The sequence below is a fragment of the Arthrobacter sp. M2012083 genome, assembly GCF_000281065.1.
Lineage (GTDB): Bacteria > Actinomycetota > Actinomycetes > Actinomycetales > Micrococcaceae > Arthrobacter.
In genome coordinates, this window is the sequence record NZ_AKKK01000062.1 from 1 (window position 1) to 57063 (window position 57063).

The window sequence follows — 57063 nt, forward strand, 5'->3', positions numbered from 1 at the left end:
TGCGGCGTATCGGCGGGATCCGCGGTCGGTGGTCGGGCGCGCCAGCCGTGCCGCCGCCGAGCGGATGGTGAGCCTGCGCCCGGCCCCGGACACCATGACGTACCTGACCGCCCTGCTGCCGGTCGCCCAAGGGGTGGCGGTTTACGCTGCTCTTTGCCAGGCTGCTGATTCGGCCCGTTCCAGCGGTGATGCGGGCTCTGGCGTTGTCCCGACCCGTGGTCAGGTCATGGCCGATACCTTGGTCGAGCGCGTCACCGGCACACCTGGCGGGATTTCAGGGATCAACCTGGACCTTGTCATGACCGACCGCACCCTGTTCCAAGGCGACAGCGAACCAGCCCGGCTCAAGGGTTACGGAATCGTCCCCGCAGAATGGGGAAGGGTACTTCTCGGCCCGGGACAAACCGCAACCGCGAAACCGACTGCAACCCAGGGGCAGACCGCAACCCTGGAACTGACCGCAACCTTGGGGCAGGCAGCGGCGAACCTATCCTCCGGCCGGGGGCGAACCGGCAAAGATCACGCGGGAACGCCGGATACAGAGCTCAGTGTCTGGCTTCGGCGGCTTTACACCGCGCCGGCCACGGGTGAGCTCCTGAGCATGGACTCCAAAGCCCGGCTCTTCCCGAGGCGGCTTCGGCGTTTCATTGAAACCCGCGACGATACCTGCCGGATGCCGTACTGTGATGCGCCCATCCGGCATATCGACCATGTGGTTCCTTGGCGTTCCGGAGGGAAAACGAACCTCGCCAACGGTGCAGGACTGTGCGAGGCGTGCAACCACACCAAGGAAAACCCCGGCTGGGCCAGCAAAACCGTACATGCTGACGCGCACGGGGGCGTCCACACCCTGGAAATCAGCACCCCCACCGGACACAGCTACCAATCCAAAGCCCCACCCCTGCCCGGACACCGCCCCTCCAGAACATAGACATCCACCGGCTGGAGCTGCGACGCCTCAAGTTGCGCACAAAAAAGCGGACAGCGATTGCTCGCTGTCCGCCTCCTAAAAGACGACTAATAGACGTCGTCTTAGAACTCCCAGTCTTCATCCTCCGTGTTGACAGCCTTGCCAATCACGTAGGAAGAGCCTGAGCCGGAGAAGAAGTCGTGGTTCTCATCCGCGTTCGGGGACAGGGCCGAAAGGATGGCCGGGTTCACATCGGTGACGGACGCCGGGAACATGGCCTCGTAGCCGAGGTTCATGAGGGCCTTGTTGGCGTTGTAGTGCAGGAACTTCTTGACGTCCTCGGCCAGGCCGACACCGTCGTAGAGGTCGTGCGTGTACTGGACTTCGTTTTCGTACAGCTCGAAGAGCAGCTCGAAGGTGTAGTCCTTGATTTCCTGCTTGCGGGCCTCGGAAACCTTCTCCAAGCCCTTCTGGAACTTGTAGCCGATGTAGTAACCGTGCACGGCCTCGTCGCGAATGATGAGGCGGATGAGGTCGGCCGTGTTCGTGAGCTTGGCGCGCGAAGACCAGTACATGGGCAGGTAGAAGCCCGAGTAGAACAGGAAGCTCTCCAGCAGCGTGGAAGCAACCTTGCGCTTCAGGGGATCGTCACCTTGGTAGTAGTCCATGACGATCTGAGCCTTCTTCTGCAGGTTCTCGTTCTCGAGGGACCAGCGGAAAGCGTCGTCAATCTCCTTGGTGGAGCACAGCGTGGAGAAGATGGACGAGTAGGACTTGGCGTGCACCGACTCCATGAAAGCGATGTTGGTGTACACGGCTTCTTCGTGTGGGGTGATCGCGTCCGGAATCAGCGAAACGGCGCCGACGGTGCCCTGGATGGTGTCCAGGAGAGTAAGGCCGGTAAACACGCGCATGGTGAGCTGCTGCTCGTCGGGCGTCAGCGTGTGCCACGACTGGACGTCGTTGGACAGCGGCACCTTCTCCGGCAACCAGAAGTTGTTGACCAGTCGGTTCCAGACTTCCACGTCCTTGTCGTCCTGGATCTTGTTCCAGTTGATGGCCTCGACGTGTGTCAGCAGCTTGACCTTTTCGGTCATTTCATCCCCTTAAGCGATGGTTTTCTTGAGATAAGCCTACGACGGCGGGTGGTAACCCGCCGTCGTACTCTTTAGTTTTGTTTGCGGCTAAAGCCGCGATTTATCAACCGATAAAGGCTGATCACAGCATGCAGCTAACGCAGCCTTCCACCTCAGTGCCCTCCAGCGCGAGCTGGCGGAGACGGATGTAGTAGAGGGTCTTGATGCCCTTGCGCCATGCGTAGATCTGCGCCTTGTTGATGTCGCGCGTCGTGGCGGTGTCCTTGAAGAACAGCGTCAAGGACAGGCCCTGGTCCACGTGCTGCGTGGCAGCGGCGTAGGTGTCGATGATCTTCTCGTAGCCGATTTCGTAGGCATCCTGGTAGTACTCCAGGTTGTCGTTGGTCAGGTAAGGGGCCGGGTAGTAAACGCGGCCGATCTTGCCTTCCTTGCGGATTTCGATCTTGGCGGCCACCGGGTGGATCGAGGACGTGGAGTTGTTGATGTAGCTGATGGAACCGGTGGGCGGAACGGCCTGCAGGTTCTGGTTGTAGATACCGTGCTCCATGACGGAAGCCTTCAGCTCGCGCCAGTCATCCTGGGTGGGGATGTGGTGGCCGGCGAAGAGCTCGCGGACGCGTTCCGTCTCCGGAACCCATTCCTGCTCGGTGTACTTGTCGAAGAACTCACCGGAAGCGTAGGTGGACTTCTCGAAGCCGCCGAACTTCTGGCCGGTCTCGATGGCCAGGCGGTTCGAAGCGCGCAGGGCGTGGAACAGCACCGTGTAGAAGTAGATGTTGGTGAAGTCCAGGCCCTCTTCGGAACCGTAGTGGACGTGCTCACGGGCAAGGTAGCCGTGGAGGTTCATCTGTCCGAGGCCAATCGCGTGGCTCTGGGCATTGCCCTGGGCGATGGAAGGCACGGAGTTGATGTACGACATGTCCGAAACAGCGCTGAGGGCGCGGATGGAGGTCTCAATGGAGAGCCCAAAGTCCGGCGAATCCATGGTCTTGGCGATGTTCATGGAACCGAGGTTGCAGGAAATGTCCTTGCCAACGGTCTCGTAGCTCAGGTCCTCGGCGTAGATGGACGGCGAAGAAACCTGCAGGATCTCCGAGCACAGGTTGCTCATGGTGATCTTGCCATCAATCGGGTTGGCCCGGTTCACGGTGTCCTCGAACATGATGTACGGGTAGCCGGACTCGAACTGGATCTCCGCGAGGGTCTGGAAGAACTCGCGGGCGCTGATCTTGGTCTTCTTGATCCGGGAATCATCAACCATCTCGTAGTACTTCTCGGTCACCGAAATATCGGAGAACGGAACGCCGTAGACCTTCTCGACGTCGTACGGGGAGAAGAGGTACATGTCCTCGTTCTTCTTGGCGAGCTCGAACGTGATGTCCGGAACCACAACGCCCAAGGAGAGCGTCTTGATGCGGATCTTCTCGTCGGCGTTCTCACGCTTGGTGTCCAGGAAGCGGTGGATGTCCGGGTGGTGGGCATGCAGGTACACGGCACCTGCGCCCTGGCGGGCACCGAGCTGGTTGGCGTAGGAGAAGCTGTCTTCAAGGAGCTTCATCACGGGAATGACGCCGGAGGACTGGTTCTCGATCTGCTTGATCGGGGCACCGTGCTCGCGGATGTTGGTGAGCGAAAGGGCTACACCGCCGCCGCGCTTGGAAAGCTGCAGCGCGGAGTTGATGGCGCGGGCAATCGACTCCATGTTGTCTTCAATGCGGAGCAGGAAGCAGGAGACGAGCTCGCCTCGCTGTGCCTTTCCGGCGTTTAGGAACGTGGGGGTAGCCGGCTGGAAGCGGCCGTCAATGATTTCGTCGACGAGGCGGTTGGCCAGCTCTTCGTTACCGCGGGCCAGGTGCAGGGCCACCATGCAGACGCGGTCTTCGTAGCGCTCAAGGAAACGCTTGCCGTCAAAAGTCTTCAGCGTGTAGGACGTGTAGAACTTGAAGGCGCCGAGGAAGGTCTCGAAGCGGAACTTCTTCTTGTACGCGCGATTGAAGAGGTCGCGGATGAAGTTCATCGTGTACTGGTCGAGGGTTTCGCGCTCGTAGTACTGGTTCTTCACCAGGTAGTCGAGCTTCTCTTCCAGGTCGTGGAAGAACACCGTGTTGTTGTTCACGTGCTGCAGGAAGTACTGGTGCGCAGCTTCACGGTCGGCTTCGAACTGGATCTCACCGTTGGGGCCATACAGGTTCAGCATGGCGTTGAGCTCGTGATAACCCAGGCCCTTGAAAGCCTCAGGCAGCGGCTTCTTGACCGTGTCCACAGCGCCCCCGGTTACTTCTGTTTCTGCGACAGTTGTGTCCAAAACTTTTCCAGCCCTTCGTTGACCCGTTGAACGTCTTCCGGCGTCCCCATGAGTTCAAATTTGTAAAGATGCGGCACCTTGCACTTAACGGAGATGATGTCCCCCGCTGCGCAGTAGTTATCCGCGAAATTGGTGTTCCCTGCTCCAATAACACCCCGGATCAGTTTCCTGTTCCGGGGATCGTTCAAAAACCTGATGACCTGTTTCGGCACCGAACCTTCGCCGTTTGTTCCGCCGTAAGTGGGCAGTACAAGGACGAACGGTTCGAGGGCCTGCAGCGGAGCATCCTGGGCATATAAAGGGATGCGCGCTGCATCCCTGCCCAATTTTTGGACGAATCGTTTGGTGTTCTCGGAGGTCGAGGAAAAGTAGATCAGGTGACTCCTGGTGGTGACAGCTTCCGCAGCTTCGCGAACGGTTGCCGCTGCCAGCGGTGCCATGGGAGTCACCTCGACTACATAGGAATTCTGAGTTTGCTGTGGTGGCGAAGTTTGAATGGAAACTTAGGCCACGGAGGAAACAGCCTGGGCCAGTTCCTCGATCTTGTCCGGGCGGAAACCAGACCAGTGGTCCTGCTCGGTCACGACAACCGGCGCCTGCATGTAGCCCAGGGCCTTGAGGCGCTCGAGGGCCTCGGCATCCTGGGAGATGTCGACACTCTGGTAGGCAATGCCCTTCTTGTCGAGTGCACGGTAGGTTGCGTTGCACTGAACACAGGCCGGCTTCGTGTAAACCGTAACGGTCATGATCCCTGTCCCCTTAGTTGAAGTCTGTCGCTCTTCGTATCTGGCGGGCTCAACCGGAACTAGGTTCTGAATCCGATACCGGCCCGCGGGCTGCCGTGACAGCCAACACGCTTATTTAGTCTTGTGCTGGTTTCCCGCTCAATCCGTAAATCGATACTACATGTAGTGCAAGCGCCTCGCCGGAACCCCAAGATGATGTATTACAAGTATGTCATTCAATCCACCGCTCGTCCACAGGCGGGGGCCCTCAAAATGTCCGTGATTCCGCCGAATTGAGAGATGTCATCCACACCCTGTGGACTACTTAGCCACATTTAATCTTCAGCGTGTCGCCCGGATACGGCGTGTCGTGACACTTTGAAAATGTGGCGTGGCGAACAGCTAAAATCGGCTGATGGTCAACCTTCTCCATCTCCGCACGTTGATGGAGGTCACCCGGTTGGGTTCCTTCGCAGCCGCTGCCGCCCAACTCGGCTACACAGCTTCAGCAGTCTCCCAACAGATGGCTGCGCTGGAACGCGATACCGGCGTCGAGCTCTTCCAGCGGTCAGCCCGCAGCGTTGTCCCAACGGAGGCCGCGTTGACCATGACCCGGCACGCCTCGAAAGTGCTGACCGACGTCGAGGCCCTCATGGCAGCAGCCTCCAGGACCAATGACTCCCCCGCGCAGGAGCTGAGGCTTGGCATTTTCCCCAGCCTCGCAACCTACGTACTGCCGGACATCCTCAGGAATGAGCGATGGAGCGGACTGGGTATCGAGCTGCGGGTCTCCGTGGCCGAGCCGGCACAAACCATTCAAGGCCTGCGCAGCGGCGGTGAACTGGATGTGGCGCTGGTCTACCAGGTAGGGCAGTCCGGCCTGGCGTGGCCTCATTCACTCGAACGCCAGTGGATTGGCGACGACGACTTCCGCGTAGTGCTGCCGGCATCCTGGAAGATCCGCGAGGACGCCGAGATCGAAGCAGCACATCTATCCGATATGCCGTGGATCGTCCACCATCCCGGCACCAGCGATGCCTTGGTGATCGAACGCCTGTTCGCCAGCTGCAACCTGCACCCACGGGTGGTGGCGTACAGCGACGACTTCCACGCGAGCCTGGAGATGACAGCCGCCGGCCTTGGTGCCTCGCTGGTACCGGAGCTGGCACTGCGCAACCGGCCACCCGGCGTCGTGGTTCTTGACGTACCGGACATCCGGCTGGCGCGGAACGTGTTCGCCCTGCTCATCAACGAAAAGCGCACAGCCCAAGTGCAGTTGTTCACACAGCTGCTTGCGGACACCCTCAGGGACACCTCCGGAAAGAGTGGCCTTCATCCCCTGAAATCCGCTCCTGTCAAGGGCCGCAAGCTCCAGAGGTGAATTGCGGCGAAGTGCTGGAACCCGCCGGTTGATGGGGTTAGATTGATCACATGGGCAAGGTAGCGAGCAAACATTTTGGGGAGATCGAGCTCAATCACGGGCGTGAACATTGCTTCGTCGCGAGACACGAACTTGGCGGCAACCAGCTTGAGCTGGACCTCAATGTCACCGCGCACGACCACTTCGATGAGGCGGCCATGCGCAAGGTGGACTATAGATTGCGCTTCCTGCCGGAACTCGTGGACCAGGTCAGGGAAATGATCGCCGATGAACTCGACCAGGACGGCACCAACCCCCAACAGTTCCTGCACTTCCACAGCTCGCAGCTCAAGGAAGAGCAACTCGAATCGGTCTTTGGTGTCAGAGACAAGGGCCAGCTCACCAACGACGTCTTCCTGAAAGCCCTCAAACTCGGCCATGTGGCCATCTACCCGGGTCAGCCGGAACGGTACTTCGTGTTGGACTTCACCCTCGGCTCACACTTCACCGACGAGCTGCTGGTAGTGGCAGCTGATGAGGACGGCGTAGTTGACGACGAAATCCTTTGGGAGTCGTAAACAGCTTTCAACTGCGAACGACGCCGGCCGGTCGCAATGTTCGCCGAGAAGTCACCATGGCCTATCTACGCCCGGGGCCTTGTCCGGTCCTCGCAGGTACTCGCCGCGTTCCTGACCTTCCGAACGCTCCCGCTGGGCCTGTTGCGCGTTCTCTTCAAGCTGCTGAAGCTGTTCCTGTTTCGGAGGCGACGGCGCTTCCTGCTTGGGTGTGGATCCACCGTCGTTCCGCGACTCGCCCTGCGTGATTTTGCCGTCCAGCCGATCCTGGGCTGCATCCAGGCTGTCACCTTCTCCGGCGGCGTTTGCCGGACCTTCCGCGTGGCACTGCGGCGGTGCGCTTGTTGCTGCCGCCATGGCTTCCCTGAACAGTTGGGCGGCGGCATCCCGATCCCCCGCGGCATCCCCCAGCTTCTCAATGCTCAGGACCAGATTGACGCGCACTTTGCACTCATCGATGCCGGAGCCGGCTTTCAGGGCTGACTCAAAGTCCTTCCGCGCAGCCGTGAAGTCACCCGCCAAAACGTGGGCATCCCCGGAGGCGAAATGTGCCTTGTGCGGCTCCAGAATGTTGGCCACCTGCAACCAAGACGCCGCGTTGGCCACCCCCTGCTGCTGCCCGGAATCGAAGGACTGACCGGCAGAGGCACCCAGCACCCCAACACTCAGGAGCTTCGCCGCAACTGCGAGCGCCACGAGCGCAGGTGGCGCTGACCAGAGCGAAAGGCTGCTTCGCCGCCGTCGTGCTTTGTCGCCGGTCATGTGGTGGGGTCCTTCCGCATGGCTGGCCGAAGCGTTTGAAGTGCGGTGAGGTGCCGCAACGGCTCGTGGATTGCCAGGAGGAAAGCGGCCAGGGCGAGCAGCCAGTAGAGTTCTACGCGCCCCGGGCCGTCATATGTCATGGCGGTCATGGCGCCGGGGCGGGCCTGGCCCAACATGTCCGATGTTGGCTCGGCGCCTGTTCTGTGGGCGTAGGGGACGTGGAGTTGCCCTGCGATGGTTCGCAACTGCGCTTCGTCAATTCGTGAGACCGCGTCCTGTGGGTTATTGGAGGTTTTGTCCTGCACGTATCCAGCGTCAGGGTCCGCGGTTTCCTTCATCGGGCCGCCCTCACCGGTCCCGTACCCCAGTACCGCTCCCCCGGCCACATGGGTGGCATCCATGGGGGCCGGGGCCGCGGCACTGGTGTTCTCGCCGTCGCCGGCGTAGAAGACGACTGCCGGGCGACCTGGATGTTGCTGATTTGCGGCTGCGAGCCTCTCTTTCAGGAGCTGCGCCGCGCCTGTGACGCTGCTCCCCTTGGCGTATCTGCTGTTTTGGGGTTGCAAGGTGGCCATGGCGGTTTGGAGCGCTGTTGTGTCCTGTGTGAGCGGCATGCGGACGGTTGCTTTGTTGTCGAAGGTGATGAGGGAGAACTTGGCTCCCGCGAGTTCCTTTGCGATGGCCATGACGTCCTGTTTGACCCCTGAAAGCCGGGTGCCGGTTCCGTTGTAGTCTTCGGCTGCCATGCTGGTGCTGGTGTCTACGACGAAGTAGACGTCGAGGTCAGCGGTGGCGGTTTGGGCTTGGCCACCTGCCCAACCGGGACGCAAAGCCGCGAGCAGAAGAAGTACGACGGCGGCGCTCCGCAGGGCTGCGGGCCTCCAGGTTCGAAGCGGCTGGCTTCGAACACGCCTCATGTAGCTCCAGGCAGTGAAGCCCAGCACGGCGACGAATGCCAAGGCCAGGAGGGGCCACGCAATGATGGGGGCGAAGGTCATGGCTCCAGCCGCCATCCGAGCAGCAGCATTCCCGAGCCGGCAAGCAAGGCGATACCCAAAGGCCAGGCGGGTGTATCGGCAACCACTGCCTGCGGTGCCGCGAGGTAGCTCGTGGCCTCGGTTTCCTGCACTTTTTGGACAATGCCCGGCACGGCGGTGGGGCTGTCCAAGGTGAAGTAGGAGCCGCCGGTCCTTTCTGCTGCGGCCCTGAGCTGGGCACCGGGCTGCTCGGGTTGCTCGCCGTAGTCCATGTCGCCGGGGTTCAGGGCGTACACCTTCACGTTTTTCCCGGCGGCCAGGGCTGCGGCCTCGTCCAAGGTAAAGATCGGTGCCCCGGAAAGGAAATTATCAGTGGCCAGCACCACGGACCGTGAGCGCTGGTTGTCTCCTAGCTGGTTGTCCCCTCGCTTGGTATCAGTTGCGCCGGTGTCGGGGAAGCTCTGTATGCAGGATGCCAGTCCGTCACCAATGAGCGAGGAGCCTTCCCCGTTCCAGGTGCCGTCGAAGAAGGACCCGGTACCGCCGTCCAAGGCCTCCTTCGCTTGGGTGAGTTGTTCAGCGGCGTACTGGTAGTCGTCGGTGAGTGGGAAGAGTTGCACACTGCTGCTGTCGAAGATGACCATGCCGATTCTCTCGCCGTCGAACTCCTTGGCGAGGTCTTCGAATACAGCAGCGATAGCGGCATCGGTGCTGGTCATGGACCCGGAGACGTCCAAGCACAGCACGATGTCCCTGTTCCTTATTTCCGGCTGCTCTGTTGTGCGTTGGATGGGCCTTGCAGCTGCCGTGGCGGTCGCAGCGAGGAACACCGCGCCCAACACCACGGCGAGCGCCAAGCGGGTGCGGTGCCGACGTAATGCCTGTTGGTATTCGGGAAGTTCAGTGAGCCGCCCACCGTGCGCGATTGGCCTGGTGCTTTGCGGACGACGGCGCCGGTACAGCCAGGTGGTGATGGTCACCGCTGCTGCCGCCAGGGGAAGTATCCACCAGTAGCTTAGTTCCATGCCAAGACCACCTGACGTGCGGTCTCAGCGGATTGCCTCACCGTATGGACGGGTAGCGGCGCGAACTCGTTGGGATAGATGCCCGCCACAACTGCAGCAAGTTCCATGAGGTCATGGCGGTGGAGGTCGTCGAGGGTCATGGAGGTCACCGGCAGGCCGGTGGCTGCTGCGGCGAACTCCCGCACGAGGAAGCTGAGCCGTTGGTGGGCGTCGCGCTCCGGCAAGCGACCGGCGTCGGCGTCCAGCGCTGTGGCGCTGATTGCCGCCAGGCAGGTGGCCCGAAGTGTCTCAAGGTCAGGCACCACCGTCACCTGACGGGCTGGATCTTCGTGGACCGGCACCATCTTGCGGGCGGGCCGGAAGATCCATACGTACCAAGCCCCGATGATGAGCACCAGAACGAGCCCAAGCCACAACCATTGTGGCTGATACTGCAGGGGCGAATAGAAGCCGGCGTCATCCTGCACGAGTGCTACCCCGGGCGAAGGTTCTTGTGGTGAAGGTTCCGGAGCGGTGCTTTTCCAGGAGTGAGAAGACTGCAGCCAGGACGTTCCCGCTGGCGGTTGTTTGTTCCTCGGCGATTCCCAGCCTGTGGAACACATCTCGCCGCCCCTGGTCGCGTTTGAGCATTGCCGCAGCGTAGGCCGCTCGTACTTTGCCGTCCACGGCCACGGACCGGGGAATTCCACGTCCCGTGCCTACGTCCGTGCTGTCTTGCACCTGGCTCCCTGCCTCACCAGTGAGCTCTGCGTCCCGGAGGGTCAGCCACAGGACTTCGTGCCGGCCTCGCAACCTGCGCATCAGGCTCTCCGTGCGGGCATCCGGCAGGAATTCGTCCGCAATGACAACAATGAGCAGGCGCCCCTTCAGGTACCTCAGCACATAGTCCAGTTGCGCTGCGATGCCACTGGCCGGACCGTCCAGGGAAGCGCTCGCATCCACTTCACGGAGCAGCCGCTCCACATGCTCCTCGCCACTGCGCGGCGGCAGGTACTTGGACTCAACGGCGTTCCCATGCAGGAGCCCCACGTCGTCACCGTGCCGGGAAGCAAGGTACCCCAGGACGCCGGCTGCATGAACGGCGATGTCCTTCTTGGACTCCCCGGAGAATGCCTGTGCTGCCATGTTCCTTCCGGTATCCACCAGTAACAGGACCGTGTGGCGGCGCACTGCGACATAGCGCTTGACCAGGGGTGATCCGTGCCGGGCCGTGGCTTTCCAATCGATGTCACGGACCTCGTCGCCGGGGACATACGACCGGAGTTCGTCGAAGTCCAGGCTGCGTCCTTTGAAGACCGAACCGTATTCGCCGTCAAGAAGGGTCAGTGTCCTACGGTGGGCGAAGATGAACATCTTCGACTTGACGCGTCGGAGGAGGCTGGGCACGTGCAGGCCCTGCTACGGCGTCTGGACGGATGCCAACACGGCATCGATCACGGTTTCCACGGAAATTTCCTCAACCACTGCATCAAATCCGAGAATGATCCGGTGGCGCAAGATCCGATGTGCGAGGTTTTTGACGTCCTCAGGTATGACGTGGTCACGCCCCTTGAGCAGTGCCATGGCGCGGGCTGCCTGGCTGAAGGCGATGCTTGCCCGCGGGCTGGCACCGAATTCCACGACGTTGGCCAGCCTGGGCTCCACATACTGTGAGGCGTTGCGGGTGACGTAAGCGAGTCCCACGATGTAGCGGACGATGGCCGGATCGATGTAGACCCGGCGTACCAATTCCTGGACCTGGACTACGGCGTCAAGGGAGGCGGCCGCCGGAGGCTTCTGGTCCGCGTTGAACACTCCGGCGTCAATGCGCCGGATGACTTCCGCTTCCTCCGCAGGACTTGGATAGTCCAGAACGTCCTTGAGCATGAACCGGTCCATCTGCGCCTCGGGAAGACGATACGTCCCTTCTTGCTCGATGGGGTTCTGCGTAGCGAGCACCAGGAAAGGCTGGGGCAAGGGGTAGGACTCGCCGCCGATGGATGTCTGCCGTTCCTGCATCGCTTCCAGCATGGCGCTCTGGGTCTTGGCACTGGATCGGTTGATCTCGTCCAACAGGACGATGTTGGCGTGGACCGGGCCCAGTTGCGTGACAAACGTGCCTTTGACGGCGTCGAAAATCTGCGTACCGGCGATGTCGCTGGGCAGCAGGTCCGGCGTGCACTGGATCCGGCGAAACTCTGCACTCACCGACTCCGCTATTGCTTGGGCCGCGGTGGTCTTTGCCAGGCCGGGCACACTTTCCAGCAGGACGTGGCCACCGGTCAACAGGCCGATAACCAACGTCTCACGCAGCCTTGCCTGGCCCACCACTTTGTTTTCGAAGCTGCGTACGATGCTCCCGACGAGTTGCTGGGCACGGGCCATGTCCGGTGCATCGATTCCGGCTACGGCTGTGATCTGTTGCACTCGTGGTCCCCTTGCTGGCGCTGATGTGAAACGGCCACTCCATCCAAGCCTTCCTGGAGCAACGCCGCAATGGGGACCCCTCCCCATGTGGTCTTCCTGGGTCTATTCTTTTGCCATGCATCCGCTACCAGCCGCCTATCAGAAGTACCTTGCCTCGCAGGACCAGCACGTCATCGACGCCGTACGGCCGGTTCTCCTCCAGTCTGCAGCAGACCAACGACACGGCGTCCGCATCACCTTCAACAGGGGCCCAACCGGTCACCAAGCCCATCTGGACGAATCCATACCGTACGGGGAGATCATCGAGGACATCGACTGACGCCGAACTAACCTTTCATCGCACCAGACAGGGCAAACGAATTTCCCATGCCCCGGGATACCAGCGCGTAAAGTACCAGCACAGGGACCGAATACAAGATGGAGAATGCGGCCAGCTGGCCGTAAGCGATGGCGCCGTGCTGGCCGAAGAAGCTGAAGATGGATACGGCGGCCGGTTGTTTGTCTGTGGATAGCAACAGGATGAAGGGGACGAAGAAGTTCCCCCATGCCTGGATGAACACGAAAATGAACACCACTCCCAGCCCCTGCCTCATCAGCGGCAGGACGATGCTACGGAGGGCCGCCATGGTGGAGGCCCCATCCACCCAGGCCGCTTCCTCCAATTCGAGAGGAACGGAATCCATGAAGTTCTTTGTCATCCAGATCGCCATGGGCAACGTGGTAGTTGCCATGAAGAAGATGGTGGCAGCCATGGAATCCAAAAACTGCAGCTGAACAAACAAGCCATAGACAGGCACCATGATGGCCGTCACGGGCAACGACGTCCCGAACAGGACCGTGTACATGAAGGGCTTGTTGAACCGTGATTGATACCTGGACAAAGGGTAGGCGGCAAGCACAGCAGCAAGCACATTCACCACAGCCGTGCCCGCGGACAACAGGAAGCTGTTTGCCAAGGGTTGAAACAACAGCTCGGGAGTCATCACCGCGCTGAAGTTCTCGATGGACGGCGCCAACGGAACCTTGGTCTGATACCCGGCTTGGGGATCGACGGCGGCCAACAGCAACCAGAGCAACGGCGCAGCAAAACAAATCCCGATGACCGTCAGGGCGATGTCCGCGCCCAACTTGGCTTTGGTTGTCATGGCCGTTGCTCCCGTAGCAGCCGCACGTACACCGCACCGAAGACCATGCCCAACAAAATCAGCACCGACGCCACAGCTGTGCCGTAGCCAATATCACCGAACTTGAATGCCTCTTGGTAAGCCAACACCGGCAACGTGGTACTGGCATTCGCGGGGCCGCCGGCAGTCATCACCCATATGAGGGTGAACACGGCCAACGTTTGAAGAGTGATGAGCATCAGGTTGGTGGCGATACTGCTCCGGATGAGCGGCAGCGTGATGAATGCTAGCCGCTGCCAGCCTCGTGCCCCATCCATGAGCGCCGCCTCTGCGATATCCCTGGGAACGTCAGCCAGCGCTGCCCGGTAAACCAACATGGAGAAGGCCGTTCCGCGCCAGGTATTCGCCAGGACGATTGCCACAAGGGGAAATGAGTACAGCCAATCCGGGCCCACACCGCCGAAGGCTCCCACTACCTGGTTGAGTGTTCCCTCACGGTTGAAGTAGGCGTATGCGGCAAAGGCAGCCACGATCTCCGGAAGCACCCAGGCCGCCACCACAGCGGTCCCCACCCAGGATGCCATTGCCCTGCGCGAACGCGTCATCAACAGGGCAACCAGCAAGCCCAACACATTCTGTCCCAGCACCGCCGACGCGGCGACGAAAACAACAGTGAGCCAGGCCGCCAGAGGGAAAGAATCGTCGCTGAACATCCGGACGTAATTTTCCGCACCCACCCACTGCGGGTCTTTGGCCGCCCGCCCCGACAACGCGGCGTCGGTGAACGAGGCGTAAAAGGACCACGCGACAGGAGCCAGCAGGAACAACAGGAGCAGGAGGACGGACGGGACGACGGGGAGCAGCCGCAGGAAGCGGCGCATTCTCATTTCTCCAGTACCTTGTCCTCACCTACCAGCTTGCGGACGGTCGCATCGTATTCAGCCGCGGCATCCTCAGGACTCTGCTTACCTGTGATGACGGACTCAGTAGCTACTTGGACGGCCGTGGAGATCCTCGGGTAATCGGCAGTCGCCGGCCGGTAATGCGTCACCTTCACCAAGTCTGAAACGTCCTTCACGAACGGGTTGGCTGCCAGATACTCAGGCTCCGATGCAACATCGGTGCGGACAGCGATCTGGGAGTTGTTGATGTCATAGGCCAGAGCGTTCTTCTTGTTCAGCGCTGTGGTGAGGAACTGGAAGGCCAGTTCAGGGTTTTTGCTCTTCGCCCCCACAGCCAGAGTCCAGCCACCGGACATGCTCACGCCACCTGGGTCCTGTCCCTCCTGGGTGGGGAACATTGCTACGCCCATTTCCTGCTCATAGCCGGCCCACTCATACGCGCCGCCTTTCTGCCAGAACGACGGCGTGTAGGAACCTTCCACAGTTGCCCCAAGCTTGCCCTGTGGGAACCACTCGCCAAAAACCTTCTTCCAGACGTTCGCGTCCAGGGCTTCGGCAGGGCTCACGGCGAGCTTCTCGTCATAAAGGGTTTTCAAGAACGCCAACGAGTCGGTGAACCCTTGGGAGCCCACCACCCACTTCTTTTCGTTCTCGTCATACAGGCTGCTGCCTGTGCCGTAGAGCAGTTCGTAGAAGCCCTGCATGACCGTACCCTCGCCGGTCCCCTTGCCTGCATACATGTTGAACGGGATCACGTTGGGATCTGCGGCCTTCATGGCGCGCGCGGCCGTCAGGATCTCGTCCCACGTTTTCGGCTGCCACGGTACCGAAATTCCCGCCTTCTGCAGTACGGACTTGTTATACCAAATGGCCCGGGTATCAGTGCCTAGCGGCACTGCATAAATGCCGCCGTCATCCGCGCGGCCGGCTGCCTTGGCTGCTTCGTTGAACGCTCCCCAGTCGTCCCACTTCTCAAGGTAACTGTCCAGCTTGAGGAGGTAACCGGCGTCGACGTCGGACCGCACCTTGAAGGTGTCCTCATAGAAAACATCCGGCGCCGTGTCGGCGGAACGCTGAGCCAGGGCGAGCTTGGTCCCATAGTCGTCGTCATTGGCCTGGATGGGCTGAAGGTCCACGGTCACACCCGAGTTGGAAGCTTCGAATTCCTTCTTGGCGTCCTGCATGACGGTGTCCAAGGCCGTGAAAGAGTCCGTTTTCTGATAGACGATCTTCAGGGTTTTGCTCTCAGCAGCCTCAGGTGTGGGCGAACAAGACGTCGCTGCCGTTAGAACGGCAGCGACGGAGATAACAGCAGCGAACTTAACACGGCGGCGCATGTTGCTCCATTCAGTCGAACGTGGCTACAGCCCCCATACTTCACCGTGACACCCATGCGACGTGGCCTAGCCTTGTGGATATTAAGTTGTCCTGCTTCGAACTAACCTTCCAGCAGGAGCCTTTGCGCGCGCGGAGCCAGCATATGCTCCAAAACCAGGCAGGCGGCACCAATGGCGCCAACGTCTTCACCTACACCGGTTCCCACGACTTCCAGGTCATGGATCATACGGGCAGCATTGTTCTTGTCCAGCAAATCCGGAACCCGTTCCAGGAAGTAAGGGGACATCCGCCCCCAGAATGGACCGCCAAAGACAACGCGCTCCACGTCCAGTGTGTTGGTCACTATGGAAACGGCGCGTGCCACCAACGTGGCGGACTTGTCCAGGATGGCAATGGCTTTGGCGTCACCGGCATCTGCTTTGTCGCACAACGCGGCATAGCGTTCCTGGACTTCGGGGCCGTCCGCACCCACCCGGTGCCCTTCAAGCAAACCTGCGGCTTCGGCCTCGGCCACCAGCACCTGTGGAATGCAGGAAGACTTGACGCAGCCATGCAATCCACAATCACACTGCGGACCGTTAGGGTCCACCACGATGTGGCCGATTTCGCCGGCATTGCCCGAAGTGCCGCGCACTACTTCGTCATTGAGCACAATGCCGCAGCCTATACCTGTTCCCATGTACATGAACACAAAACTGCCGGCCCCACTCGCACCGCCAGCCCAGGTTTCCGCCACCGCGGCACTAGTGACGTCCTTGTCCACCAACGTTTCCATGCCGGTGGCTTCGGCCAACGCCTCGCGGATGCGCACGCGGTTCCATCGCGTCAGGAGGGGCGGCTCCACCACGGAGCCCTCGTCGAGGTCGATCGGGCCCGGAACCGCAACACCGAGCCCGGCGATCTTGGAAGCATCGACGCCTGACTCTTCGATAAGGACATTGATCTGTTCGGCGATGCTGGTAATCACGTCGGCAGGGTCACCACCGGGGGTTGCCATCCGCGAATGCCTTACGACGTCGCCCAACAAGTCGAGGACGACAAAGGTGATGACCGCCGGGTCCAGATGCACGCCCACTGCGTACATACCCGCTGGGTTGAGGCGCAGAATGGTCCTGGGCTTGCCGGGGCCCGAGCCTTCCTTACCGGCCTCCACTATCAGCTGCTGGTCCAGGAGGCGGCGGGAGATATTCGAAATTGTCTGTGGGGAAAGGCCCACGATCTGAGCCAGCTCAACACGGCTGAGACCGCCCGACGACCGCCGGATCGCCTCCAGGATAACGGTCAGGTTGAAGTCCCCCATGCGGGGAAGGTTGGTTCCGCGCCTCGGTGTCGGCTGCCGGATCTCAGTCACTGATGCCCCTCGTCATTGGGATGAACTTCGTTGAAGATGGTCTTTGTCTGAATCGTACGATACCGCCGCCGCTTCGGATACGAGCACACGCTGACGCCGGTGTCAGGGCTTGGTAACGATGCTGCTGACCAGCGCGCTGATGCCATCCGGCAGAGCCTTGATGGCTGCTCCCGGGAAATCCGGTTGCCCTCAGCGCTTCCGGCTTCGAGTCACAGTAAACTTCGGATTCCGGCCTTCCTCAACCGTTGGCCCGATGATCCGTTCCAGCGCGGCCCGGTACTGCAAATGGCTGTTATAGACCGTCCACAGCTCTCCCCCAGGGGCAAGAACCCGGGCGGCCGCTTGAAACATCTTGAGCGCAGCACCGGCATGCACACTGGCTCCCAAGTGGAACGGCGGGTTCAGCAAGATCATGTCAGCGCTGCCCGGCTCAAGGGTGGACATGGCGTCATCGTGGATCACTGCCACCCGCTCCCCCAACCCGTTTGCAGCGGCAGTAGCCTTGGCCGAGGCAACGGCTGCCGCCGACTGGTCGGTGGCGACAACGCGGGCATCCGGGTGGCGAAGCGCATACATGGTGGCGAGAATACCGGTTCCGCAGCCCAGATCCACGGCGTACGTCGATGCCGGCATACGGTTTAGGAACGTCAGAAGGTAGCGCGTGCCTATGTCCAGACGGGCACCGGAGAAAGCGGCACCATGCGCGCACACCGTGATTCCCAGCTCCGGCAACGATTCCACCACAGGAAAGGGACGCGCTCCGGCTGTCGGTTTGGAATCCCGTGCCACCAGGACCCGGGACTTCTGCCGGGCACGTTGCGGCTGGACCGATGAGAAATAGCGTGTCAGGACCTCATTCATGCCGAGGGACATGTGCTTCACGCGACCTCCGGCCAGCAAGACCGCATCCGGTGCAGCAAACCGTGCTACGGCGTCGGCGATTTCCTCCAACTCAGCCAAAGATTTAGGCAACTGCAAGAGCACAAGGCCTGCGCCGTCCAGCAAGTCACGGTTCAGTTCGTACTCGGTGAAACGTCCTTCCAGGCCAATCGACACGGCATTGCGTTTCAGCGCAAGCCTTCCAGTGAAAAGGTCTTGGCTAACGCTTACATCACCGACGCCGAGCCCAACCAAGGTGCCCAATGTCAGCGCGCCATAGCGGTCGCCGATGACGACCACCTTCGTATCGGGCCGCAGCAGATCCGCCGCCGTGTCCAACAGGAGCCTGTCTGTGGCATCAAAGGCCTGCAGGTTGTCCGCTTCGACGTCGGGAAGCCTGCTCAACGTACTCAAGAGCGCTTCAATATCCATTGCCGTCACGGTGCGGTTCTCACTTTCATGCTTAACTGTCTCGACTTTAGGGTGGCTTGGGAGGAACCTAGTGCTTGCACGACGCAAACACCTGTCATGCCTTCGGTTGGAGACCAGGGTGGCAGGCACAGGTCACGGCGACCCTTGGAGCCAGGCACCGGGATCCACTCATCATTTGGGCTCCCCTTCCCCTGTGAGAAGCCATGAGTGTCAATGTTGTCACGAACCTTGAAGTAAAGTCCCACAACTCTCCCGACGAAACGAGGCGCCCCGATAAGACGGTGCTGGACCTCGTCACCGTGGGAGATTACACAATCGGCCGTATGACTTTTGAACCAGGGTGGACCTGGGCCGACTGCATCAAGCCAGTGGTTGGCACCGACTCCTGCGAATTAAGCCACGTCGGGTTCTGCCTTTCCGGCAACTTGGAGGTAGAAACCAATGACGGCGGCAAGATCAGCATTTCAGCCGGCGACTCCTACACCATCCCACCGGGTCACAACGCCCATGTGGTGGGCGACCAACCCTTCCAAGGCGTCGAGTTCGTCAGCGGCGCGGAATTCGCACGTCCAGCGCAATAGTCCCGAGGGACCACGGGCCGAATAACAGAAAGACCCCGCTCATTGAGCGGGGTCTTTCTTCCGAAGTGGAGCTGAGGGGACTCGAACCCCTGACCCCCTGCATGCCATGCAGGTGCGCTACCAGCTGCGCCACAGCCCCGGATTTTTGCTGACTACAAGCGGTTCAATTTCTCTTCCCGTCGAAGCAACTCGTCAATACTAACCACAATCCCACGAGAAGCGAAATCGCCGGAACATGAGCTGCATCACGCCGCGTTACGGTCCAACTGACGGCGATCCGCGGCCGAGGTGCGCTGGATTGCTCCACCGCACCTCCCCCCAAACCGGCCGCGCAGGAACCAACGCCAGAGCTGCGCGGTTCCCCCTGAAGTCTAGATTTTCTTCGGAGCAAAACCAAACCGTTCAGTCGGTTTATGTTCCGGCTGGCCCACAAGCCGCCGATGGTAGCGTTGTGGAGTCTCGACGGCGGCCCGGTCCTCCGTCTCCTGCCTGATCCGAGAGGCCAACCGCCACCCATGCAGCAACGTGCGAAAGACACCCGGCTTTCCGTCATCGAAGGCGCTGCCCGGGTCTTCGCGGAAATCGGCTATGGAAATGCCAGCCTCACCGACATCACCAAGCGTGCAGGCGTGACGAAGGGCGCGCTCTACTTCCACTTCACGTCAAAGCGGGAATTGGCTTTAGCTGTCATCGAGGAGCAGCACGCCATCGTTTTAGCCGCAGGGGCCGAAATCCTGGCTTCAGGCGCACCCGCCCTCGACAGGCTCATAGGACTCTGCCGGATGTTCGGCCAACAGCTGCTCGATGAACCGGTTGTCCAAGGCGGCATTCGGCTCACGTTTGAAGCCTCCGCTTTCGACGCAGACGTCTCCGGTCCCTACCAGGACTGGATCAACACGGTAGAGCAACTGCTGGGGCAAGCTGCAGCCGAAGGTGCCATACGTCCCGAGCTGGACGCTGCCGCCTTCGCCAGGTACCTGATTGCATCGTTTACCGGCGTTCAAATGGTCTCCGACGTATTGGCCTCCCGTGAAGACGTGCTGCTGAGAATCGAACAGATGTGGGAGTTCATGCTGCCGGCATTACGCCCGGGACGGTCCAAATAGCCACGACTTCACCAAACGGCTGCCTCCAAACACGAAAAAAGGCCCTGCCTACTCCATACAATTCATGAAGTAGACAGGACCTTGGTGGTGGAGCTGAGGGGACTCGAACCCCTGACCCCCTGCATGCCATGCAGGTGCGCTACCAGCTGCGCCACAGCCCCATATTCTTGCTGCTTCGCGTCTGGTTTTTTGGACCATACGCGCCGAAGCAACTCAAATATCTTAGAACAGCATTTCTGAAAATTCCAAATCGGACATATTTCGGCTGATGGCTGGTCCTAGAGCTCGGAATCTTCCGCCGAAACGGCCTTCGCAGAAGCGTCGTCGCCCAATTCGAGGTCCACTACGGGGCAATCCTTCCAGAGGCGCTCCAAAGCGTAGAAGACACGATCCTCGGCGTGCTGGACGTGGATCACGATGTCTGCGTAGTCCAAGAGAACCCAACGGCCTTCAGAGCGGCCCTCGCGGCGCACGGGACGAAGGTCCTGCTTCATCAGTTCTTCCTCGATGCCGTCAACAATGGCGTTGACTTGGCGCTCGGTGGGAGCGGAAGCAATCAGGAAGACATCAGTGAGCGCCAAACGCTCGCTGACGTCCAGGGCGACAATGTCCTCAGCAAGCTTGTCTGCCGCGGCACGCGCAGCGTGACGGGCGAGGGTGATGGATTGTTCATGTGCAGACACGGGTACTCCTTGTTGTGGCCAGTGGCCTATGTTTGGCGTGAGCCATTGTTCAGCGGAATTAGCCGCTGGTGATCATGATGATGCCGACTATGAGTGCCACGAGGCCCAACCCGAGGACGCCAAATTGCAGCAACCTGTTCCGTTGCGCCCGCGCCAAACCGGCGGTGTTGGCATCCAAGGGGTCAAGGCCATACGCCGCGCTGGCCGAAACCGGTGGGCGCTGGGTCTCTTGGCTGGGCTCCGCGGCGGTGACAGGACGTTTGCCGACTGACTTCGCGACTGCTTCTGCGCGGGCAAGAACACCGGCCCGGCCGCGTGCTCCCGGCTTTTTTGCCTGAGCTGGTCCGGCGTCGAGCTTGGGTCCCGCAGACGTAATCAGCGGTACAAATGTGGTGCTCGGGCGCTTCATGACAGGCCGTTCGATCCCCGGCATCTTGACGAACTCCAAGGGAGTCACCATCGCGAGATTGTTAGCCGTGGAAGGACCCATCGTAGCGCCCGGCGACTTCCCGTCGCCCCCGGAACCCGACGCATTTTTGGATGGTTCCGACGTGTTTTTTCCGGATTCTGCCTGCGTCTTCTCGGCAAGCTTCTGCTTGGCGGCGGCGCGTTTGTTCAGGACGGCAGCACGCTCGGCAAGGGCGATCTGCTGCGCCAGGACCTCAGGATCTACGGCCAAGGGGTCCTGCTCGGCAATGTGTTCCAGCTTGGCCGTCTGGTTTTCCACCTGCGCGGCGATCAGCTGGCGTACTGCAAGCGCCTGCTCTACGGACATTTCGGACTCCGCAGGACCCTTGCTGCTTCCCTCACCGTCCGTTGTGGGCTTCGGAGCGCCCGGGGCCTTCTCCGTCGAAGCCTTGTCAGCAGCCTCCGGCTTGGAAGAGTCCGGTTTGGAAGACTCGGGTTTGGAAGACTTGGCACCCTCGGGCTGCCCCACGTTCTTTGCCGCGGGCGCGGGAACAATGGGATTCATGGAGGTTGCAACTTCGGCCTGCAGCTGCTGGAGGCGCAGCTGGCGGCGCGTGGGCGGGCCCCCACCCGACAACTGTGACTCCTTGTCCGCCAGCTCCTTGATAGTGCGCAATGCGGCACGATCGCGGGCCCGGATTTGGGATGAGCGTTCCTGGGCTGCCGGTCCCACGGCGTCCACGGGGACATCGGCGGCACGACGATTGCGTCCGTTCGGGCGGTCGGCGTGAGGAGAGTTTTCTAGGTCCGCAGGCGCGGACGTATCAACTTGCTGGGCCTCGGGGTTTTCCTCCCGGGCACGGCGAAGTTCACGCCTGCTGCGGATGGGTCGCTGGTCCTGGCTGCTCATTCAAAACTCATTCAGTACGTGCTTGGTCGTCTGATCCGGACAATGCGGGTGTCAGGTCCGCTGCGTTGGCAGGTGCCGCATACAGTCCATATTTTGCGATGTACTGCACCACTCCGTCAGGCACGAGGTACCAGACAGGGTTTCCGGCCCCAACGCGGGTCCGGCAATCCGTGGAGGAGATGGCCATGGCGGGAACTTCCAACAGGCTGACGTCGTCCCTGCCCATGTCGTGCAGTTCATGGCCGGGACGGGTCACGCCGACGAAATGGGCCAAGGACCACAATTCGTCAACGTCCTTCCACGAAAGGATCTGCGCCAAGGCATCTGCACCCGTGATGAAGAACAGGTCAGCGTCAGGACGCTCTGCACGGAGATCGCGGAGGGTGTCGATGGTGAACGTCGGCCCCGGCCGATCAACATCCACCCGGCTTACTGTGAACCTTGGATTGGAGGCCGTGGCGATGACGGTCATCAGGTAACGGTGTTCAGGCCTGCTGACCAGCTTGTGTGACTTCTGCCAAGGCTGGCCCGTGGGCACGAAAACCACTTCATCAAGGCCGAACTTGGCTGCGACTTCACTGGCAGCAACAAGGTGGCCGTGATGAATGGGATCAAATGTTCCACCCATCACGCCCAGCCGGAGCCTGCGCCCCGCCTCCCCACGCGGTGTTGCGGCGATAATGTTAGTGGCCTTGGCCGTGGGTGTGCTTGTTCGGGTGCTGGCGGTGCGGATCGGCGTGCTCTTCCACGGCCTCGTGACGGTTGCCAAGGTTGGTGTAGGAGAGGGTAACAAACAGGAGAACCAGCATGAGGGCGAACATCACTACGCCGAAAACCCACGGCTCGGCCCACAGCGGAGCGAGTTCCTCGTGGCCGCCTTCAGTTTGGGCGGCAATGGACGTGGCGATCTGCTGAAACAGCATCTTCTCCCCTATTGGTTCTCAAAGGATTTTCGACGGCGGGACTACCCACCGTTCCGGACTTCTGTTCTATGTTACCGCGTTGCTAGGCGCGGATCTGGCCCTCGCCCTGGACGATCCACTTGGTGGTGGTCAGCTCCGTGAGGCCCATGGGACCCCGGGCGTGCAACTTCTGGGTGGAAATACCTACTTCGGCTCCGAGGCCGAGCTCTCCTCCGTCAGTGAACCGGGTGGAGGCATTGACGATTACGGCAGCAGAATCAATGTCCGCAATGAACTTCTCGGCGTTGGCCAGGTTGTTCGTGAGGATCGCTTCGGTGTGACCGGTGGTCCAAGTGCGGATGTGGTTGACGGCTTCATCCAGGCTGTCCACCATGGCGACCGCGAGATCAAGGTCCATGTATTCGGTGGCCCAATCGTCATCGTCAGCGGGCACAGTTTCAATGTCTTTACCCAAGGCAGAAGCGATGCGCTCATCCACGTGGAGGGTGACGCCGGCTGAGCGCAGTGCCTTGGCGACGGCAGGGAGCACCGTGGCGCCGGAGTGCACCAGCAGGGTTTCAACTGTGTTGCAGACGCTGGGGCGCTGCGTCTTGGCGTTGAGGAGGATTTCCACGGCCATCTCTTCATTCGCGGATTCGTCGATGAAGATATGGACATTGCCTTCGCCGGTCTCAATGACCGGTACTGAGGAGTTCGTCACAACAGTCTGAATGAGATCCCGCCCGCCGCGGGGAATGAGGACATCTACCCGGCCGCGGGCGCGCATCAGTACGTTGGCACCTTCACGACCGTACTGGTCCACAGTTTGCACAGCATCCGCGGGCAGGCCGACGGAATCCAGCGCTTCGCGAAGGATCCGAACCAGTGCCTCGTTGGTGTTCGCGGCGGCGGAACCTCCCCTGAGGATTACTGCGTTCCCGCTCTTGAGTGCCAAGCCTGCGATGTCCACCGTGACATTCGGGCGGGCCTCATAAATGGCGGCCACAACACCCATGGGGACGTTCACTTGGCGCAAGCGCAGTCCATTGGGCAGTGTCTGTCCACGGACCACGTTTCCCACGGGGTCGGGCAGACCTGCCAGGTTCTCCAAGGCAGCAACCAAACCGTCTATGCGGGCAGGGGTCAGGGTCAAACGGTCGAGCAGTGCCGCTGACGTGCCGTTGGCGCGACCCACGGCTACATCCTTGGCGTTGGCCTCCAACACGTGCTTGCGGTTCTCCACCAAGGCAGTTCCGATGGCACGCAATGCACGGTCTTTCCATGCACGGTTTGCTTGTCCCATACGGCGGGCAGCTTTACGGGAACGGTCCGCGATGGCGTGAACGGCTGCCTGGACGTCTTCCGGTGACAACGGGACACCGGCTGCAGGGTTCTCCGGCGTCTGGCCGGCGGCACCGGATACGTCGGAGATCACAGGGGCGTCAGGGGTCAGCGCTTCAGTCATGCTCCAAGTTTAGATGAGCGTGGCGCCCTCAGGAGCACCAGATCGTCAACATGAACAACTTCGCGGTCATAGCCGCGGCCCATGGCCTGGCCGAGCTCCTGCGTTGTACGGCCCAACATGCGCGGGAGTTCCTCCGAAGAGTAGTTCACCAAGCCTCGTGCAACCACCGTGCCATCATGGGCAACCATCTCAACGGGATCCCCGGCTTCAAAATCACCGCTGATGTCCGAAATGCCTGCGGGAAGGAGTGACCTGTGCCGGTCGCGCACGGCTTTCACCGCGCCGTCGTCGAGTATTAAACGACCGTGGACAGTGGCCAAGTGTGCCAGCCACAGGAGTCGGACCGGCTTGCGACTGCCGTTCACGGCGAACCACGTTCCCACGTCCTCACCAGCCAAAGCCGCCGCAGCGTTGGGCGTGGATGTGACCAGTGCATGGATACCCGAGCCGGCAGCAATTGACGCCGCTTCCACCTTGGTCATCATGCCGCCCGTTCCAACGCCGGCCTTACCCGCCTTGCCAATGGTCACGTCCTCCAGGTCCTGCGGACCACGGACCAGCGGAATGCGTTGGGCGCCTTGGGACGGCGGGCCGTCGTAGAGGGCGTCGACGTCGGACAGCAGCACCAGCGCATCGGCGCGAACCAAGTGCGCCACCAAGGCAGCGAGACGATCGTTGTCACCGAAGCGGATTTCATGCGTGGCCACGGTGTCGTTCTCGTTGACCACCGGAACGACGCCGAGGTTCAACAGCCTGTTCAGTGCCCGGAAGGCATTTGTGTGCTGGGTCCGGCGCATCAGGTCATCGGCGGTCAACAGGACCTGGCTGACCGTTACACCGTGGGCGCTGAAAGCCTGGGTATAGCGTGCCATCAGGAGTCCCTGCCCTACACTGGCGGCCGCCTGCTGCGTGGCCAGGTCCTTGGGGCGCTTGGCGAGGCCCAAAGGGGCAAGTCCTGCAGCGATGGCACCGGAGGACACAAGGATAATTTCTGTCCCGGAATTGCGCTTCTCGGCCAGGGCATTGACCAGGCCGGTGAGGGACTTTTCGGAGATGCCCCCCTTGATGCTGGTCAGTGAGGAGGACCCCACTTTGACAACAATCCGCTTGGCGGTGGCCAGGGCCTGGCGCTCAAGTCCCTCGGCTATGTCCGGAGCGTCGATAGTCCTAGTCGTCATCACCGGAATCCAGATGGCTTTCCTTGACTGCCTGGGCACGGCGACCACTGACTGATTCAGTCCAGATGCCAGCCTTGCGTTCAGCTTCAAGCTCAGCCCTCGCGGCGGCCTTCGCTTCGCGGCGCTCGATCTGCTCGTCGCGCTTTTGTGAACGCGTGGGGCGGTCGCCGATGTCCGCGACGCGAATGTCGGTACCGCGGGGGGTCGCCAGGAGCTCGGCGCCAGCCATCATGGTGGGCTCCCAATCGAACACGACGCCGTCGTCTTCACCGATGACCACGGTGTCGCCAGGCTTGGCGCCAACCTTGAAGAGCTCGGTTTCAACACCGAGCTTGGCAAGGCGGTCGGCGAGATAGCCAATGGCTTCCTCGTTGGTGAAGTCAGTTTGCTTGACCCAGCGCACGGGCTTTTCGCCCAACACGCGGAACAGCGGCTCAAGGTTTTTCTCCTCGCGGCGGATCTTGAAGCCGGACTCATTGACGGCACGCGGCCGGAGGACGGGAGCAGTCACCTTGGGAGGCGTGGCCTGAACGGCGTCACGAGCTGCCTGGACTATCTCAGCCATGGCAAAGCCTAGCTGACGCAACCCTTCGTGGCTGGTTGCCGACACTTCAAAAACGCGGTAGCCACGGGCTTCGAGGTCCGGACGGACGAATTCGGCCATGTCCTTGCCGTCGGGAAGATCCACCTTGTTGAGGACTACCAGCTTGGGCCGCTCGTTCAGGGGCACAACTTCGCCGTCAACACCGGCGTAGCTCATGTCGACGGCGTACTTCTCCAGTTCGGCCTCAATGATGGCGAGGTCGGACAGAGGATCCCGGTCAGATTCAAGGGTTCCACAATCGAGGACGTGAACCAGGGCAGCACAGCGCTCTACGTGACGCAGGAAGTTGTGGCCCAAGCCCTTGCCTTCGCTGGCGCCTTCGATCAGGCCGGGAACGTCGGCGATAGTGAAGCGGACATCGCCGGCCTGCACCACACCGAGGTTGGGAATAAGGGTAGTGAAAGGGTAGTCGGCAATCTTGGGCCGGGCAGCAGACATGGCTGCAATGAGGCTCGACTTACCGGCAGAAGGGAAACCAACCAGGGCGATATCTGCGATGGACTTCAGTTCCAGGACGATGTCGCTGGACTCACCTTCGATGCCGAGCAGGGCAAAGCCTGGAGCCCGACGCTTCTGCGATGAGAGGGATGCGTTGCCGAGGCCGCCCTGTCCGCCGGCAGCTGCGATGTACTCAGTACCCTCGCCGACAAGGTCGGCGAGGACTTCGCCGTCCTTGGTCTTGACCACGGTGCCATCGGGCACGGGAAGAATCAGGGTTTCACCGTTCTTGCCACCACGCCAGTCACCCATGCCGGGGCCACCATTGGTGGCATGGCGGTGGGGAGCGTGATGGTAATCAAGCAAGGTTGTGGTCTGCGCAGATACGCGCAGGATGACATCGCCACCGTTGCCACCGTTGCCACCGTCGGGGCCACCGAGCGGCTTGAACTTTTCCCGCTTGACAGAGACACAGCCGTGGCCGCCGGTTCCGCCGGATACGTGCAGGACTACCCGGTCTACAAAGCTCGCCACGTGAATCTCCTCAGTTGCTGTCTTACAGCGTTTGTTGCTGTTGCCAGCGTTGTTGCAAAAACCAGCGCGCTAAAGCGCCCTAGTCGATTGTAATGCGGTTAAAAGAACGGTGGAGCGGGCCGTTTGGCCCGCTCCACCGGTTCAGAACTTGTTGTTACTCTGCAGCTGCAGCAGCAACAATGTTCACTACGCGACGGCCGCGGCGAGTACCAAACTCAACCGCACCGGCCTGCAGTGCGAACAGGGTGTCGTCGCCACCGCGACCGACGCCTGCACCGGGGTGGAAGTGGGTTCCACGCTGGCGAACGATGATCTCGCCAGCGGAAACTACCTGACCACCGAAACGCTTGACGCCCAAGTACTGAGCGTTGGAGTCACGACCGTTGCGAGTGGAACTCGCGCCTTTTTTGTGTGCCATGTGAAATGCCTGCCTCTAAATTTCTGGGGAAACTGAAAAACCTGAACAGCGGGTAACGAAAGTTACGCGATGCTGGTGATCTTGATCTTGGTCAGTTCCTGACGGTGACCCTGACGCTTCCGGTAGCCGGTCTTGTTCTTGAACTTCTGGATGACGATCTTCGGACCACGGAGGTCCTCGAGGATCTCAGCCGTGACCTTGACGTTGGCCAGTTCCGCAGCTGCGGAGGTGACCTTCTCGCCGTCAACCAGGAGCAATGCGGGCAGCTCAAGCGTGCTACCGGCTCCACCGGGGACGCGGTTCAGCGTTACGTAGTCTCCAACGGAAACTTTTTCTTGGCGGCCGCCTGCGCGGACAATCGCGTACACCACTTGGGTACTCACTTCTCTCGACGTTTATTACAAAATTTGCGTGCGGAACCTTGAACCGGAATCAGCCCTGGTTCGCGCTGTGCCTCAACGCCGTGGACCTCTGATCGAAGTCCGCGAGTCATCCCATGAACAATTCCAAGGGGCATAACCCAAGTGTTGGCGTAAGCACCGAAGATCAAGATTACGCTAGTTTGACCTTCAGCTGCAAATGAGGCCGGGTCCGGAGGCTACCTCGTGACTTGCATCACCAGTTGTAACGGACTCTCCCGGCACCGTGCCCATACAGCCTACAGGGTTTGGGCGAGATTAACGCGATCCAGCCAACGACGCGCGGACGTGTCGCCCCAATCGGCCTCAAGTGCGTGGGTGGAAAGCTACTGGGCTCCGGTGAACGAAGCCTGCGCAAACAGCCTCGGAGCATCGAAGAACGCGGTCTCGTAGCGGCATGACTGAATGAAAGCATCCATCATGGCAGCCCGCTCCGTGCCGGAAGCCACGACGGCCGCACCATCCGTGAAGTTGATCGCTTTCCGTGTTGCCGCGGCGAAATCCTCGTCGGCGTAGGTCTTCAACCAGTCCGCATAGGCATGGTCCGCAGGCGCGCCGGCGTCTACATATGCCGTATGAAGCTGCTGACCCACCTCCGCGTACAACCAGTAACAGGGCAGGATCGCCGCCAGCACCACGGCGTAGCTGCCGGCAGCGGATGTTGCCAGTAAATGGTCCACGTAGGACTTGGTGACCGGCCCGGTTGCTGTGGAGGCTTCCCGCGTGCTCAACCAGTTCCTGTGCAACTCGGATTCAACCTCCAGGCACTGCTGTGATGCCTTTGCCCAAAACAGTTGTTCCTCCTCCGTGGGGGCCAAAGCGCCCGCACGTGCAAGGACCCTCGAATACCCATTGAGATAGATGGCGTCCTGGGCAAGGTAGTAATTGAAGTCACGTTCCGGCAGCTCGCCGGATTGAAGTCCTTGAATAAACGGAAGTCCGTAAATCGCTTCGAGTTCGGGAACGGCTTCGTTCCACATCGCCGCCGCGAAAGCGCCCGGCTTGGATGCCACCTGGAAGTGGTGGAAGTGGTTCACGGGTCCGTTGCCTTGACCCACGTGCAGGGCGTCAGAGGCCTTCAATGCCCCCAGCAACCACGGTTTGACTTCCCGCAACGAAACTTCCCAGTCACCAGTTCGTGCCTGGACTGTTGCCAAAGCTGAAGACAGGGAGCACCCGGTACCGTGGCTGTTCCGCGTGGCAACCTTGGGACCTGCCACTTCGATCACGTCCTGGGACAGCAGCCCGCTGGTGTTCACCAGCGCATCGGGGCACTCCGGCCCTGGCAGGTGGCCGCCCTTGACCAGGACCGTGTTGCCGTATTCGGCTGCCAACCGCTTGCCCTGGTCCAGCGCCGAAACCCAGTCTCTTGCCTCCGGCTCTCCCAGCAACATGGCCAGTTCCGGAAGGTTCGGCGTCATGAGGTGGGCCAAAGGGAGCAGCGAACGCAATGCCTTCTCAGCAGACTCCCGCAGCAGTCGGTCACCGCTGGTGGCCACCATCACCGGATCAAGGACCACGACGACGGGACTCACCTCTTCGAGCCAGCCCCGGACCTCATCGATGACGGCGGCGTCGCCGAGCATTCCGATCTTAACGGCGTCAATCGTGATGTCACCACTAATGGCTTCCAGTTGTTGGCGAAGGAAGTGCGCGGGAGGGACGTGGACGGCACTGACTCCCCTGGTGTTTTGCGCGGTGAGCGCCGTGATGGCAGCCATGCCATACCCGCCGAATGCGGCGATGCTCTTCAGGTCCGCTTGGACTCCGGCGCCACCTGAAGGGTCCGAGCCGGCAATGCTCAGAACGCGTGGGATTGGACGGCCCGAAGCCCGAGCGTCGAGGGGGTACACCGATGAATATGATGATGCAGTCATGAGGACATCCCTTCGCCGGTGCTAACCGGACAGGTTCAACGGGTTTGGATCTCAGCCTGGCCCAACGCCCGGCACCCCGTGTCAGTCCCCAAGCGTAGCCGGGAAGCGACGCGCCACGGGAACCGGGCCACGCCGACGCCCGGATGTGACTCTGAACGCAGCCCATGCGTGGATTGCAGTGCAGACGCAAAAGGACCCCGCACTACCCGCCGTTTGGCAGATAGCGCAGGGTCCTTTTACTTGTTCGCCGCGATTAGAGCTCGGAAGCAGGAACTCCAACGCCGAGGATGATGGGCTCATCCTTTGGTGCCTTCTTGGTCGGTTCCACAGGCGCCTTAGCCTCATGGGCCGAACCCCGGGTGGCCGACGCAGTCGCCTCGTGGTGCTCAACGCTGGTTTCATTGGCTGCGCCCTGGGCCCTGCTGGCACTCCGATTACGGCGACCACGACGACCACGCGAGGCTGAAGCAGCCTCGGGATCTTCCTCAGCAGTCCGTGCCGGAGAAGCAGCCTTCGGGGTCTCTTCTGCCTTTGTGGCTGAAACCCGCGCGGCTTCTTCCTCAGGTGCCGGAGCCGCGCCGAGGTGCGAGAACGCTTCGGCCAGGAGATCCAGGCTCATGGCAGGCTTGGCTGCCTGCGGTTCCTCGTGGTGTTCAACGAACGGCAAGGCAACCTCTTCCCCTCCGAAGCGCAGGACGGGAGTAGATCTTGCTTCCTGGACTGCTGCTTCGTCGCTGCCTGCTTCACTGCTGGCGGCGGTGCCGGATGCAGGGCTTGCGTCTGACTCGTGTCGGCCTGCCGCCCGCGCTTCCTCCTCTGCACGGTGAACTTCGTCGTCGTGCAGGTGCGCGGCGTGAGCTGCGGCGGCAATCGTCGCCAGGGCGGCCCTGGTTGCCTCGGCTTTTGCCATCCGGGCAGGATCCTGCGGTTCAGCCGTGCTGGATGCTGCGACCGGGGCGGACGTGGTCGTGTGGACCTGCGCGGGAGCTTCGGCAATGGCAGGTCCCCCGCCCTTGCCGCGGCGGCGTTTGCGTTCGGTCCGCGCAGCTGGCTGCTGCGCTTCCGTGTGCGGGCGGTGATGTTCAGCAGCCACCACGTTGGCGCGCCGGTGTTCAACGGGCTCGTCGTGCGTGACGACACCCCGGCCAGCGCAGTGCTCGCACTGCTCACCGAAGACCTCAAGGAGGCCTGTTCCCATGCGCTTACGAGTCATCTGGACCAAGCCCAGCGACGTCACTTCAGCCACCTGGTGCTTGGTGCGGTCCCGGCCGAGGCACTCCACCATGCGGCGGAGGACGAGGTCGCGGTTGGATTCAAGGACCATGTCGATGAAGTCGATGACGATAATGCCGCCGATATCGCGCAGACGAAGCTGGCGAACAACTTCTTCGGCCGCTTCAAGGTTGTTCTTGGTGACGGTTTCTTCCAGGTTTCCGCCACTGCCGGTGAACTTGCCGGTGTTGACGTCAACCACGGTCATGGCCTCGGTGCGATCGATGACCAACGAGCCGCCGGACGGGAGGAAGACCTTCCGCTCCAAGGCCTTGTGGATCTGCTCGTCGATGCGCCACGCAGCGAAGATGTCCTGGTCCTTGGTCCACTTTTCGAGGCGTCCCACCAGATCAGGGGCAACGTAAGTCACGTAGGCCTCGATGGTGTCCCAGGCGTCGTCACCGGAGACGATCAGCTTGGAGAAGTCCTCATTGAAGACGTCACGGACTACTTTGATGGTGAGGTCAGGTTCGCCGTAGAGCAGTTCCGGAGCCAGAACCTTGGTGGACGAGGCCTGTCCTTCGATGCCTTCCCACTGGGCGCGCAGACGGTTGATGTCGTGGGTGAGCTCTTCCTCGGACGCACCCTCAGCTGCTGTGCGAACAATGACACCGGCGTTTTCCGGCAAGCGGTCCTTCAGGATGCGCTTGAGGCGGTTGCGCTCGACGTCGGGCAGCTTGCGTGAGATGCCGGTCATGGAACCACCGGGTACGTACACCAGGTAGCGGCCCGGCAGGGAGATCTGGCTGGTGAGGCGGGCACCTTTGTGCCCCACGGGGTCCTTGGTGACCTGGACCAGGACGGAGTCGCCGGATTTCAGGGCGTTCTCGATCCGGCGCGGCTGGCCTTCAAGGTTGACTGCGTCCCAGTTGACTTCTCCGGCGTACAGGACGGCGTTACGGCCGCGTCCGATGTCCACGAACGCAGCTTCCATTGACGGCAGCACGTTCTGGACCTTGCCCAGGTACACGTTGCCGATCAGGGAGTCCTGCTGGGTCTTGGACACGAAGTGCTCAGCCAGCACACCGTCTTCCAGTACACCGATCTGTATTCTGTCGTCGCGCTGGCGGACGATCATCTGGCGGTCCACCGACTCACGGCGGGCAAGGAACTCGGCCTCGGTGATGACCTGGCGGCGGCGTCCGGTTTCACGGGACTCGCGGCGGCGCTGCTTCTTGGCCTCCAGCCTGGTGGAGCCCTTGACGCCGGTAACCCGGTTGGAAGGGGCGGTCTCCGTGATGGGGCGGGGCGCACGGACACGGGTGACTGTGTTGGGCGGATCGTCGTCCGAGCCGCCGGTCAGTTCAAGATCCTGGTCTCCACGACGGCGACGACGCCTACGCCGCGACGTGACGCCTTCTTCGAGGGCTTCTACTACCGGCGCTTCGTCGTCCTCGGACTCGGTGCCGTCCTCGGCCTCGTTCTCTTCCCGCTCGGTTCCACGGCGACCACGGCGGCCGCGGCTCCTGCGACGCCGGCGGCTACCTGCGTCTTCCAGCTCGCCTTCAGCGGTGGTTTCGGTTTCTTCTTCGGGCTCCTCAGCCTTCTCCTCCACCACGGCGACGCGGGGAACCGTGGTGAGGTCAGGGGCCTGGAAGATCATGGACGTGATGGAAACCGGCTCCATGAACAGCGAGGTGGACGCAGCGGGAGCAGCCTCTTCGGCAGGTTCCTCTGCGGTGGCCGCGGTTTCCGGGTTTTGGGCAGCAACGTCGGTGGTCAGCTCAGCCACCGCTTCCTCTGGCCGGGAGCCATTTTCCGGCGTCGTAGTTTCCTGCGGGGCTTCCGCGGCAACGGGTACCTCTACGGCTTCCGTTTTGGGCTTGGTGGTACGACGACGGCGGACCGGCTTTTCGGGGGCCGGCTCGGCGGCAGCTTCGGGCTTGGCTTCGGGGGCGGCGGTGTCTTCGCCCACAGCAGTAGCTTCGTCGCCCAAACCGGGCAGGGTCTCGGCAGGCTCTGCCTTTTTGCGGGAACGGGTGCGACGCACTGGTGTTGCGGCGGCCTCAGGGGTTGCGTCCGGGGCGGGGGCCTCGGCCGCAGGTGCCTCTACGTCAGCGGCGACTTTGGGCGCTGCCTTGCGCCGGGTCCTGGTGGCTTTCTTGGGCGCTTCCGCAGTTTCCGCGGGAGCTGCCTCGTCATTAACGGCTACAACCTGGTCATTATCCATATGTGGCAACACTCCTGCCCCAGCGACGCCGCCACATCCGGCGCCCAGTGGAGCAAATATTGTCAAAACCCGCAGGCGTTGACAGAAGTCGGCAGTATGCCTTCCGGTTCGCACCAGCATTGGGGTGCGGCAGCCCTGGAAGGCCGGCGGCTTTATTCTGAAACCCGTTGTTCTGCTGCCACAACCAGGTGCCGTCCATTGTCATGGCGGGCCTACCGAGGATCACACGATCCGGGCATGCCCAGCTCATACTGGCGGTCTTGGGAACAAAGTCACCGGACCGGAATTCGAATGTGGATCGACTCCCGGCCATGTTCATTCTCTCACACCCCTGCACATTCCCAGGGTAGGTCGCTGTGTCGTGGGCCTCCCTGCACAAGCTGGGGCCGGCGCCCAGCCTTCGGAGTTACAATCCTCCCAAGAGCCCTTCCCGGCCCGCCGGGCTATTTGTCGAAAAGGATCACATCCGCGATGCCAAGCACCGCCAGGGAAAACCTGGCCAACAAAGCCACAAGCCATGTGGAGGACATTTCCACCCAGCAGGATTCCCTCCCCAATACGGTCCGTGACAAGCCTTTCGCATGGCTGTTGTTGATCACCGGCGTCGTTGGCTGGTTGGCGTCCGGAATCCTGGTGCTGGAGAAACTTGAGGTGCTCAAGGATCCCAACCACGTGACAGTGTGCGATGTGAATCCGTTTGTCTCCTGCGGCGAAGTGATGCAGACACCGCAAAGCTCGGTGTTCGGATTTCCCAATATGTTCATCGGCATCGTTGCTTTCGCTGTCATCATCACCACGGCAATGGGCATCCTCGCCGGAGCCAGGTATTCACGGGGTTACTGGCTGGGCCTGCAAACCGGTGTGACCCTTGGTTTCGCGTTCGTTGTGTGGCTGTGGTCGCAGGCCCTCTACGTCATTCACGTGCTGTGCCCGTTCTGCATGGTGGTGTGGGCCGCCATGATCCCCTTGTTTGTCTGGGTAACCATCCGCAACGTCACCAGCGGGGTCATCAAGGCGCCGCCGGCCTTGGTCAAGTTTTTGTCCGGATCGGGATGGATCATCGTTGCCCTGCTGTACATCGCCGTGATCGCCACGATCTTCTTCTCCTTCATCCACCTCTTCGTGGCATCCACGGCGTAGGTCCACTCGCCGGGATAACAGTTAAGGCCAATGTTCACGAAGAACATTGGCCTTAACTGTTATCCCGGCGGGGGTTGATTAGCCCTCGAACCAGATCTTGATCTCGCGCTCTGCGGATTCGACCGAGTCTGAGCCGTGAACGAGGTTCTGCTGGACTGCCAGTCCCCAGTCGCGGCCGAAGTCGCCGCGGATGGTGCCCGGCGCCGCCGTCGTCGGATCCGTGGTTCCGGCCAGCGAGCGGAAGCCTTCGATGACGCGGTGGCCTTCGAAGACCGCAGCGATGACCGGTCCGCTGAGCATGAACTCAACCAGCGGTTCGTAGAACGGCTTGCCCACGTGTTCCTCGTAGTGCTGCTCCAGCAGTTCGCGGGTCGCGTTGACCTTCTTCAACTCCGCCAAGGTGTAGCCCTTGGCTTCGATCCGGGCGAGGATGCTTCCACCCAGGTTGCGGGCGACGCCGTCGGGCTTGACCAGGACAAGTGTCCGTTCAATGCTCACAGTTGCTCCAATGTGGTTGTTCGGTGGTTTTCCCAGCCAGTTTACGGGGTTTGCGGGTCAGCCTGGTCACCGTGGGTTGCATCCCATTCCGCCTGTTCGCGGTCGCGTTGGGCCACCTCGCGGTCAATCCGTATACCGGCCCTGATCCCGTACCACCAGCAAATGGCAAACAGGATTCCGACAATGAACATGGTGGGCTCGGCGAAGCCCGTCAGGATCAGCACAAGCTGCAGTCCCCAGCCAATCCCGATGCCCCAGGGCTTGGACAGTACGGCGCACGCCAACACCAGCACCACCGCCAGTGCGATGCCCACCCCAAGAATGATGCCGGGATCAACTTCCCCACGCCTCAGGCCGAAGACTGCCAGCGTGCCGAAGAACGCGACGAAGGCTTCAAGCAGGAGCACGGTGGAAGCGAACATCACCTTGGTGGATCGCCGCTTCTTTGGCATGCCGGGCCGCCATTCGCGCTGCGCCTTGGTCATTTTCGCCATGCTAGGCACTCGCCTTTCCGAGCAGGATCCGCGCCTCGGCCACCACGGTGATGGAACCCGTTACCAGGACGCCGCCTGCCAGGTCATCGTTGGATTCGGCGCGCTCCACAGCCCATTCCAGGGCGTCGTCCAACTTCTCCGCGATGTGGACGTTGTCCTCGCCGAAGCCGAGGTCGACGGCGAGTTCGGCAAGTTCCGCTGCCGGAACGGCACGCGCCGAGTTGGATTGGGTGAAGCAGAATTCCTCGGCCAGGCCTCCCAGCGATTCCTTGAGGGTCTTGAGGATCTCCTCAGCGTCCTTCTCCCGCAGGACGCCCACCACAACCACCAGCTTGCTGAAGCTGAAGGCTTCCTGGATGGCCTCTGAGGAGACCCGGATGCCGTCTGGGTTGTGTGCAGCATCAACCACAACCGTGGGCGCAGTGCGCACAACTTCGAGCCGGCCGGGCGAAGTCACGTTGCCAAAGGCTTCTTTGAGCACCTCGGCATCGAGCTCTTTCTCTCCCCCACCGAAGAACGCTTCCAAAGCCGCGACAGCTAAGGCGGCGTTTTCGGCTTGGTGGGCACCATGAAGTGGCAACAGAAGGTCCTCGTAGCGGCCGGCGAGGCCCTGAATGGTCAGAACCTGGCCGCCCACAGCGACGCTGCGGGACTCGACACCGAATTCGACGCCCTCAAAACGGAACGGCACGTCAACTTCACGGGCTTTCTCCAACAGGACCTGCGCAGCGTCAACGGGTTGAGCTGCACTGACCAGGAAGCCGCCCGGTTTGATGATGCCTGATTTCTCGTAGGCGATGTCCTCGGTGGTGTCGCCTAGAAGATCCGTGTGGTCCAGCGAAATCGGTGTGATGACTGAGACCTGGCCATCGCCAACGTTGGTGGCATCGGTGATGCCTCCCAAGCCGACTTCCATGACGGCAACATCAACAGGCTGATCGGCGAACACCGCGAAGCCAAGAATAGTCAGGCACTCGAAGTAGGTCAGCCGCGGTTGGTCGTCGGCGACGAGCTCGCTGTCCACGATCTCCAGGTAGGGGCGGATTTCGTCCCAGATACGCACGAACGTCGCATCCGGTACAGGCTCTCCGTCAATGCTGATGCGCTCAGTCACCTTGGACAGGTGCGGGCTGGTGTAACGGCCCGTGCTCAGCCCGTGGGCACGCAGTCCGGCCTCGATCATGCGTGCCGTGGACGTTTTGCCGTTGGTGCCGGTGATGTGGATGATCGGGAAAGCCTTGTTCGGCTCCCCCAGGACATCCATGGCACGGAACAACGGAGCCAGGCGAGGTTCCATTTTATTCTCCGGGGCACGGCCCAGGAGTTCGGCATAGACGCTTTCAACCGAGAATTCGTCAGTCATGGATCAGGCCCCTGCCTTTGCAACGGTGACCTGCGGTTCGTCGACACTGGCCAACAGAACCTCCAGTTCCAACGTTAGAGTTTCGGTCTTGACGAGTTCGGAGTTGGCTTCCAGCGCGTCAACCACATCCTGTGCGGCCTCCACGGAAGTGCGGATGCGGTCGCTCACGTTCAGTCCGGCGTCCTTGCGAGCCTGCTGGATGGCGCGGACCATATCGCGGGCCAGTCCCTCGGCTGCAAGTTCCGGAGTGACATCGGTGTTGAGGACCACGAAACCGCCGCCCGGCAGCACAGCTACTGCCGAGCTACCGCCGTCGGCCGTTTCGGCCACGACAGTTTCAAGCGTGTACTCCTGGGGCTCGAGCTCCAAGCCACCAGCTACCACCACACCGGCGTCGTTGACAGACCAATCGCCGGACTTGGATCCCTTGATGGCCTGCTGCACGTTCTTGCCAAGGCGCGGACCCGCGGCCCGGGCGTTGACCACGAGCTTCTGCTCAATGCCGAACTCCTCGGGCGAAGCAGTTGCAGCGTCCAGGAGCCGGACGGAACGCAGGTTCAGTTCATCGGCGACGACGGCGGCAAAGCCTTCCAGCGCATCTGCACCAGGGGCCACCACGGTCAGCTCCTGCAACGGCAAGCGGACGCGCAGGTTCGCTGCCTTCCGCAGGCTTGAGCCGGTGGAGCAGATCTGCTGGACGCGGTCCATTGCTTCAACCAAGTGCGGGTTGGACGGGAACAGCGAAGCGTCAGGCCAGTCAGCCAGGTGGACAGAGCGGCCACCGGTCAGCCCACGCCAGATCTCTTCCGTCACCAGCGGCAGCAAGGACGCAGAGACACGGCACACCGCTTCGAGCGCTGTGTAAAGCGCGTCAAAGGCGTCAACGTTCTCGTCGAAGAAGCGCTGGCGGCTGCGGCGCACGTACCAGTTGGTGAGCATATCCAGGTAGCTGCGCAGTTCATCGCAGGCGCCGGAGATGTCATAGCTGTCCAGGCTTGCGGTGACATTGCGGACCAGGTCCCCGGTGTTGGCAAGGAGGTACTGGTCGAGGGTGTCCGCATAGCCGTCGTAGCGCAGCGTCGCCTCGTAGCCTGAACCGCCATTGGCGGCGTTGGTGTAGAGCGTGAAGAAGCTGTAAACGTTCCACAGCGGCAGGATGACCTGGCGTACGCCGTCGCGGATACCCTGCTCGGTGACCACAAGGTTGCCGCCGCGCAGGATGGGGCTGGACATGAGGAACCAGCGCATGGCGTCGGAACCGTCGCGGTCCAGGACCTCGGACACGTCAGGGTAGTTGCGCAGGCTCTTGGACATCTTCTGGCCGTCAGAACCAAGCACGATGCCGTGACTGATCACGTTTCGGAACGCCGGACGGTCGAACAGTGCGGTGGACAGGATGTGCAGCATGTAGAACCAGCCGCGGGTCTGTCCGATGTACTCCACGATGAAGTCCGCCGGGTTGTGGGTGTCGAACCACTCCTCGTTCTGGAACGGGTAGTGCACCTGGCCGTACGGCATGGAACCGGAGTCGAACCAAACGTCCAGGACGTCTTCGACGCGGCGCATGGTGGACTTGCCCGTGGGATCGTCCGGGTTGGGACGCGTCAGTTCATCGATGAACGGCCGGTGCAGGTCAACTTGGCCCTCGTTGTTCATTGGAAGACGGCCGAAGTCGGCTTCGAGATCGGCCAAGGAACCGTAGACGTCGGTGCGCGGGTATTCGGGGTCGTCAGACTGCCACACGGGGATGGGCGAGCCCCAATACCGGTTGCGGCTGATGGACCAGTCGCGGGCGTTGTCCAGCCACTTGCCGAACTGGCCGTCCTTGACGTTGCCCGGGATCCAGTTGATCTCCTGGTTCAGCTCGGACATGCGGTCCTTGAACTTGGTGACTTCCACATACCAGGACGACACTGCACGATAGATCAGCGGGTTCCGGCAGCGCCAGCAGTGCGGGTAGCTGTGCTCGTAGCTGGCTTGGCGGACCAATCGTCCGTCGGCGCGGAGCACCTGGGTGATGGGCTTGTTGGCGTCGAAGACCTGGAGGCCAACGATCGAGGCCAGCTCGCCGTGCGCGAACAGCGGCAGGAACTTGGCGCCTTCATCGACGGACAGGACCACGGGGATGCCGGCGTCTTCACAGACCTTCTGGTCATCCTCACCGTAGGCCGGAGCCTGGTGGACGATGCCCGTACCGTCGGTGGTGGTGACGTAGTCGGCCACGAGGAAACGCCATGCGTTCTGCGTGCCGTACTTCTCAGCATCGGCAAAGTCGTTCCAGAGCGGTTCGTATTCAAGACCGGCCAACTCGGTGCCGGAGTGAGTGGACACGACAGCGGCAGCCGCGCCAGCAGCGTCGTCGTACCCCAGATCCTTGGCGTACGACCCCACAAGGTCAGCTGCCAGCAGGAAACTGCCCGTCACCGGCGCTTCAGATGAAGCGGCCTTGACGCCGCCGGGGCCGGCGGGCAGGACTGCATAAGAGATGTCAGGTCCGACGGCGAGCGCCAGGTTGGTAGGCAACGTCCAGGGCGTGGTGGTCCAGGCGAGTGCCTGAACACCGGCGAGTGCCTTGGAGAGCTCGGAATCCCCTGCCTTGACGGGGAACGTCACTGTGACCGTTTGGTCCTGGCGGTTCTTGTAGACGTCGTCGTCCATGCGGAGTTCGTGGTTGGACAGCGGTGTCTCGTCCTTCCAGCAGTATGGGAGGACGCGGTAGCCGTTGTAGGTGAGGCCCTTCTCGTGCAGCTGCTTGAAGGCCCAGAGCACCGACTCCATGTACTCGACGTTGAGCGTCTTGTAGTCGTTCTCGAAGTCCACCCAGCGTGCCTGGCGGGTGACGTAGGCCTTCCACTCGTTGGCGTACTTCATGACCGAGGCGCGGCAGGCGTCATTGAATTTGTCGATGCCCATGGCTTCGATTTGGGTTTTGTCCGTCATGCCCAGTTGCTTCATGGCTTCGAGCTCTGCCGGGAGGCCGTGGGTGTCCCAGCCGAAGCGTCGCTCCACGCGCTTGCCACGCTGGGTCTGGTAGCGGCCTACAAGGTCCTTGGCGTAGCCGGTCAGGAGGTGGCCGTAGTGCGGGAGACCGTTGGCGAAGGGAGGGCCATCGTAGAAGACGAACTCGTTGCTGCCGTCCTTGCCCGCATCACGTTGGTCGATGCTGGCTTGGAAGGTGCCGTCTTCGTCCCAGTATTTGAGGATGCGCTCTTCGATTTCCGGGAACTTCACGGAGGCGGACACGCCGTGCGTGCCGGACGAAGACGCTGAGGCCTTGGGGTAGTGGGTCATCTCATATCCTGTGATAGCTGGTTGACTGTCAGGATGCGAGGACGGCGTCTGTGCTGCCTGTCGGCTGCCCAGTTACCGCGGTACCACCTCACTTACCGAAACGCGATGTTCCGGCCTCTCATTACTGCTGTGACGGGCTTACCCGTCCGGTTCTACTGGGCGCTTGCCACCTCTGCAGGTGGTCAGTGCTGTTCTTCCGGAAGCTCACCGGTGATGGCCGGGTCAAAGCTGGTCTTCCAAGTCTAGCGGCAGCGGAGGGCCCCGATCTACTTGTGAGTTCATCCTGTGGATGGAGTCCGGTTCGCTGGGCGGGTGCATAGACTCAAGCCCATGACACACTCCGGGATCGCCGTGATGGAAACCCGCCGGGCACCGCAGCGTGCTTCGTTGGCGTGGTCGGTGGTGGCGTTGCTTGCTGCGCTGCCCGTGGCGGGGGTATCGATGTTCCGAGCGATCCCCGTGGAGTGGCCCTTGATCGTGGTGCAGCTGTTGTCCTTCACCCCCTGGATGGTGGTGCCGGCGGTGCTTGCCCTGGTGCTTGCCTTGATTGGGCGGCGGCGTTGGGTCATCATCACGACGGCGGCCCTGCTGGGGGCCCAGTTGTTCTGGCTGTTCCCGTTGGACGCCGGAAAGCCGGAGCCATTACCTGCCGGTACTCCCACGGTCCCTTTGAGGGTGATGAGCCTTAACTCCGAATTCGGCGAGGCGGACGCCGCCACCATCGTGGAGCTGGTCCGGGACAACGGGATTCAGCTGCTGACCATCCAGGAACATACGCAAGGACTGGAGGATCGCTTAACGTCGGCGGGCATGGAGGATGTACTGCCGAACCGGGTCAGCGAACCAAATGACGACGCGTCCGGCGGTGCCGTGTATTCGGTGTTCCCGCTCGAGCCCGACGGGCTCCTGCCTGATACGCCATTCCGGATTGACGTCACCCGGGTACTTGTCTCAAACCCGGAGTCCGGCTCCAGGGCCTCCTTGAACCTCAGCAACGTGCACGCCCTCCCACCGGTGGATGAGCGGATCGACCAATGGCGGAGCGACCTTGGCAAGATCGCCCGCCAAGCATCGGAATCCGGGAATCACCTGCTGATGGGCGACTACAACGCCACGTACGATCACTCCGAGTTCCGGGATTTGCTGGACATCGGACTCGGCGGCACCTCGTCAGGCGGCACGAAGCTTGTGGATGTGGGCACGGCCTCTAGCGGCGGACGGTTCTCCCCCACGTGGCCTATGGAAGGACCCCCGCTTCCGGGCATCGTGATCGACCATATGGTCACCTCGCCCGGCATCGGCAGCAGCGACTACGCGGTCCTTCGGGTGCCTGGTTCGGATCATGCAGCCATCACGGCCCGGCTGATCATTCCGGCTGGTTGAGCGTCTTAGCCTTCTTTGCGGATCAGTTTGTGGTTCGCCGCTTGGGCCACCGGGCGGATAACAATCTGGTCGAGGTTGATGTGGTGCGGTAGCGAGACTGAGTAGGCCACCACGCCCGCCACATCGTCGGCGGTCAGGGGCTTCTCCACACCGGCATAAACCTTGGCGGCTGCGTCTTTGTCACCGAGGCGGTTCAGGGCGAATTCCTCGGTCTGCACCAGTCCCGGAGCCACCTCGATGACCCGGATGTTGTTGCCCACCTCTTCCAGGCGCAGGGCATTGGTCATTGCATGCTGGGCAAATTTGGCGGCGTTGTATCCCGCGCCGCCTTCATAAGCGGACAACCCTGCCGTGGACGTCAGGTTGAGGACGGTTCCCTCGCCGTTGTCCCGCAGCATGGGCAGGAAGGCCCGGGTAATTTTCATGGTGCCCAGGACGTTCACCTGGTACATCCAATCCCAGTCTTCAGTGTCAGCGTTCGCGATGGTGTCCGCGCCGCGTGCCCCACCGGCGATGTTGATGAGCGTGTCGGCACCCCCGGCTTTGGTGACGGCCGCGAGCAGGGCCGAAACGTCGTCGTCGTCCGTGATGTCAGCCGGGAACGGCACGGCGCCGGTTTCGGCTCCCAAGGCGTCCAGCCTGTCCGCCCGGCGGGCTACCGCGAAGACCTTCCATCCGGCGGCAACCAGCGCCTTCACCGTGGCCTCGCCGATGCCGGTACTCGCACCGGTTACGACTGCCGTCCTGTTGTTCTCTGCATTCTGTCCGGAAGGCGTGTTGTGCGCTGCCAAAGTCATGGCACTACCTTATCGGGGTGCAGGCTCCCGCCGAGGGCGGGCGGTAACGCCAGGCCATGAAACAATTGATCCATGGCTGAATCAACGCAGGGTACAGACACGCCCGCCACCGCCCCCATCAACGTCCCCGACAAGCCGGCCCTTGAAGGCCTTGAGGCTGCCTTGACGCAGCGCTGGCTGGAGGAAGGGACCTACAAGTTCAATCCGGACACAACCCGGGAGCAGGTCTACTCGATCGACACTCCCCCACCCACGGCATCCGGCTCGCTCCACGTGGGCCACATGTTCTCCTTCACCCAGACTGACGTCCAGGCCCGCTATATGCGCATGACCGGCAAGAACGTCTTCTACCCCATGGGATGGGACGACAACGGCCTGCCCACCGAGCGCCGCGTCCAGAACTACTACGGTGTGCGTTGCGACCCCGCCATCCCCTACAAGGCCGACTACACACCCCCGGCCCAGCCTGCCAAGAACCAGCGCGATTTCGACGTCGTTTCGCGCCAGAACTTCATCGAGCTCTGTGAAGAACTCGCCGTCGAGGACGAGAAAGTCTTCGAGAACTTGTTCCAGACCCTTGGCTTGTCGGTGGACTGGGACCTCACCTACCGCACCATTGACGACACTTCGCGTGCGGTGTCCCAGCGCGCCTTCCTCGCGAACCTCTCGGCCGGGGACGCGTACATGGCCGAAGCACCCACCCTCTGGGATGTGACGTTCCGCACCGCTGTGGCCCAAGCTGAGCTTGAAGACCGCGAGGTTGCCGGCGCCTACTACCGCTACCCCTTCTTCACGGAAGACGGCGAAAAGATCTTCATCGAGACCACCCGCCCGGAACTTCTTGCCGCCTGCGCGGCCCTGGTGGCAAACCCCGACGACGAGAGGTACCAGCCGCTCTTCGGCAAGACGGTGACATCGCCCCTGTTCGACGTGGAGCTCGAGGTCAAAGCACACCCGCTCGCCAAAGCTGACAAGGGCTCCGGCATCGCCATGGTGTGTACCTTCGGTGACCTGACCGACGTCACCTGGTGGCGCGAACTGCAGTTGCCCACCCGCGCCATCATGGGCCGCGACGGCCGCATTATTGCCGAGACCCCTGAATGGATCACCACCGACGCCGGCAAGGAAGCTTACGCTGCGATCGCCGGAAAGACCGCTTTCTCCGCCAAGGAAGCCGTGGTTGAACTGCTCAAGGCAGCCGAGCTCCTGGACGGCGAACCCAAAAAGATCACCCACCCGGTGAACTTCTTTGAGAAGGGCGACAAGCCTCTCGAGGTCGTTACTTCCCGTCAGTGGTATATCCGCAACGGTGGCCGCGATGAGGAACGCCGCGAGCGCCTGATCGGCCGTGGGCAGGAAATCACCTTCCACCCGGCCTTCATGCGTTCCCGTTACGAGAACTGGATCGCGGGCCTCAACGGTGACTGGCTCGTATCCCGCCAGCGCTTCTTCGGCGTGCCGATCCCTGTCTGGTACCCGCTGGATGCCCAGGGCAACCCGGACTACGACAACCCCATCCTGCCGTCGGACGAGATGCTCCCCGTGGACCCTGCCGCGGACGCTGCTCCCGGCTTCGAGGAATCGCAGCGCGATCAAGCCAACGGCTTCACAGGCGACGCCGATGTGCTGGACACCTGGGCAACGTCATCGCTGACCCCGCACATCGTGGGCGGGTGGAGCCGGGACGAGGAACTCTTCTCCAAGGTCTACCCCTTCGACCTCCGTCCGCAGGGACACGACATCATCCGGACCTGGCTGTTCTCCTCTGTCGTTCGGGCCGATGCCCTGCAGAAGAACGCCCCGTGGAAGCACGCGGCTATCTCGGGCTGGATCCTGGACCCGGACCGGAAGAAGATGTCCAAGTCCAAGGGCAATGTTGTTGTGCCCACGGACGTGCTGAACGAGTACGGTTCGGATGCCGTCCGCTATTGGGCAGCTTCGGCCAAGCTCGGCGCCGACACCGCTTACGAGATCGCCCAGATGAAGATCGGCCGCCGCCTGGCCATCAAGCTGCTGAACGCTTCGAAGTTTGTGCTGAACCTCGGCGCCACCGAGAACTCAGTGGTGACAGCCGATCTTTCGGTCCTGTCCAACCCGTTGGACCGTGCGCTGTTGGCGCAGCTGTCCGACGTCGTTGCCCAGTCCACCAAGGCGTTTGAGAACTACGACTACGCCCGCGCACTCCAGATCACTGAGTCGTTCTTCTGGCAGTTCACGGACGACTATGTGGAGCTCATCAAGGATCGTGCCTACGGTGCCGCCGGCGAAACCGAGCAGGCATCCGTCCTGGCCGCCCTGGCAACAACGCTGGACTCGCTCCTGCGCCTGTTTGCACCGTTCCTGCCCTTCGCAACCGAAGAGGTTTGGGGCTGGTGGCGCACAGGATCAGTTCACCGTGCGCAGTGGCCTGCAGCCTTGGAAATCACCGATGGCGACACCACGATGCTTGGCACCGTGGGCATAGCGCTCAGTGGTATCCGGAAGGCCAAGTCTGAGGCGAAGGTGAAGCAGCGGACCGAGGTGCTGTCCGCATCCATTACCGCGTCTGAGGTACTGGTCGCCCAACTGAAGGCCGGCCTTGGCGACCTGAAGGCAGCCGCAAACGCGCAGGAGATTACTCTCCAGTCCGGTGAAGGCGAACTTACGGTCAGCGATGTTGTCCTGGCACCCGCCGAGGAACAGCCCGCGTCCTAGGAAATAGCCAGCCGCCCGTTTTTGGGCAAAGGGGAAGCCCCATCAGCGTTTTGCCGTTGGTGGGGCTTCGACTTTTCGGCTGTCTGGTGATGTCTTGACAGTCTGGCGGAATCCTTGGAATTTCAGGTCTTCCTACCTCATCACTGGTAGGTTGCTTCCAACTTTGCCAAAGGCTGCGTCGGTTGCAATCACTGAATCTTTGGTTTCCGTGTCCCTCTTCTTTCGAAGTGGGTAAGAACTATTGTTGTCCCGCCGGGGGCGATGCACAAGGGGTTCGAAAGAACTACAAAGCTGTAGTTCTCCTGCGGGCAGATGCCTACCTGTGGCAGAGTATTGACCATGCCGGAACTCCCCGAAGTGCACGGCCTGTGCATGTATTTGGACACCCAACTCCATGGAGCCGTGCTGACCGAGGTCCGCATCAACTCCATCTCTGCACTCAAGACGGCAGATCCTCCCTACACGGCTCTTGAGGGCCGGACCATTCTCGGCGCAAAGCGGATTGGGAAGTTCGTGTGCCTCGACGCTGACGGCCTTTTCTTCGTCTTCCACTTAGCGAAGGCCGGTTGGGTGAGGTACACCGAACACCCGTCCTCAGCCGGGCTGCGCATGGGCAAAAGCAACATCTCAGCCCGTCTCTTACTCCACCGGCCTGCCGACGACGCGCACATTGGCGTGGACCTGACCGAAGCTGGAACGAAAAAGAGCCTCGCCATCTATGTGGTGAAAGATCCACAGGACGTTCCGGGAATAGCAACCCTTGGACCCGAACCCCTCAGCCCCGATTTTGACCTCGAAGCGCTGGCTGCAATCGTCGGCTCGAGTTCGCAACAGATCAAAGGCCTGCTGCGAAGCCAAAGCGTGATCGCTGGAATTGGCAATGCCTACAGCGACGAGATCCTCCATGCCGCCAGGATTTCCCCCTTCGCCACCGCCAAGTCCTTGGACCAGGCAACGGTGGCCAGGCTTTATGAGGCCATGCAGGAGATCCTGGTAGGCGCCGTCAACGCAGCAGCCGGCAAACCGTCCAGCGAACTCAAAGACACTAAGCGCAGCAATTTCCGGGTGCACGCCAGGACCGGCCAGCCCTGCCCGGTGTGTGGGGATACTGTCCGTGAGGTGTCCTTCGCGGACACCTCACTTCAGTATTGCCCTACATGCCAGACCAACGGGAAGATCCTCGCCGACCGAAGGACCTCAAGGTTCCTGAAGTAGAAGCTAACCGCTAGTTGAATTCAGGGCTTTCAGTTCGGCTGCGCTTCAGCTCGAAGAAGTGGGGGTAAGCAGCCAAAGTCACCGTGGCGTCCCAGAGCTTTCCTGCTTCTTCACCCCGGGGAATCCGGGTAAGGACAGGACCGAAGAACGCCGTGCCGTTAACGGCTACCACGGGAGTTCCAACATCCTGGCCCACCTGCGAAATACCGGCTTCGTGGCTGGCGCGCAGCTGGGCATCGTATTCATCTGAGCCTGCAAAGCGTGCCAGGTCAGCGGGCAGCCCGGTCTCGGCGAGGGCCTTCTGGATCACCGCAGCGCGGTCCTTGTTGCCCTCGTGGTGGATCTGCTCCCCCATGGCGTCATACAAGGGCTTGACGTAGCTGCTGCCGTGGAGCTCCTGGGCGGCAATGATGACCCGAACGGGACCCCAGCTGTCGTCCATCATGGCCCGGTAATTTTCGGGGAGGTCGCGGCCCTCATTGAGTACTGAAAGGCTCATGACGTGCCATTCGGTCTCGATGCCGCGCACCTGCTCCACCTCACCGATCCAGCGGGACGTGATCCACGCGAAGGGGCATACGGGGTCGAACCAGAAGTCAGCCTTGTTGACGTTCTCTTCGGACGCAAGCTGTTCTGGCGCAGTCTGTTCGGGCACAGGGAACTCCTCTGAAGGGTGTGAAAGTGGCATGACCAAGGTCCCAGTGGAACCATGTCTTGTTTAGGCCAACAGGAGGCTAAGCCGACTTATTCCGGCGCTTGGCCACGACGTCGTGGGCGATCATGGTGGGCTGCGCCTTCTTGGCCACGACGTCCGCGGTGATCACCACAGTTGCGATGTCGTCCCGGCTGGGGAGATCGAACATCACGGGCAGCAGCACATCTTCCATGATGGCCCGCAGGCCACGCGCACCAGTGCCACGTTCAAGTGCCTGGTCCGCGATGGCGTCCAAGGCGTCATCGTCGAACTGCAGCTCTACGCCGTCCAACTGGAACATCTTCTGGTACTGCTTCACCAGGGCGTTTTTTGGGGTGGAGAGGATCTGGATCAGCGCCGGCCGATCGAGGCTGGATACTGTGGTGATGACAGGGAGTCGGCCGATGAATTCCGGAATGAGGCCGAACTTGAGCAAATCCTCCGGCATGACTTCGCCGTAAGTATCTACGTTGTCCCGGGCCTCGTTAAGTGGCGCACCGAATCCGATGCCCTTGCGTCCGGACCGCGACCCGATGATGTCTTCCAGGCCGGCGAACGCACCGGCGACAATGAAGAGAACGTTGGTGGTGTCAATCTGGATGAATTCCTGGTGCGGGTGTTTGCGGCCACCTTGGGGTGGAACGGAGGCGACTGTACCCTCCAGGATCTTCAAGAGTGCTTGCTGTACACCTTCGCCCGAGACATCGCGGGTGATCGACGGGTTCTCACTCTTGCGGGAGATCTTGTCGATCTCATCGATGTAGATGATGCCTTGCTCGGCCTTCTTGACGTCGTAGTCAGCAGCCTGAATCAGCTTGAGCAGGATGTTCTCGACGTCCTCGCCAACATAGCCGGCTTCCGTCAACGCAGTGGCGTCAGCTACGGCAAACGGCACATTCAGGCGACGAGCCAGGGTCTGGGCCAGGTACGTCTTGCCGCAACCCGTAGGGCCGATCAGGAGGATGTTGGACTTGGCGATCTCGACATCCTCGTGGTGCGAGCCCTCACCGAGGCTGCCCGCCTTAGGCGCATGGCCGGCCTGAATGCGCTTGTAGTGGTTGTATACCGCTACCGCCAGGGAACGTTTGGCGGGTTCCTGACCGATGACGTATTCCTGCAGGAAGTCGAAGATCTCACGAGGCTTTGGCAGCTCGAAACTACCGAGATCGGAAACTTCAGCGAGTTCTTCTTCGATGATCTCGTTGCAAAGCTCGATGCATTCATCGCAGATGTAGACACCGGGCCCGGCAATCAGCTTCCGTACCTGCTTCTGGCTCTTTCCGCAGAAAGAACACTTCAGCAGATCCGTGCTCTCGCCAATCCGAGCCATGTGGGAATCCCTTCGTTGCATGCGGGTGATGCGGCTCCGCGCCGTACTCAAGTGTGCGGCCACGCCGCGGGTGGCACCACCGTGACAACATCCACTCTAGGTCACAATGGGCTGCTTGGGTGGAAACAGAACGCCGGTGCGGTCCATATTTCGTGAACCGCACCGGCGTCGAAATCCGTGCTTTACCGGGCGATTGCCTGGGGCTTGATCTTGCGGGAGTCCAGAACCTGGTCGATGAGACCGTAGCTCAGGGCGTCCGCGGCAGTGAGGATCTTGTCTCGCTCGATGTCGTTGTTGACCTGCTCGGACGTACGGCCTGAGTGGTGCGCCAGCGTGTCCTCCAGCCATGTGCGCATGCGCATGACTTCGGCCGCCTGGATCTCGAGGTCCGAGGCCTGTCCGCCTTGACCACCGGAAAGAGCGGGCTGGTGAATCAGGACGCGGGCGTTCGGGAGGGCCAGGCGCTTCCCGGGCGTACCAGCAGCAAGCAGGACAGCAGCCGCACTGGCTGCCTGTCCCAGGCATACGGTCTGGATCTCCGGACGGATGTACTGCATGGTGTCGTAAATCGCCGTCATGGCAGTGAACGAGCCACCCGGCGAATTGATGTACAGGGTGATGTCGCGGTCCGGATCAGTCGACTCAAGGACCAGCAGCTGGGCCATGATGTCGTCAGCGGATGCGTCGTCAACCTGGACACCCAGGAAGATGATGCGGTCCTCGAACAGCTTGGTGTACGGGTCCTGGCGCTTGAAGCCGTAAGGCGTGCGCTCCTCGAACTGGGGCAGGACGTAACGGCTGGACGGGAGATTACCGGCAGACCATCCGAAGTTGTAGTTCATGTTCTTTACTCCTGGGGTTTCAGTGGTTCTTTGTGCCGGTTAGTTTTCGGAGTTCGACTGGTTGGCCGTTCCGCCGCCACCGGCAACAGAACCGGCGTGCGCCGAGATCTTGTCGAAGAAGCCGTACTCCAGGGCCTCAGCGGCCGTAAACCACTTGTCGCGGTCGTTGTCCTTGAGGATGGTTTCCACGGACTGCCCGGTCTGCTCGGCCGTGAGTTCGGCCATGACCTTCTTCATGTGCAGGATCAGTTCGGCCTGAATCTTGATGTCAGACGCCGTTCCGCCGATACCGCCGGAGGGCTGGTGCATCAGGATGCGTGCGTTGGGCGTCGCGTAGCGCTTGCCCTTGGTGCCGGAGGAAAGAAGGAACTGGCCCATTGACGCTGCCAGGCCGGTTGCCACAGTTACGACGTCGTTCGGGATGAACTGCATGGTGTCGTAGATGGCCATGCCGGCCGTCACGGAACCACCCGGGGAGTTGATGTACAGGTAGATGTCCTTCTCCGGGTCTTCGGCCGAGAGGAGCAGGAGCTGCGAGCAGATGGCGTTGGCATTCTCGTCACGGACTTCAGAGCCGAGCCAGATGATGCGCTCTTTCAGCAGGCGGTTGTAGATGTAGTTGTCCTGGGCTGCGGGATCGACAGTTGCCATCCGGGGAGCCTCTGATTGCTGTGACATAAGTACTTACCTCTCGCTGGTGCCAGTGACCTCACTGAACTTCACTACTTGGACACTAACCGTTTTCGCGGGTGATTTGTTCGCCGAAATCGCACTGTTCGCTGACGGCGCACGTGTCCGTTCAGGGCTTAAAGCAAACCGGCCCCGGATCAAGAGATCCGGGGCCGGTTGAAGTCGTTGACTAGAACTTCACTGCTGCGGGGTCGTCGCTTGCGACAACGTCGGCTTCTTCGCTTGCTTCAACTGATGCAGCCTCGTCGCCTGCTGCTTCGCCGGCGGGGCGGACGAAGTCGGTGAGGTCAACCTTGTTGCCCTCGGAGTCGACTACCTCAGCCTGACCCAGCACGACGGCCAGGGCCTTGCGGCGGCGAACCTCGGAAACCATCATGGGAACCTGGCCGCTCTGATCAATGATCTGGGCGAACTGGTTGGGATCCATGCCGTACTGGCTTGCGGTGGTGACGATGTAGTCGATCAGCTCGTTCTGGCTGACGTCTACCTCTTCCTTGTCCGCAATGGCGTCGAGGATGATTTCGTTCTGGAAGGCACGCTCGGTGTTGGCCTTGACCTCGGCGCGGTGCTCCTCGGTGTCGTGGTCACCTTCGCCGTGTGCGTTCTCCGGGTTGAAGTGAGCTTCGATCTGCTCCTCGACGACGGAATCCGGAACGGGAACCTCAACGAGCTCAACGAGCTTGTCCAGGACCTTGTCGCGCGCCTCAACGCCCTGCTCGACCACCTTGGAGTCCGCAGCCTGCTTGGCGAGGTCTTCACGGAGTTCAGCGAGGGTGTCAAACTCGGAGGCGAGCTGGGCGAAATCGTCATTTGCCTCGGGGAGTTCGCGCTCCTTGACAGCCTTGACAACAACCTTCACCTGCGCGGACTCGCCGGCGTGGTCGCCGCCAACCAGCGTGGTCTCGAAGATTGCTTCTTCGTCGGCGGAGAGGCCGGTCACGGCTTCGTCGAGGCCTTCGAGCATGGTGCCGGCACCAACCTGGTAAGAAAGGCCGGAAGCGGAATCGATGTCTTCGCCGTCAATCGTGGCGGTGATATCGATGGTCAGGAAGTCGTCGTTCTTGGCAGGTCGCTCAACGGACTTCAGCGTACCGAAGCGGCCACGCAATTCGTCCAGCGCCTTGTCAACGTCTGCTTCGGAAGACTCAGCAGCAGCAACCTCAACCTTGATGCCGGAGTAGTCCGGCAGCTCGATCTCGGGGCGGACGTCGATCTCCACCTGGAACTTGAGTTCGCCATCGGTTGCGGACGGGTCCGGAACCTCGGTGATTTCAACTTCGGGACGGCTCAGGGGGCGAACACCCGTTTCCTGAACTGCAGCCTGGTACCAGCCGTTGAGGCCATCGTTGATGGCAGTCTCCAGAACGTAGCCACGGCCAACGCGCTGGTCGATCAGCTTGGAGGGAACTTTGCCCTTGCGGAATCCGGGAACCTGGATCTGCGAAGCAACGGTCTTGTACGCGGCATCGATGCTCGGCTTCAGTTCCTCAAAGGGAACCTCAACGTTGAGCTTGACCCGCGTTGCGGTGAGGTTCTCGACAGCGCTCTTCACAGTCTAAGTACTCCTGATTTTGTGGGTATGGGGTTCTGTCGTGCCCCTGAAGCGGACACAAACACAGAGTCGGGGTGACAGGATTTGAACCTGCGACTTCCTGCTCCCAAAGCAGGCGCTCTAGCCAAGCTGAGCTACACCCCGAATGCACAGGACAGTCTACGGGCAAGCGAGCCCAGATTGCACATTTGACACTGCCGCCGGAATTAGGTTTAGTAGTACCCGGCTTCAACAGCCACCAGGAAGATGTCCTGAACAAGGATATCCGCCTGGGGACGTAGCTTAATGGTAAAGCCTCAGTCTTCCAAACTGATTACGCGGGTTCGATTCCCGTCGTCCCCTCCATGCAGAAGGGCCCCGATCCACGGATCAGGGCCCTTTTCTCATGTAAAGGAATTTCTACACCTGGCAGCCGGGACACCAATAGAGCTTGCGTGCACCGATTTCCGTCATCCCCACCGGCGTCCCGCACGCCCGGCAGGGCAGGCCGTCCCGTTTGTAGACGAAGTGGGCATCGGCGTCGGGCGCAACAACACCGGCGCCGGTCCACAGCGTGGAAGGCGTCGTAACAATCCGTCCGTCACGGACGCCGTCGGACATGGTGACCACGGTGTCGTCCCATAGACGGCCAGCCGTCTCCGCATCAATGTTGCTACCCGGCGTCCAGGGGTCGACTGCTTGCCGGAACAACACCTCGGCCCTGTAGATGTTGCCGACCCCGGCCAAGACAGACTGGTCCATCAAGAGCAGGGCCACCGCCGTCTTACGGCGGCGAAGGCGGCGGACGAACTCCTCACGGTCTCCTTGCCGATTGTGCAGCGGGTCCGGGCCCAGGCGAGCCAACACGGCCGCTGCCTCAGCTGCCGTGATTGCGGCGCAGGTGGTGGCGCCACGGAGGTCCGCCCAGCCGTGCCCGGACACCAGCCGGACACGCACTGCGCCCACGGGAGGAGGCGGGCCGGCGTAGTCGCCGTCGTCGGACGAGGGGCCCGCCTCCCGTTCGCCGATACGACGCGGAGCTCCGATGCTGGAGGCACCCGAGAAGGAACTATCGCCGCCAAAGCTCCAGGCCCCATAGAGGCCCAGATGGACGTGCAGGAAGAGCTCGTGGTCAAACCTGAGGAAGAGCTGTTTTCCATGGGCGGTAGCTTCGACCATGGTGTGCCCGGTGAGTAGCGCCGCGCCGGCGGCGAACCTCCCTTGCGGGCTGGAAACATCCAAACGCCGGCCGCCAAAAACATCCTGGAACTGGCGGGCCAGCCTATGGACCGAATGCCCCTCAGGCACTACTCGACGATCTCGCCGGTGGTTTCGTACACCGCAATTTTTCCGATCCGGCGAACGTGGCGTTCGTCGTTGCTGAATGGTTCCTGCAGGAAGGCTTCGATGAGCTCAGTGGCCTCTTCAACGGTGTGCTGGCGTCCGCCAACAGCCACGACGTTGGCATCGTTGTGTTCGCGGGCCAACTTCGCGGTGGAGAGGTTCCAGGCCAGGGCAGCTCGGACGCCTTTGACCTTGTTGGCAGCAATTTGCTCCCCATTGCCCGAGCCGCCCAGCACGATGCCGAGAGCGTGCACACCGGCTTTCTGGTCTGCCACCACAGCGACGCCGGCGTTGATGCAGAAGGAGGGGTAGTCATCCAGGGCGTCATACTCCCTGGGCCCGTGATCCACCACTTCGTAGCCTTTGGCCGTGAGGTGGCTGACCAAGTGGGCACTGAGTTCCATGCCGGCGTGGTCCGTAGCGATGTGGACGCGGGGTGTAGTCACAGGAAGTCCATTCTTTCTGGCGCGCGGGTACGGCATATGGCCGGGCGCTGCGTTGAGGGATGCGCTACCTAGGGTACCGCTACCCGGGTTGTTGGACCTGCCCGTCGCCGTGGGCCCGATGCGCCGCTCTGTTGAGGACACCGGCGAGTCTGTCTGCGGAAGCCTGGGTCCCGGCGCTTAGTGCAACCCGGCCTCCGTTAAGTTTCCTTACGACGACGGCAGGCCCACTGCTGACGAGCATCGCTGTCGCGTCGTCATGGTGCCGCCAGCCCCACCCACCATAATCTGCCGCCTTTACGTCCGCAGGGGCTGCCCCAGCGATGTCGACGGCGGGGACGGTCAGGACGCGGACGATCCCGCCAGCGAATACCTGCAGCCCTCCCCTGTCCGCCCTAACCCGTGCGAACAGGAAACCTGCGCCGATCAGGGCCGCCGCTGCTACCAAGGCACCCAGCCATGGAACTGCCACGGCTATCAGCGCAGCGGGGAACAGTGCCGAGACTATGATCATGACGAAAACGGAACTCCGGGCATGCACCCACAGCCTGAGCGTGTCGCGGGCGAGATCGGGATCTTCGAGAAGTCTCAACTCTTCTTCGAGCGCAACGTCATCTTCCCTGGTCCAACGAGGGTCCGGCTTAAAGGCGAACATCATGACGACGCCCAGCGCCACAGCGGCTCCGCTGCCCATGGCCAGCACGATCGGATCAACGTGGGACTCGCGCGCGTCCGCCAGCCCGGACTGGCCGACCAGACCTGCAGCCAACACCGTGGTGATGAAGAGGCTGACCATGAGGCCCACGCCCATCATGACGCGGCGCATGACCACCGGCCGGGAAATCGATACCGCTTGGAGGAAGACTGCCCAACCGCAGAAGGTGATAAGGGCAGCGCCGCCTGCCACGTAGGCGCCGAAAGGAGCGAAGGAAGAGCCGCCGTCGGGGCTCCACATAACGGCAACAGGGTTTGGGAGGTCGTTGCGCAGCATCTGGGCGCACACGACAAATCCGACGGCCAGCAGCAACGGAAAGGCGACCGCAAACCTCAGCGCGCGGAAATCGAGGGTGTCCCGGAACGATGCCATAATCCAACGCTACTCCGTGGCGCGACACTGTGGTGCCCGCTCCTTGCCTTCACGCCTTGGAGTGAAAGAATGACTTCACACCAGCGTCCGGCCATGACGGGCCGGCCATCCCAAAATCTCCGGAGGCACCACTTGCCAGGCCTGAACCTTACGCGCGATGAAGCCGCCACCCGCGCCGAACTGCTCAACGTCGAGTCGTACAACGTCACCTTGGACCTAACCCAGGGAGCAGAGACCTTCGGCTCCACCACTGTCGTGAAGTTTTCCGCGGAGCCGGGATCGTCCACTTTCATCGATGCCATCACTGCGGCGGTCCACAGTGTGACCCTGAACGGCACCGAGCTGGACCCTGCCGTGGTCTCTGACGGCGTCCGTATCCAACTCCCGGATCTGGCAGCGGACAACGAACTCGTGGTGGTGGCAGATGCTCCCTACATGAACACCGGCGAGGGACTCCACCGCTTCGTTGACCCTGTTGATGGCGAGGTTTACCTCTACACGCAGTTCGAAGTTCCTGACTCCAGGCGCATGTTCGCCGTCTTCGAACAGCCCGACCTGAAGGCCACCTTCACCTTCAATGTCACCGCTCCTTCGCATTGGGACGTGATCTCCAACTCCCCCACGCCGGTTCCCGTTGAAGCTTCTGCCGCCGAGGATGGCACCCAGCGTTCCGTGTGGGAATTCGACCCCACTCCCCGCCTGTCTTCGTACGTCACGGCTTTAATCGCCGGACCGTACCAGTCCGTCCGTTCCGAGGTCACCAGCTCCGACGGGCGCGTCATCCCGCTGGGAGTATTTGCCCGCAAGTCACTCATGCAGTACCTGGACGCGGACAACATCTTTGAACTGACCCGACAGGGCTTCGAGTTCTTCGAGGCGCAGTTCGGGTTCCCGTACCCGTTCGCGAAGTACGACCAGCTCTTCGTCCCGGAGTTCAATGCCGGAGCCATGGAAAACGCCGGTGCCGTGACCATCTTGGAAGGGTACGTTTTCCGCGGAAAGGTCACGGGAGCACAGATCGAGCGGCGCGCCATCACGGTCCTGCACGAACTGGCACACATGTGGTTCGGGGACTTGGTGACCATGCGTTGGTGGAACGACCTCTGGCTCAACGAGAGCTTCGCCGAATACATGTCTCACTTGGCCGCAGTGGAGAACACCGAATTCGACCGAGCCTGGACCACGTTCGCTTCCGTGGAAAAGTCCTGGGCCTACAAGCAGGACCAGTTGCCCACCACGCACCCGATCTTCGCCGAGATCAACAACCTCGAAGACGTCGAGGTGAACTTCGACGGCATCACCTATGCCAAGGGCGCTTCCGTGCTGAGGCAGTTGGTGGCCTGGGTGGGTCCGGAACAGTTCATGGCCGGCGTCCGTACGTACTTCGCCAAGCATGCTTGGAAGAACACCGAGCTCGCTGACCTCATGGTGGAGCTCGAAGCTGCCTCGGGCCGCGACCTGGACGCGTGGGGCAAGCTCTGGCTCGAAACTGCCGGCGTGAACACCCTCGCACCGGAGCTGTCCGTCGCCGCGGACGGCACCATTTCCGATTTCGCGATCCTCCAGACCGCGATCGACGAACAGCCTACGCTCCGCCCGCACCGCCTGGCCGTCGGCTTCTACTCACTCTCGGGCGAAGGCAAGCTGGAGCGGACCCACCGCGAGGAACTCGACGTCGATGGCCCCCGCACCCCGGTTCCTGCCCTGGTTGGCAAGGCACGCCCGGACCTGATCCTCTTGAACGACGACGACCTCGCGTATGCCAAGGTCCGCCTCGATGAGCACTCACTTGCCACCGCCAAGGCCCACCTGAAGGACTTTGCGGCCAGCCTGCCCCGCACTTTGGTGTGGGGTTCGGCCTGGGACGCGGCACGCGACGGCGAAACCCCGGCCCGCGGCTACGTGGAACTTATCCTGGCGAACATCGCCTCGGAAACAGATTCCTCCGTGATCCTGGTGCAGTTGCGCCAGCTCTCCACCACGTTGACCTATTTCGTGGCCGCCGATCACAAGCGTGACTCGACGATCGCGGCTGCGGACAAGTTGTGGGAGCTCGCATCGTCCGCTGTCGCGGGTTCGGATGCCCAGCTGCAGTTCGCCAAGTCGTACGCCCAGCTGGCACGCAGTGGCGGACAGTTCGACCGTATTCAGGCCCTCTTGGACGGAACGGAGACCCTCGAAGGACTCAGCATCGACCAAGACATGCGTTGGGAACTGCTGACAGCCCTTGTTGCCGGCGGCCGGCAGGGCCAAACGCGGATCGACGAGGAACTTTCCCGGGACAACACTTCCAACGGCCAAAATGCAGCAGCCCAGGCCAAAGCAGCCATCCCCACCCCGGAGGCCAAGGCAGCAGCTTGGGACTCGATCGTGGTCAAGGGAGAACTCTCCAATGCCTTGCAAGCCTCAGCTGTGGCCGGCTTCATGCGTGTCGCGGACACCGCCTTGTTGGAACCGTTCGCGGAAAGGTACTTCGAGGCTGTACCTGGCATCGTTGAGGAACGAACCCACGCCCTGGCCCAGCAGATCGTGGTGGGCCTTTACCCGGCACAGCTCACCACGCAGGCCACAGTGGATCGCACGGACCAGTTCCTGGCCGGGCTTCCGGAGGAGAACGCAGCCCTGCGCCGCATGATGCTGGAAAACCGGGACAGCGTAGCCCGGGCCCTGCGCGCAAGGGCAGCAGACGTCTAAGCCTGCAGCCTGGTGAGGCCCGTGCGGACGGTGGTGGCTGCAAAGCTAGACTGACCGCATGGGCCTCCACGAACACCATTACGCGCTGACCGTCCGCTGGACCGGAAACCTCGGCGAAGGCACAGCCAGCTACCGCGGATATTCAAGGGACCACGACGTCGAAATCAGTGGCTTGCCCACGTTGAAGGGCTCAGCAGATCCGACGTTCCACGGCGACCGGACACGCTACAACCCGGAACAGTTGCTACTCGCCGCCCTCTCGCAATGCCACATGCTGTCCTTCCTCCACGTCGCCGTCAAGCATGGGGTGGTGGTTACCGGCTATGAGGACAACGCCGAAGGCCTCATGAAGCTCAACCGGGACGGCAGCGGGCAGTTCGAAAACGTCACCCTGAAGCCC

General features: G+C 61.6%; 51 protein-coding genes, 4 tRNA genes and 1 riboswitch (1 of these 56 only partly in view). Of the genes, 13 read left to right on the plus strand and 42 right to left on the minus strand.

Annotated features, from left to right (window positions below; genetic code table 11):
* Window positions 1-931 (plus strand): HNH endonuclease (locus A477_RS22585; RefSeq protein WP_017200555.1); only part of this gene is annotated, 931 nt, incomplete at its 5' end.
* 101 nt (window positions 932-1032) lie between these two features.
* On the opposite strand, the gene nrdF is transcribed toward A477_RS22585, so the two are convergent.
* The 4 genes from nrdF to nrdH all read right to left on the minus strand — a co-directional run bounded on the left by nrdF (window position 1033) and on the right by nrdH (window position 5058).
* The gene (gene nrdF / locus A477_RS0119525) at window positions 1033-2007 is read right to left on the minus strand and encodes a class 1b ribonucleoside-diphosphate reductase subunit beta (RefSeq protein ID WP_011775019.1); all 975 of its coding nucleotides are present in this window, start codon (window positions 2005-2007) and stop codon (window positions 1033-1035) included.
* Window positions 2008-2128: 121 nt separating this feature from the next.
* On the minus strand, window positions 2129-4270 hold the full coding sequence (gene nrdE, locus A477_RS0119530; RefSeq protein WP_017200556.1) for a class 1b ribonucleoside-diphosphate reductase subunit alpha: 2142 nt from the start codon (window positions 4268-4270) through the stop codon (window positions 2129-2131).
* A gap of 11 nt (window positions 4271-4281) precedes the next feature.
* Window positions 4282-4752 (minus strand): class Ib ribonucleoside-diphosphate reductase assembly flavoprotein NrdI, encoded by a 471-nt coding sequence (nrdI, locus tag A477_RS0119535; RefSeq protein WP_017200557.1) that lies wholly within the window; start codon window positions 4750-4752, stop codon window positions 4282-4284.
* Window positions 4753-4815: 63 nt separating this feature from the next.
* The gene (gene nrdH, locus A477_RS0119540; RefSeq protein ID WP_011775022.1) at window positions 4816-5058 is read right to left on the minus strand and encodes a glutaredoxin-like protein NrdH; all 243 of its coding nucleotides are present in this window, start codon (window positions 5056-5058) and stop codon (window positions 4816-4818) included.
* A gap of 394 nt (window positions 5059-5452) precedes the next feature.
* On the opposite strand from nrdH, the gene A477_RS0119545 reads away from it, so the two are divergent.
* Entirely contained in the window at window positions 5453-6418 is a 966-nt protein-coding gene (locus A477_RS0119545) for a LysR family transcriptional regulator (protein WP_017200558.1), read from the plus strand.
* Window positions 6419-6468: 50 nt separating this feature from the next.
* Complete coding sequence (locus tag A477_RS0119550; RefSeq protein WP_017200559.1) at window positions 6469-6975, plus strand: DUF2004 domain-containing protein; 507 nt, start codon at window positions 6469-6471, stop codon at window positions 6973-6975.
* A gap of 51 nt (window positions 6976-7026) precedes the next feature.
* Here the strand turns inward: A477_RS0119550 and A477_RS0119555 are convergent, their stop codons facing one another.
* The 6 genes from A477_RS0119555 to A477_RS0119580 are packed head-to-tail and all read right to left on the minus strand — an operon-like array spanning window position 7027 to window position 12142.
* Window positions 7027-7734 (minus strand): hypothetical protein, encoded by a 708-nt coding sequence (locus A477_RS0119555; RefSeq protein WP_017200560.1) that lies wholly within the window; start codon window positions 7732-7734, stop codon window positions 7027-7029.
* Window positions 7731-8747 (minus strand): vWA domain-containing protein, encoded by a 1017-nt coding sequence (locus A477_RS0119560; protein WP_026005783.1) that lies wholly within the window; start codon window positions 8745-8747, stop codon window positions 7731-7733. Before A477_RS0119560 ends, A477_RS0119555 begins: the two co-directional genes overlap by 4 nt.
* Window positions 8729-9736: a vWA domain-containing protein gene (locus tag A477_RS0119565; RefSeq protein ID WP_017200562.1), complete on the minus strand. Its 1008-nt coding sequence runs from the start codon at window positions 9734-9736 to the stop codon at window positions 8729-8731. Before A477_RS0119565 ends, A477_RS0119560 begins: the two co-directional genes overlap by 19 nt.
* Complete coding sequence (locus A477_RS0119570) at window positions 9727-10203, minus strand: hypothetical protein (RefSeq protein WP_017200563.1); 477 nt, start codon at window positions 10201-10203, stop codon at window positions 9727-9729. The genes A477_RS0119565 and A477_RS0119570 overlap by 10 nt, the downstream gene beginning before the upstream one ends.
* The gene (locus tag A477_RS0119575) at window positions 10193-11122 is read right to left on the minus strand and encodes a DUF58 domain-containing protein (RefSeq protein WP_017200564.1); all 930 of its coding nucleotides are present in this window, start codon (window positions 11120-11122) and stop codon (window positions 10193-10195) included. Before A477_RS0119575 ends, A477_RS0119570 begins: the two co-directional genes overlap by 11 nt.
* A gap of 12 nt (window positions 11123-11134) precedes the next feature.
* Window positions 11135-12142, minus strand: coding sequence for an AAA family ATPase (locus A477_RS0119580; RefSeq protein WP_017200565.1), 1008 nt, complete (start codon window positions 12140-12142; stop codon window positions 11135-11137).
* Between the two features lie 115 nt (window positions 12143-12257).
* Between A477_RS0119580 and A477_RS0119585 the strand changes: the two genes are divergently transcribed.
* Window positions 12258-12461: a hypothetical protein gene (locus A477_RS0119585; RefSeq protein WP_237715847.1), complete on the plus strand. Its 204-nt coding sequence runs from the start codon at window positions 12258-12260 to the stop codon at window positions 12459-12461.
* Window positions 12462-12468: 7 nt separating this feature from the next.
* Here A477_RS0119585 and A477_RS0119590 read toward each other — a convergent pair whose 3' ends face one another.
* From A477_RS0119590 to A477_RS0119610, 5 genes are all read right to left on the minus strand, one after another.
* Window positions 12469-13287, minus strand: a complete 819-nt coding sequence (locus A477_RS0119590) for a carbohydrate ABC transporter permease (RefSeq protein WP_017200567.1) — start codon at window positions 13285-13287, stop codon at window positions 12469-12471.
* Entirely contained in the window at window positions 13284-14153 is an 870-nt protein-coding gene (locus A477_RS0119595; RefSeq protein ID WP_017200568.1) for a carbohydrate ABC transporter permease, read from the minus strand. Before A477_RS0119595 ends, A477_RS0119590 begins: the two co-directional genes overlap by 4 nt.
* Window positions 14150-15505 carry an extracellular solute-binding protein gene (locus A477_RS0119600; protein ID WP_017200569.1) on the minus strand — a complete coding sequence of 452 codons (1356 nt, stop codon included), beginning with the start codon at window positions 15503-15505 and terminating at the stop codon, window positions 14150-14152. Before A477_RS0119600 ends, A477_RS0119595 begins: the two co-directional genes overlap by 4 nt.
* A gap of 101 nt (window positions 15506-15606) precedes the next feature.
* A complete protein-coding gene (locus A477_RS0119605) occupies window positions 15607-16857 on the minus strand; it encodes an ROK family transcriptional regulator (RefSeq protein ID WP_017200570.1) in 1251 nt (416 codons plus the stop codon).
* 189 nt (window positions 16858-17046) lie between these two features.
* Window positions 17047-18168: a class I SAM-dependent methyltransferase gene (locus A477_RS0119610; protein WP_192812029.1), complete on the minus strand. Its 1122-nt coding sequence runs from the start codon at window positions 18166-18168 to the stop codon at window positions 17047-17049.
* 203 nt (window positions 18169-18371) lie between these two features.
* Here A477_RS0119610 and A477_RS0119615 point away from each other — a divergent pair, with 203 nt between their 5' ends.
* On the plus strand, window positions 18372-18749 hold the full coding sequence (locus A477_RS0119615) for a cupin domain-containing protein (RefSeq protein ID WP_017200572.1): 378 nt from the start codon (window positions 18372-18374) through the stop codon (window positions 18747-18749).
* A gap of 66 nt (window positions 18750-18815) precedes the next feature.
* Here the strand turns inward: A477_RS0119615 and A477_RS0119620 are convergent.
* Window positions 18816-18888: transfer RNA gene (locus A477_RS0119620), tRNA-Ala, on the minus strand.
* A gap of 376 nt (window positions 18889-19264) precedes the next feature.
* On the opposite strand from A477_RS0119620, the gene A477_RS0119625 reads away from it, so the two are divergent.
* Window positions 19265-19855 (plus strand): ScbR family autoregulator-binding transcription factor, encoded by a 591-nt coding sequence (locus tag A477_RS0119625; protein ID WP_026005784.1) that lies wholly within the window; start codon window positions 19265-19267, stop codon window positions 19853-19855.
* Between the two features lie 85 nt (window positions 19856-19940).
* Here A477_RS0119625 and A477_RS0119630 read toward each other — a convergent pair.
* The 12 genes from A477_RS0119630 to A477_RS0119690 form a co-directional block, all read right to left on the minus strand.
* Window positions 19941-20016, minus strand: a tRNA-Ala gene (locus A477_RS0119630).
* Window positions 20017-20133: 117 nt separating this feature from the next.
* Window positions 20134-20538 carry a ribosome silencing factor gene (gene rsfS, locus A477_RS0119635; protein ID WP_017200574.1) on the minus strand — a complete coding sequence of 135 codons (405 nt, stop codon included), beginning with the start codon at window positions 20536-20538 and terminating at the stop codon, window positions 20134-20136.
* A 58-nt stretch (window positions 20539-20596) separates the two neighbouring features.
* A complete protein-coding gene (locus tag A477_RS22590; RefSeq protein ID WP_017200575.1) occupies window positions 20597-21856 on the minus strand; it encodes a hypothetical protein in 1260 nt (419 codons plus the stop codon).
* 7 nt (window positions 21857-21863) lie between these two features.
* Window positions 21864-22484, minus strand: a complete 621-nt coding sequence (gene nadD / locus A477_RS0119650; protein WP_011775039.1) for a nicotinate-nucleotide adenylyltransferase — start codon at window positions 22482-22484, stop codon at window positions 21864-21866.
* A 55-nt stretch (window positions 22485-22539) separates the two neighbouring features.
* A complete protein-coding gene (locus tag A477_RS0119655; RefSeq protein WP_017200576.1) occupies window positions 22540-22779 on the minus strand; it encodes a hypothetical protein in 240 nt (79 codons plus the stop codon).
* A gap of 82 nt (window positions 22780-22861) precedes the next feature.
* Window positions 22862-24223 carry a glutamate-5-semialdehyde dehydrogenase gene (locus A477_RS0119660; RefSeq protein WP_017200577.1) on the minus strand — a complete coding sequence of 454 codons (1362 nt, stop codon included), beginning with the start codon at window positions 24221-24223 and terminating at the stop codon, window positions 22862-22864.
* Window positions 24220-25401, minus strand: coding sequence for a glutamate 5-kinase (proB, locus tag A477_RS0119665; RefSeq protein WP_017200578.1), 1182 nt, complete (start codon window positions 25399-25401; stop codon window positions 24220-24222). The genes A477_RS0119660 and proB overlap by 4 nt, the downstream gene beginning before the upstream one ends.
* A complete protein-coding gene (obgE, locus tag A477_RS0119670) occupies window positions 25391-26977 on the minus strand; it encodes a GTPase ObgE (RefSeq protein WP_017200579.1) in 1587 nt (528 codons plus the stop codon). Before obgE ends, proB begins: the two co-directional genes overlap by 11 nt.
* Window positions 26978-27131: 154 nt before the next feature.
* Window positions 27132-27395, minus strand: a complete 264-nt coding sequence (gene rpmA, locus A477_RS0119675) for a 50S ribosomal protein L27 (RefSeq protein ID WP_003803426.1) — start codon at window positions 27393-27395, stop codon at window positions 27132-27134.
* A 62-nt stretch (window positions 27396-27457) separates the two neighbouring features.
* Entirely contained in the window at window positions 27458-27766 is a 309-nt protein-coding gene (gene rplU, locus A477_RS0119680) for a 50S ribosomal protein L21 (protein WP_024816904.1), read from the minus strand.
* A 374-nt stretch (window positions 27767-28140) separates the two neighbouring features.
* A complete protein-coding gene (gene thiD, locus A477_RS0119685) occupies window positions 28141-29691 on the minus strand; it encodes a bifunctional hydroxymethylpyrimidine kinase/phosphomethylpyrimidine kinase (protein WP_017200580.1) in 1551 nt (516 codons plus the stop codon).
* A riboswitch (TPP riboswitch) is annotated at window positions 29682-29780 on the minus strand. It overlaps the preceding gene by 10 nt.
* 164 nt (window positions 29781-29944) lie before the next feature.
* Window positions 29945-33133, minus strand: a complete 3189-nt coding sequence (locus tag A477_RS0119690; protein WP_026005786.1) for an Rne/Rng family ribonuclease — start codon at window positions 33131-33133, stop codon at window positions 29945-29947.
* A 471-nt stretch (window positions 33134-33604) separates the two neighbouring features.
* On the opposite strand from A477_RS0119690, the gene A477_RS0119695 reads away from it, so the two are divergent.
* Window positions 33605-34273, plus strand: coding sequence for a vitamin K epoxide reductase family protein (locus A477_RS0119695; RefSeq protein ID WP_017200582.1), 669 nt, complete (start codon window positions 33605-33607; stop codon window positions 34271-34273).
* 78 nt (window positions 34274-34351) lie between these two features.
* On the opposite strand, the gene ndk is transcribed toward A477_RS0119695, so the two are convergent.
* From ndk to ileS, 4 genes are read right to left on the minus strand one after another with little or no spacing between them, the layout of a single operon-like run.
* Window positions 34352-34771, minus strand: a complete 420-nt coding sequence (gene ndk, locus A477_RS0119700) for a nucleoside-diphosphate kinase (RefSeq protein WP_017200583.1) — start codon at window positions 34769-34771, stop codon at window positions 34352-34354.
* A gap of 41 nt (window positions 34772-34812) precedes the next feature.
* Window positions 34813-35265, minus strand: coding sequence for a DUF4233 domain-containing protein (locus A477_RS0119705; RefSeq protein ID WP_017200584.1), 453 nt, complete (start codon window positions 35263-35265; stop codon window positions 34813-34815).
* 1 nt (window position 35266) lies between these two features.
* Window positions 35267-36628 carry a bifunctional folylpolyglutamate synthase/dihydrofolate synthase gene (locus A477_RS0119710; protein WP_017200585.1) on the minus strand — a complete coding sequence of 454 codons (1362 nt, stop codon included), beginning with the start codon at window positions 36626-36628 and terminating at the stop codon, window positions 35267-35269.
* 3 nt (window positions 36629-36631) lie between these two features.
* Entirely contained in the window at window positions 36632-39919 is a 3288-nt protein-coding gene (ileS, locus tag A477_RS0119715; protein WP_017200586.1) for an isoleucine--tRNA ligase, read from the minus strand.
* A 330-nt stretch (window positions 39920-40249) separates the two neighbouring features.
* Between ileS and A477_RS0119720 the strand changes: the two genes are divergently transcribed.
* A complete protein-coding gene (locus tag A477_RS0119720) occupies window positions 40250-41302 on the plus strand; it encodes an endonuclease/exonuclease/phosphatase family protein (RefSeq protein ID WP_017200587.1) in 1053 nt (350 codons plus the stop codon).
* 5 nt (window positions 41303-41307) lie between these two features.
* On the opposite strand, the gene A477_RS0119725 is transcribed toward A477_RS0119720, so the two are convergent.
* Window positions 41308-42099 carry an SDR family oxidoreductase gene (locus A477_RS0119725; protein WP_017200588.1) on the minus strand — a complete coding sequence of 264 codons (792 nt, stop codon included), beginning with the start codon at window positions 42097-42099 and terminating at the stop codon, window positions 41308-41310.
* Window positions 42100-42171: 72 nt separating this feature from the next.
* On the opposite strand from A477_RS0119725, the gene valS reads away from it, so the two are divergent.
* Window positions 42172-44793: a valine--tRNA ligase gene (gene valS, locus A477_RS0119730; protein ID WP_017200589.1), complete on the plus strand. Its 2622-nt coding sequence runs from the start codon at window positions 42172-42174 to the stop codon at window positions 44791-44793.
* A 339-nt stretch (window positions 44794-45132) separates the two neighbouring features.
* Window positions 45133-46008 carry an Fpg/Nei family DNA glycosylase gene (locus A477_RS0119735; protein ID WP_026005787.1) on the plus strand — a complete coding sequence of 292 codons (876 nt, stop codon included), beginning with the start codon at window positions 45133-45135 and terminating at the stop codon, window positions 46006-46008.
* A 10-nt stretch (window positions 46009-46018) separates the two neighbouring features.
* Here A477_RS0119735 and A477_RS0119740 read toward each other — a convergent pair whose 3' ends face one another.
* From A477_RS0119740 to A477_RS0119765, 6 genes are all read right to left on the minus strand, one after another.
* Window positions 46019-46663 carry a mycothiol-dependent nitroreductase Rv2466c family protein gene (locus A477_RS0119740; protein ID WP_017200591.1) on the minus strand — a complete coding sequence of 215 codons (645 nt, stop codon included), beginning with the start codon at window positions 46661-46663 and terminating at the stop codon, window positions 46019-46021.
* A 79-nt stretch (window positions 46664-46742) separates the two neighbouring features.
* Window positions 46743-48032, minus strand: a complete 1290-nt coding sequence (gene clpX, locus A477_RS0119745) for an ATP-dependent Clp protease ATP-binding subunit ClpX (RefSeq protein WP_026005788.1) — start codon at window positions 48030-48032, stop codon at window positions 46743-46745.
* A 182-nt stretch (window positions 48033-48214) separates the two neighbouring features.
* Window positions 48215-48874 (minus strand): ATP-dependent Clp protease proteolytic subunit, encoded by a 660-nt coding sequence (locus tag A477_RS0119750; RefSeq protein WP_011775058.1) that lies wholly within the window; start codon window positions 48872-48874, stop codon window positions 48215-48217.
* 39 nt (window positions 48875-48913) lie between these two features.
* Window positions 48914-49525 carry an ATP-dependent Clp protease proteolytic subunit gene (locus A477_RS0119755; RefSeq protein WP_017200592.1) on the minus strand — a complete coding sequence of 204 codons (612 nt, stop codon included), beginning with the start codon at window positions 49523-49525 and terminating at the stop codon, window positions 48914-48916.
* Between the two features lie 208 nt (window positions 49526-49733).
* Entirely contained in the window at window positions 49734-51116 is a 1383-nt protein-coding gene (gene tig / locus A477_RS0119760; RefSeq protein ID WP_017200593.1) for a trigger factor, read from the minus strand.
* Window positions 51117-51185: 69 nt separating this feature from the next.
* Window positions 51186-51260 (minus strand) — tRNA-Pro (locus tag A477_RS0119765).
* A gap of 127 nt (window positions 51261-51387) precedes the next feature.
* Between A477_RS0119765 and A477_RS0119770 the strand changes: the two genes are divergently transcribed.
* Window positions 51388-51461: transfer RNA gene (locus A477_RS0119770), tRNA-Gly, on the plus strand.
* Between the two features lie 54 nt (window positions 51462-51515).
* Here A477_RS0119770 and A477_RS0119775 read toward each other — a convergent pair.
* From A477_RS0119775 to A477_RS0119785, 3 genes are all read right to left on the minus strand, one after another.
* Window positions 51516-52403 carry an Fpg/Nei family DNA glycosylase gene (locus A477_RS0119775; protein WP_017200594.1) on the minus strand — a complete coding sequence of 296 codons (888 nt, stop codon included), beginning with the start codon at window positions 52401-52403 and terminating at the stop codon, window positions 51516-51518.
* Complete coding sequence (locus A477_RS0119780; RefSeq protein ID WP_017200595.1) at window positions 52403-52885, minus strand: ribose-5-phosphate isomerase; 483 nt, start codon at window positions 52883-52885, stop codon at window positions 52403-52405. Before A477_RS0119780 ends, A477_RS0119775 begins: the two co-directional genes overlap by 1 nt.
* A 79-nt stretch (window positions 52886-52964) precedes the next feature.
* Window positions 52965-53969 (minus strand): hypothetical protein, encoded by a 1005-nt coding sequence (locus tag A477_RS0119785; RefSeq protein WP_017200596.1) that lies wholly within the window; start codon window positions 53967-53969, stop codon window positions 52965-52967.
* 93 nt (window positions 53970-54062) lie between these two features.
* On the opposite strand from A477_RS0119785, the gene pepN reads away from it, so the two are divergent.
* Window positions 54063-56663 (plus strand): aminopeptidase N, encoded by a 2601-nt coding sequence (pepN, locus tag A477_RS0119790; protein WP_083848085.1) that lies wholly within the window; start codon window positions 54063-54065, stop codon window positions 56661-56663.
* A 58-nt stretch (window positions 56664-56721) separates the two neighbouring features.
* On the plus strand, window positions 56722-57063 hold the 5' portion of the coding sequence (locus A477_RS0119795; RefSeq protein ID WP_017200598.1) for an OsmC family protein. The gene runs 138 nt beyond the window's last position; the window shows 342 of its 480 coding nt (coding positions 1-342); it begins with the start codon at window positions 56722-56724; its stop codon lies off the right edge, out of view.

What these genes read in the sequence shown, in the direction of transcription:
- A477_RS0119600 (WP_017200569.1), bottom strand. Translation starts at nt 15,505, where the DNA reads ATGCGCCGCCGTGTTAAGTTCGCTGCTGTTATCTCCGTCGCTGCCGTT.
- A477_RS0119750 (WP_011775058.1), bottom strand. Translation starts at nt 48,874, where the DNA reads ATGAACTACAACTTCGGATGGTCTGCCGGTAATCTCCCGTCCAGCCGT.
- A477_RS0119615 (WP_017200572.1), top strand. Translation starts at nt 18,372, where the DNA reads ATGAGTGTCAATGTTGTCACGAACCTTGAAGTAAAGTCCCACAACTCT.
- A477_RS0119785 (WP_017200596.1), bottom strand. Translation starts at nt 53,969, where the DNA reads ATGGCATCGTTCCGGGACACCCTCGATTTCCGCGCGCTGAGGTTTGCG.
- nrdF (WP_011775019.1), bottom strand. Translation starts at nt 2,007, where the DNA reads ATGACCGAAAAGGTCAAGCTGCTGACACACGTCGAGGCCATCAACTGG.
- A477_RS0119660 (WP_017200577.1), bottom strand. Translation starts at nt 24,223, where the DNA reads ATGACTGAAGCGCTGACCCCTGACGCCCCTGTGATCTCCGACGTATCC.
- A477_RS0119690 (WP_026005786.1), bottom strand. Translation starts at nt 33,133, where the DNA reads ATGGATAATGACCAGGTTGTAGCCGTTAATGACGAGGCAGCTCCCGCG.
- A477_RS0119590 (WP_017200567.1), bottom strand. Translation starts at nt 13,287, where the DNA reads ATGACAACCAAAGCCAAGTTGGGCGCGGACATCGCCCTGACGGTCATC.
- A477_RS0119755 (WP_017200592.1), bottom strand. Translation starts at nt 49,525, where the DNA reads ATGGCAACTGTCGATCCCGCAGCCCAGGACAACTACATCTACAACCGC.
- thiD (WP_017200580.1), bottom strand. Translation starts at nt 29,691, where the DNA reads ATGACTGCATCATCATATTCATCGGTGTACCCCCTCGACGCTCGGGCT.
- ileS (WP_017200586.1), bottom strand. Translation starts at nt 39,919, where the DNA reads ATGACCCACTACCCCAAGGCCTCAGCGTCTTCGTCCGGCACGCACGGC.
- nrdI (WP_017200557.1), bottom strand. Translation starts at nt 4,752, where the DNA reads ATGGCACCGCTGGCAGCGGCAACCGTTCGCGAAGCTGCGGAAGCTGTC.
- A477_RS0119705 (WP_017200584.1), bottom strand. Translation starts at nt 35,265, where the DNA reads ATGGCGAAAATGACCAAGGCGCAGCGCGAATGGCGGCCCGGCATGCCA.
- A477_RS0119595 (WP_017200568.1), bottom strand. Translation starts at nt 14,153, where the DNA reads ATGAGAATGCGCCGCTTCCTGCGGCTGCTCCCCGTCGTCCCGTCCGTC.
- A477_RS0119625 (WP_026005784.1), top strand. Translation starts at nt 19,265, where the DNA reads ATGCAGCAACGTGCGAAAGACACCCGGCTTTCCGTCATCGAAGGCGCT.
- A477_RS0119655 (WP_017200576.1), bottom strand. Translation starts at nt 22,779, where the DNA reads ATGCTGTTTCAGCAGATCGCCACGTCCATTGCCGCCCAAACTGAAGGC.
- pepN (WP_083848085.1), top strand. Translation starts at nt 54,063, where the DNA reads ATGACGGGCCGGCCATCCCAAAATCTCCGGAGGCACCACTTGCCAGGC.
- clpX (WP_026005788.1), bottom strand. Translation starts at nt 48,032, where the DNA reads ATGGCTCGGATTGGCGAGAGCACGGATCTGCTGAAGTGTTCTTTCTGC.
- valS (WP_017200589.1), top strand. Translation starts at nt 42,172, where the DNA reads ATGGCTGAATCAACGCAGGGTACAGACACGCCCGCCACCGCCCCCATC.
- A477_RS0119585 (WP_237715847.1), top strand. Translation starts at nt 12,258, where the DNA reads ATGCATCCGCTACCAGCCGCCTATCAGAAGTACCTTGCCTCGCAGGAC.
- nrdH (WP_011775022.1), bottom strand. Translation starts at nt 5,058, where the DNA reads ATGACCGTTACGGTTTACACGAAGCCGGCCTGTGTTCAGTGCAACGCA.
- A477_RS0119565 (WP_017200562.1), bottom strand. Translation starts at nt 9,736, where the DNA reads ATGGAACTAAGCTACTGGTGGATACTTCCCCTGGCGGCAGCAGCGGTG.
- nadD (WP_011775039.1), bottom strand. Translation starts at nt 22,484, where the DNA reads ATGGGTGGAACATTTGATCCCATTCATCACGGCCACCTTGTTGCTGCC.
- A477_RS0119720 (WP_017200587.1), top strand. Translation starts at nt 40,250, where the DNA reads ATGACACACTCCGGGATCGCCGTGATGGAAACCCGCCGGGCACCGCAG.
- proB (WP_017200578.1), bottom strand. Translation starts at nt 25,401, where the DNA reads ATGACGACTAGGACTATCGACGCTCCGGACATAGCCGAGGGACTTGAG.
- A477_RS0119560 (WP_026005783.1), bottom strand. Translation starts at nt 8,747, where the DNA reads ATGGCGGCTGGAGCCATGACCTTCGCCCCCATCATTGCGTGGCCCCTC.
- A477_RS0119725 (WP_017200588.1), bottom strand. Translation starts at nt 42,099, where the DNA reads ATGACTTTGGCAGCGCACAACACGCCTTCCGGACAGAATGCAGAGAAC.
- A477_RS0119545 (WP_017200558.1), top strand. Translation starts at nt 5,453, where the DNA reads ATGGTCAACCTTCTCCATCTCCGCACGTTGATGGAGGTCACCCGGTTG.
- A477_RS0119695 (WP_017200582.1), top strand. Translation starts at nt 33,605, where the DNA reads ATGCCAAGCACCGCCAGGGAAAACCTGGCCAACAAAGCCACAAGCCAT.
- A477_RS22590 (WP_017200575.1), bottom strand. Translation starts at nt 21,856, where the DNA reads ATGAGCAGCCAGGACCAGCGACCCATCCGCAGCAGGCGTGAACTTCGC.
- A477_RS0119710 (WP_017200585.1), bottom strand. Translation starts at nt 36,628, where the DNA reads ATGACTGACGAATTCTCGGTTGAAAGCGTCTATGCCGAACTCCTGGGC.
- rpmA (WP_003803426.1), bottom strand. Translation starts at nt 27,395, where the DNA reads ATGGCACACAAAAAAGGCGCGAGTTCCACTCGCAACGGTCGTGACTCC.
- A477_RS0119610 (WP_192812029.1), bottom strand. Translation starts at nt 18,168, where the DNA reads ATGGATATTGAAGCGCTCTTGAGTACGTTGAGCAGGCTTCCCGACGTC.
- A477_RS0119735 (WP_026005787.1), top strand. Translation starts at nt 45,133, where the DNA reads ATGCCGGAACTCCCCGAAGTGCACGGCCTGTGCATGTATTTGGACACC.
- A477_RS0119555 (WP_017200560.1), bottom strand. Translation starts at nt 7,734, where the DNA reads ATGACCGGCGACAAAGCACGACGGCGGCGAAGCAGCCTTTCGCTCTGG.
- A477_RS0119550 (WP_017200559.1), top strand. Translation starts at nt 6,469, where the DNA reads ATGGGCAAGGTAGCGAGCAAACATTTTGGGGAGATCGAGCTCAATCAC.